General features: G+C 62.6%; 42 protein-coding genes (1 of these 42 cut by a window edge). 12 read left to right on the top strand and 30 right to left on the bottom strand.

The window, feature by feature from the left end:
- The 15 genes from EK373_RS13430 to EK373_RS13360 all read right to left on the bottom strand — a co-directional run.
- On the bottom strand, nt 1-3,272 hold the 5' portion of the coding sequence (locus EK373_RS13430; RefSeq protein WP_129643135.1) for an AAA domain-containing protein. 1,318 nt of this gene lie to the left of the window's left edge; 3,272 of the gene's 4,590 nt are visible here — the first part of the coding sequence; the start codon lies at nt 3,270-3,272; its stop codon lies off the left edge, out of view.
- A gap of 118 nt (nt 3,273-3,390) precedes the next feature.
- Entirely contained in the window at nt 3,391-3,750 is a 360-nt protein-coding gene (locus tag EK373_RS13425; RefSeq protein WP_129643134.1) for a response regulator, read from the bottom strand.
- Between the two features lie 8 nt (nt 3,751-3,758).
- Nucleotides 3,759-5,240, bottom strand: a complete 1,482-nt coding sequence (locus EK373_RS13420) for an RAD55 family ATPase (protein WP_129643133.1) — start codon at nt 5,238-5,240, stop codon at nt 3,759-3,761.
- A 151-nt stretch (nt 5,241-5,391) separates the two neighbouring features.
- Nucleotides 5,392-5,748: a COG4315 family predicted lipoprotein gene (locus tag EK373_RS13415; protein ID WP_129643132.1), complete on the bottom strand. Its 357-nt coding sequence runs from the start codon at nt 5,746-5,748 to the stop codon at nt 5,392-5,394.
- On the bottom strand, nt 5,745-6,698 hold the full coding sequence (locus EK373_RS13410) for an MBL fold metallo-hydrolase (protein ID WP_157994352.1): 954 nt from the start codon (nt 6,696-6,698) through the stop codon (nt 5,745-5,747). The genes EK373_RS13415 and EK373_RS13410 overlap by 4 nt, the downstream gene beginning before the upstream one ends.
- Nucleotides 6,699-6,780: 82 nt before the next feature.
- Entirely contained in the window at nt 6,781-9,747 is a 2,967-nt protein-coding gene (locus EK373_RS13405; protein ID WP_129643130.1) for a TonB-dependent receptor plug domain-containing protein, read from the bottom strand.
- 160 nt (nt 9,748-9,907) lie between these two features.
- Complete coding sequence (locus EK373_RS13400) at nt 9,908-10,987, bottom strand: hypothetical protein (RefSeq protein ID WP_129643129.1); 1,080 nt, start codon at nt 10,985-10,987, stop codon at nt 9,908-9,910.
- Nucleotides 10,988-11,019: 32 nt separating this feature from the next.
- Nucleotides 11,020-12,363, bottom strand: coding sequence for a COG4315 family predicted lipoprotein (locus EK373_RS13395; protein WP_129643128.1), 1,344 nt, complete (start codon nt 12,361-12,363; stop codon nt 11,020-11,022).
- A gap of 8 nt (nt 12,364-12,371) precedes the next feature.
- Entirely contained in the window at nt 12,372-13,715 is a 1,344-nt protein-coding gene (locus tag EK373_RS13390; RefSeq protein WP_129643127.1) for a DUF1552 domain-containing protein, read from the bottom strand.
- The gene (locus EK373_RS13385) at nt 13,696-15,459 is read right to left on the bottom strand and encodes a DUF1592 domain-containing protein (protein WP_129643126.1); all 1,764 of its coding nucleotides are present in this window, start codon (nt 15,457-15,459) and stop codon (nt 13,696-13,698) included. Before EK373_RS13385 ends, EK373_RS13390 begins: the two co-directional genes overlap by 20 nt.
- A gap of 342 nt (nt 15,460-15,801) precedes the next feature.
- Nucleotides 15,802-16,278, bottom strand: a complete 477-nt coding sequence (locus tag EK373_RS13380) for an Lrp/AsnC family transcriptional regulator (protein ID WP_198683273.1) — start codon at nt 16,276-16,278, stop codon at nt 15,802-15,804.
- A gap of 20 nt (nt 16,279-16,298) precedes the next feature.
- On the bottom strand, nt 16,299-17,171 hold the full coding sequence (locus EK373_RS13375; protein WP_129643125.1) for a creatininase family protein: 873 nt from the start codon (nt 17,169-17,171) through the stop codon (nt 16,299-16,301).
- Between the two features lie 23 nt (nt 17,172-17,194).
- Nucleotides 17,195-18,553 carry an MFS transporter gene (locus EK373_RS13370; protein ID WP_129643124.1) on the bottom strand — a complete coding sequence of 453 codons (1,359 nt, stop codon included), beginning with the start codon at nt 18,551-18,553 and terminating at the stop codon, nt 17,195-17,197.
- 114 nt (nt 18,554-18,667) lie between these two features.
- Nucleotides 18,668-19,744, bottom strand: a complete 1,077-nt coding sequence (locus tag EK373_RS13365) for a hypothetical protein (protein WP_198683272.1) — start codon at nt 19,742-19,744, stop codon at nt 18,668-18,670.
- A 14-nt stretch (nt 19,745-19,758) separates the two neighbouring features.
- Nucleotides 19,759-21,198 (bottom strand): COG4315 family predicted lipoprotein, encoded by a 1,440-nt coding sequence (locus tag EK373_RS13360; protein WP_129643123.1) that lies wholly within the window; start codon nt 21,196-21,198, stop codon nt 19,759-19,761.
- Nucleotides 21,199-21,389: 191 nt separating this feature from the next.
- Between EK373_RS13360 and EK373_RS13355 the strand changes: the two genes are divergently transcribed.
- Together EK373_RS13355 and EK373_RS13350 are read left to right on the top strand one after the other, a co-directional pair.
- Nucleotides 21,390-21,956, top strand: a complete 567-nt coding sequence (locus EK373_RS13355; protein WP_129643122.1) for an ECF-type sigma factor — start codon at nt 21,390-21,392, stop codon at nt 21,954-21,956.
- 5 nt (nt 21,957-21,961) lie between these two features.
- Nucleotides 21,962-24,793 carry a serine/threonine-protein kinase gene (locus EK373_RS13350; protein WP_129643121.1) on the top strand — a complete coding sequence of 944 codons (2,832 nt, stop codon included), beginning with the start codon at nt 21,962-21,964 and terminating at the stop codon, nt 24,791-24,793.
- On the opposite strand, the gene EK373_RS13345 is transcribed toward EK373_RS13350, so the two are convergent.
- Both EK373_RS13345 and EK373_RS13340 read right to left on the bottom strand, forming a co-directional pair.
- Nucleotides 24,783-27,743: a Calx-beta domain-containing protein gene (locus tag EK373_RS13345; RefSeq protein WP_129643120.1), complete on the bottom strand. Its 2,961-nt coding sequence runs from the start codon at nt 27,741-27,743 to the stop codon at nt 24,783-24,785. The genes EK373_RS13350 and EK373_RS13345 overlap by 11 nt on opposite strands.
- Nucleotides 27,744-27,871: 128 nt before the next feature.
- On the bottom strand, nt 27,872-28,405 hold the full coding sequence (locus EK373_RS13340; RefSeq protein ID WP_129643119.1) for an Lrp/AsnC family transcriptional regulator: 534 nt from the start codon (nt 28,403-28,405) through the stop codon (nt 27,872-27,874).
- A gap of 48 nt (nt 28,406-28,453) precedes the next feature.
- Here EK373_RS13340 and EK373_RS13335 point away from each other — a divergent pair, with 48 nt between their 5' ends.
- From EK373_RS13335 to EK373_RS13325, 3 genes are read left to right on the top strand one after another with little or no spacing between them, the layout of a single operon-like run.
- A complete protein-coding gene (locus EK373_RS13335) occupies nt 28,454-29,665 on the top strand; it encodes an MFS transporter (protein ID WP_129643118.1) in 1,212 nt (403 codons plus the stop codon).
- Nucleotides 29,662-30,360, top strand: a complete 699-nt coding sequence (locus EK373_RS13330) for an alpha/beta fold hydrolase (protein ID WP_129643117.1) — start codon at nt 29,662-29,664, stop codon at nt 30,358-30,360. The genes EK373_RS13335 and EK373_RS13330 overlap by 4 nt, the downstream gene beginning before the upstream one ends.
- A gap of 52 nt (nt 30,361-30,412) precedes the next feature.
- A complete protein-coding gene (locus EK373_RS13325) occupies nt 30,413-30,805 on the top strand; it encodes a GFA family protein (protein ID WP_129643116.1) in 393 nt (130 codons plus the stop codon).
- Here the strand turns inward: EK373_RS13325 and EK373_RS13320 are convergent.
- Genes EK373_RS13320 through EK373_RS13310 form a run of 3 tightly spaced genes read right to left on the bottom strand, consistent with a single transcriptional unit; the run spans nt 30,802 to nt 33,619 of the window.
- Nucleotides 30,802-32,334, bottom strand: coding sequence for a TolB family protein (locus EK373_RS13320; protein ID WP_129643115.1), 1,533 nt, complete (start codon nt 32,332-32,334; stop codon nt 30,802-30,804). The genes EK373_RS13325 and EK373_RS13320 overlap by 4 nt on opposite strands.
- A gap of 17 nt (nt 32,335-32,351) precedes the next feature.
- Nucleotides 32,352-33,077: an anti-sigma factor gene (locus EK373_RS13315; protein WP_129643114.1), complete on the bottom strand. Its 726-nt coding sequence runs from the start codon at nt 33,075-33,077 to the stop codon at nt 32,352-32,354.
- Entirely contained in the window at nt 33,074-33,619 is a 546-nt protein-coding gene (locus tag EK373_RS13310; protein WP_157994351.1) for a sigma-70 family RNA polymerase sigma factor, read from the bottom strand. The genes EK373_RS13315 and EK373_RS13310 overlap by 4 nt, the downstream gene beginning before the upstream one ends.
- Nucleotides 33,620-33,813: 194 nt before the next feature.
- On the opposite strand from EK373_RS13310, the gene EK373_RS13305 reads away from it, so the two are divergent.
- The 4 genes from EK373_RS13305 (at nt 33,814) to EK373_RS13290 (ending at nt 37,827) form a co-directional block, all read left to right on the top strand.
- Nucleotides 33,814-35,268: a DUF4331 domain-containing protein gene (locus EK373_RS13305; protein WP_129643112.1), complete on the top strand. Its 1,455-nt coding sequence runs from the start codon at nt 33,814-33,816 to the stop codon at nt 35,266-35,268.
- 21 nt (nt 35,269-35,289) lie between these two features.
- Nucleotides 35,290-35,547, top strand: coding sequence for a hypothetical protein (locus tag EK373_RS13300; RefSeq protein WP_129643111.1), 258 nt, complete (start codon nt 35,290-35,292; stop codon nt 35,545-35,547).
- Nucleotides 35,548-35,728: 181 nt separating this feature from the next.
- On the top strand, nt 35,729-36,718 hold the full coding sequence (locus EK373_RS13295) for a tetratricopeptide repeat protein (RefSeq protein ID WP_129643110.1): 990 nt from the start codon (nt 35,729-35,731) through the stop codon (nt 36,716-36,718).
- Entirely contained in the window at nt 36,715-37,827 is a 1,113-nt protein-coding gene (locus EK373_RS13290; protein WP_129643109.1) for a HupE/UreJ family protein, read from the top strand. Before EK373_RS13295 ends, EK373_RS13290 begins: the two co-directional genes overlap by 4 nt.
- A 392-nt stretch (nt 37,828-38,219) precedes the next feature.
- Here the strand turns inward: EK373_RS13290 and EK373_RS13285 are convergent, their stop codons facing one another.
- Nucleotides 38,220-40,874, bottom strand: coding sequence for a glycosyl hydrolase (locus EK373_RS13285; RefSeq protein ID WP_129643108.1), 2,655 nt, complete (start codon nt 40,872-40,874; stop codon nt 38,220-38,222).
- Nucleotides 40,875-41,077: 203 nt separating this feature from the next.
- On the opposite strand from EK373_RS13285, the gene EK373_RS13280 reads away from it, so the two are divergent.
- Nucleotides 41,078-42,496: a glycoside hydrolase family 88/105 protein gene (locus tag EK373_RS13280; RefSeq protein WP_129643107.1), complete on the top strand. Its 1,419-nt coding sequence runs from the start codon at nt 41,078-41,080 to the stop codon at nt 42,494-42,496.
- A gap of 1 nt (nt 42,497) precedes the next feature.
- Here EK373_RS13280 and mltB read toward each other — a convergent pair whose 3' ends face one another.
- Nucleotides 42,498-43,517 carry a lytic murein transglycosylase B gene (mltB, locus tag EK373_RS13275; protein ID WP_129643106.1) on the bottom strand — a complete coding sequence of 340 codons (1,020 nt, stop codon included), beginning with the start codon at nt 43,515-43,517 and terminating at the stop codon, nt 42,498-42,500.
- Nucleotides 43,518-43,754: 237 nt separating this feature from the next.
- Between mltB and EK373_RS13270 the strand changes: the two genes are divergently transcribed.
- Complete coding sequence (locus EK373_RS13270) at nt 43,755-44,474, top strand: DUF2238 domain-containing protein (RefSeq protein ID WP_129643105.1); 720 nt, start codon at nt 43,755-43,757, stop codon at nt 44,472-44,474.
- Here the strand turns inward: EK373_RS13270 and EK373_RS13265 are convergent.
- From EK373_RS13265 to EK373_RS13255, 3 genes are all read right to left on the bottom strand, one after another.
- Nucleotides 44,464-45,324, bottom strand: a complete 861-nt coding sequence (locus tag EK373_RS13265) for an aldo/keto reductase (protein ID WP_129643104.1) — start codon at nt 45,322-45,324, stop codon at nt 44,464-44,466. The genes EK373_RS13270 and EK373_RS13265 overlap by 11 nt on opposite strands.
- 160 nt (nt 45,325-45,484) lie before the next feature.
- Nucleotides 45,485-47,263 (bottom strand): CocE/NonD family hydrolase, encoded by a 1,779-nt coding sequence (locus EK373_RS13260; protein WP_129643103.1) that lies wholly within the window; start codon nt 47,261-47,263, stop codon nt 45,485-45,487.
- 65 nt (nt 47,264-47,328) lie between these two features.
- On the bottom strand, nt 47,329-48,594 hold the full coding sequence (locus EK373_RS13255) for a metal-dependent hydrolase family protein (RefSeq protein ID WP_129643102.1): 1,266 nt from the start codon (nt 48,592-48,594) through the stop codon (nt 47,329-47,331).
- 277 nt (nt 48,595-48,871) lie between these two features.
- Between EK373_RS13255 and EK373_RS13250 the strand changes: the two genes are divergently transcribed.
- Nucleotides 48,872-51,301 (top strand): immune inhibitor A domain-containing protein, encoded by a 2,430-nt coding sequence (locus tag EK373_RS13250; protein WP_198683271.1) that lies wholly within the window; start codon nt 48,872-48,874, stop codon nt 51,299-51,301.
- 79 nt (nt 51,302-51,380) lie between these two features.
- Here the strand turns inward: EK373_RS13250 and EK373_RS13245 are convergent, their stop codons facing one another.
- The 5 genes from EK373_RS13245 to EK373_RS13225 form a co-directional block, all read right to left on the bottom strand.
- Nucleotides 51,381-52,271, bottom strand: coding sequence for an SDR family NAD(P)-dependent oxidoreductase (locus EK373_RS13245; protein ID WP_129643101.1), 891 nt, complete (start codon nt 52,269-52,271; stop codon nt 51,381-51,383).
- Between the two features lie 74 nt (nt 52,272-52,345).
- Complete coding sequence (locus tag EK373_RS13240) at nt 52,346-52,966, bottom strand: TetR/AcrR family transcriptional regulator (protein ID WP_129643725.1); 621 nt, start codon at nt 52,964-52,966, stop codon at nt 52,346-52,348.
- Between the two features lie 203 nt (nt 52,967-53,169).
- Entirely contained in the window at nt 53,170-54,762 is a 1,593-nt protein-coding gene (locus tag EK373_RS13235) for an AMP-binding protein (RefSeq protein WP_129643100.1), read from the bottom strand.
- Nucleotides 54,759-56,399: a carboxylesterase/lipase family protein gene (locus tag EK373_RS13230; protein ID WP_129643099.1), complete on the bottom strand. Its 1,641-nt coding sequence runs from the start codon at nt 56,397-56,399 to the stop codon at nt 54,759-54,761. Before EK373_RS13230 ends, EK373_RS13235 begins: the two co-directional genes overlap by 4 nt.
- The gene (locus EK373_RS13225) at nt 56,396-57,643 is read right to left on the bottom strand and encodes a spinster family MFS transporter (protein ID WP_129643722.1); all 1,248 of its coding nucleotides are present in this window, start codon (nt 57,641-57,643) and stop codon (nt 56,396-56,398) included. Before EK373_RS13225 ends, EK373_RS13230 begins: the two co-directional genes overlap by 4 nt.
- Nucleotides 57,644-57,671 lie beyond the last annotated feature (28 nt).

Raw genomic sequence — 57,671 nt, 5'->3', positions numbered from 1 at the left:
TACAGCGGAATGAGCGCATTGAGATCCGCCTGGCTCGCCTCGTCGACGATCACCAGGTCGAAGCGCGTCGCCCGCGGATCGAAGGTCTCGGCGACCATGGAGATCGGCATGATCCACACCGGCACCGCTTCGACCGAATGTTTCATGAGCTTGCGCGCTTCGGTGAGCAGCGTCTGCCGGCGCTCCGGATGGCGTGTCGACATCAAGCGCTTCGCCGTGTCCAGCCAGCCGACCAGCGCCTGCCGGATCGCATTGTTTCCTTGCAAGCGCGCCAGCTGCTGGCCCCAGGCGGTCGCATCGATCAACTCCTGGGTCACCGGTCGCAAGCGGTCACGAGTACGATCCGCTTCGTATTGCAGAGTCTGTGCATCGAGCCGATCCAACTGCACCAGTGCGTCGTGCAGCTGACGGTAGATCCAGGCCAGCTCCAGATCGCCTGGCGGGTGGCCCTTGTCGTGCGGCGCTTTGCGATCCTGCAAGCGATCCGCCCAACGCGGCGCGACGTCTCGAAGCCGGGTCAACAGTTCGTCACGCTCCTGCGTCAGTGGCTTTACCGTGAGCAGGCGCTGCGCGTATTCACGAGCCGCTCGATAGGCACTCGCATCGCGAGCTTCGACCGCTGCGAGCAATCGGGAGGTGCAGCCCGCGCCGACTGAGTTCGGATCGATCTCACCGATGCGATTGGCGAGTTGCTGGAACCACTCGTTGATCTCGCGCTGCTTGCGACGATCCGATTCAATCGCGAGCAGTGGCGGCAACACTTCCGAGGACAGTCGCTCGACCGTCTGATACTCCGCCAGTGGGCTCGGCTCGCGTGGAATCTGCGCAACCAACTCGTCCAATCGCAGACCTTCGCTGCGCAAGTGTTCGGCGAGCGAGCCCCACGTGTGCGCATGCCAGTCCAGGCAGTGACGAATCTCGTCGGTGAGCGCCCGGCAGGCCAGCTCCGGCTCGGGGCCCATCGATCGAAACAACGAATTGATGTGTCCGCCGATCAGCGCGTTCCAGGAGTCCTCGATTTCGAGCCGCCGCACTTCCAGGTCGGCCACCATCGCCAGCACATGGAAGTGATCGATGCGCGAAGGCTCCCCCGCCGCGACCGATGCCGCCTTCACGAACTGGCGCCACTCCGAGCGCGTCGCCATCGTTACGAAGCCCAGGCCGCGCCCCGCTTCCAGGTGTTGCACGATCTCCTGAGCGATGCGCCGCTGCGTTTCCGGCGACATGGATCTGGCCAACTGCGGCCGATGGTGGCGCAACAGCGCGCACTGAGCGTTTGCCTCCGCCGCTTCTTCGATGCCGTGAATCAATTGTTCCCAGACTTCGCGCTGCGTGCCGCCGTTGATGCCGGCGACGATGGCGTACGGCCGCCACGCTTGCCTGCGCCGCAGCTCCGAAAATTCTTCCGCCAGGGTCGCGATCAGCTCTTGGATCGCAGCGCTGCCGCCGGTTTGCGTCCACCGGTGCACGCCGGCGGACAAGTCCGCTGCTGCGAGCCGCTGATGTTCCGACGCCAGCGATTCGAACTCGCGCTCGGGGGGCAACTCATCGAGGTTGGGCAAAGGCCGGCGCGCATCCTGCTCCTCATCCGCGGTGAACGCAGCGCCCAAAGCATATAAGCGACCAAGCTCGTTGGAATTGAGCGGCAGCGACACCGCCAGCTTGACCGGCCCTGGAATCCACGCGTGCTGTGCGCCGTGCGCCTTCACGTACTTTGCCGCGTCGGCCGGGGAGAATCGCCGCTCGTCGACGATGATCTCGCGATACTCGTTTTCCAGCGCCTCGCGCAAGTCACGCTGCAGCGCCTTCAAGTCGGCCAGCAGCTCTTTGCGTCGTCCTCCGAGCCGCGTGGCCCGCGACACCAACGACGCGCTGGTTTCCGTCGTCAGTCGTTCGGTGATCGAGCCGATGGATGTTTCTAATTGTCGGCGCGCATCCTGATCGCTGCCCAACACGGCGACACATAGCGGACGCAGGACCTCTGGTACTTTGTCACGCAGTACGCGCAAAGCTTTCGCAGTCTGCGCCGTGACCAGGATCGACTTGCCCTGCGCGAGCTGGTGACCGATCAAGTTGGCGATCGTATGCGTTTTGCCGGTGCCCGGCGGACCTTGCACCAGCACCGAGCCGCTGTGGCTCAGGCGCTTGATGATCTGGATCTGTTCCTGATTTGCCTCCTTGCCGAGCAGCACGTCATCGTCATCGAGCGGCGCGGCCAGCACCGCGTGAGTGGCGGTGTCCTCCGGCGGCTTCGGCGTCGGCGTGTCCTCGACCGACGTGCCCGAAATCTGCACCATCGCCGGCGCGAACGCTTTGCGCTGATCGATGTCGTCGATGATGGCGTCGACCGCATTCGCGATGCCGCCGACACGCTTGCGCAGGATCAGCATCGGATCGCGCCACATGCGCGGCGCGTCGGAAGGTTCGTCGGCCACGTGCTCTTTGAACAAACGGCCACTGGTGGGCGACAGTGTCTGCACCAGCGTCTTCAGATAAATTTCCGTGTCATCGGCGCCCCACGGATGCAAACCGGAGTTTTCCAGCTCCGCTGTCCGATTGCGCAGCGATGCCGCCGCTGTGTTCTGCAAGTCTACGAACAGCGCGCTGTACAGCTCGGTCGGCCGATCCGTCTCGTGAATGCTGAATTCAGCGGCGCTGGCATCGAAACGCAGCTCGACGCGCTTGAGCATTACCGGATGATCGATAGGCACACTGCCCTCGATCGACGAAACCGCGCGCCAGTTCAGTCGCCCGTCGGCCGCCACCAGCTCGAGCAGTTCGCCGTCGCGCTCGATGGCCGAGTGAATTTCATAGAACAACTCGAAAAAGCCCAGCGCCTTGCGCGCGGCGAGCTCCGTAACAGCCCACTCCTCGCGCTGCGCAACCCAGGCCTCGAAATCGGCGAGGCGCTGCTCGTCATCGTCGAATCGGATATTGAGCGGAGCGCTGTCCGCCGCTGCGACGTTGCGAGTCGCAGAGAAATACGCCGCCTTGGTGGGATCGTCCCAGTCTGGCAGCAGCCAGTTGGCCACGTTGAAAGGCGGCGTGGGACAGGGCGTCGACAGCGGACGCGCGATTCGCAGCAGACAATCGTCCTCTGCCTGCGTGAGACCGGGACGATTGATCTGCACACAGGGGTGATCCGGCGCGTCGGCCAACCGAATCGCCCGCGGATGCTGACTCACATGTCGAACTGGAGGAAACCGCAGCTGGTTGGCTTCCTTCAGGAACAGGTAGAGTTGCCGGAGTTTGTGCCGAATGTGCTCGATCATCGGGTCAGTATTCGACGCCGAGCCTGAACCAGATTTAAAGGCGCCGTTCAGAATGGCGCGCACGCCGTCGCCATTCAGGAACAATTACGGGCAAATCTTTGATTCAAGTAGCTGCCGCTCAGCGCGCAGCGAGGGTCGCGACCAGGTCGAGCAGTGCGCCAAGTCGGTAAGGCTTGCGCAGGAAGCCGTCGTAACTCGAAAACTGTTTGGATATGGTCGCCTCGTCCATGACGCTGGCAATGACGATGCGCACATCCCGGTGCTTCGGATCGTCGCGCACGCGCGCGCACATGGACGCTCCGTCCATGAAGGGCATCATCACGTCGCAAATGAGCACGTCGGGATTCGTTTCGCTCAGGCGTTGCAGTCCTTCGAGCCCATTCGCCGCGGCCAGCACCCGATAACCTTCATCTTGCAGGCTGGTAAGGACCACATCGGTGATGTCCGGCTCATCGTCTACGATCAGGATCGTCTTCATCCTCGTCCTCAGCCCCTCTGAGACGGCTGCGCATCGTTCGGCGCGATGTAATTCGTCCTGGCCTGGGGCTCGCGGCCGAATCCCGACAGCAATGCTTCGAAGCCGGTAAAGGTGCCGCCCACCTCCATGCCGCGCGCCCCGACGGTAAATTCTCGAAGGAAAGGATCGAACTCGCTGTCGCGAATCTTGGTAACGGATATCAGGCGACGCACCCGGCCCTCCACCTCGGCGTAACGCAACAGCACCAGCCCCTCGAGCAGTGACGACAATCCTTTGCTCGGTAGCTCCATGCTCGCGCCCAGGATGTTACGGCTCTCGATGGTCACGATCAGCGTTGCACCCAATGCACGCATTTCATTCGCGAGCGAGGAGACGTACCGGGTCAGACGCTCGGGCTCGATGGCCGACTCCTGCAGGCCCGCGTAGCCATCCATGAAAACCCGCGTTGCACCGATGCGTCGGACTGCGGCGAGGATCTCGTGCCCGAGCTCGTCGAGGTCCTGCTCGCCTTGCGGCCGCCAGATCATCTCCAGATGACCGCGCTCTTCGAGTCGTTGCAAGTCGATGCCGATCGCCTCGGCCTTGGTTCGCAGGCGCTCCGGGCTTTCGAAAAATCCAAAGAACACACCGGGCTCGCTCGCGCTCGACAATGACACGTATTGCAGGCCGAACGTGGTCTTGCCGATCCCGGTCGGACCATACAAGCCGTTGGTGGTCCGCCTCAGCAGTCCCCCGCCGAGCATCTCATCCATGCCGGGCACGCCGCTGGCCAGCCGGCTCAACACGTAACGATCGCGCTTCGATGGCGAGCCGAACCTGGCTTCGATCCGCGGGTGGATCGTCAGTCCCGTGTCGTCGATCTGAAACGAGTGCGTGCCCGGCAAAAAGCCGTCGCCACGGAATTTTGTCACCTGCAGCGTTCGCTGCGTGCGCCGTCCGAACAACTCATGATTGAGGTGCACGATGCCGTCCACCATGGTGGAGGCCGGATCGGTTGCGGGATCGATGCCGCTGGTCAGCAGCAACGTCGCGCACTCGGCTGCCGCGGCGTGACTTTGAATCTCATGCACAAAGCGCAGAAACTCCTGCTGCGTCGTCGCTCGCTCGCGTGTGGCGGAGAATCCATCTATGACCATGATGCCAGGGCGATGCCGCTTGAGCTCCTGCCTGACGAGCGAGACGACGCCGTTCAAGCCCTCGGCCGCGAACGTCGGCGTGGCGCTCACGTAATAGAGCCGCGGCATGGCCCGCTGATCGAAAAACTTCATCGAGCTCAGATGCTGGAGCATCCGAGTGTGCGATTCGGCGAGCAGGGAAATATAGAGCGCCGAACCTTGCCGCTTCACATGGTTGAAGCAGACCTGGTTCGCCAGGATGGTTTTTCCCGTTCCGGGCGCGCCATGGACGATGTACACGCCCCCTTTGAACAGGCCACCTGGCAATATTTCATCGAGCTTGCTGACATCAGTTCGGATAAGTTCCAACTGCATCAGTGAACGACCCCGCCGTGTAACGGTCAGATGTCGTTTAAAACTCCTCGACGCCGAAATTGATCCCTAAGTCGCCGAAGGCATTGGCGGACACGCCAGTGCGGCCCGGCCTGACGTTTCCACCTCTCGAAATCGGAAAGCGGAAGTCGCTTCAGACCGACACCAGGCGCCACTTGCCGTCGACGCCGTCGCCTTTCGTTTCTCCCGGCGCATCCTTCGAGTACGTGTACACGGGCTTGCCCCGATAACTCCACTGGCGAGCGGCGCCTCGCTGGATGGATTTCCAATCGCCCACTTCGGTGGATGCACCGTCGGATGCGAGCACTGGAGGCCAGGTCTCGGCGCATTTATTTACACAATGTGGCCTGCCGTCGACATCCAGGTCATAGGTGTACAGAGCAAGCCCATCTTGATTGCGCAGGACGTAGGCGCCTCGGTCCTCGAAGACGCTGATATCGGCGGGCGTCACCGGCGGCATGGCAGGTGCTTTACTTGCTGTTTGGCTCACGGCAACTTTCCTTCCAACTCCTGATAAACCTTCGCCACTGCCAGCGGGCCCTGGCTGCCGCTCGCCGGCCACTTCTTGTAGGGGCCCCAATTCGCCTGCTCGATCGCCGGGCAGTTCTTTGCCGACTCGCACTTCAATCCGGCAGCGTGCAGCCGCTTCGACTCGCCGATCACGTACTGGACGGCCTTCTTGAACTCGACGAGGTCACGCTTCATCGCAGCGCCCTCATCCGTGAACCCGTGTCCCGGGATGTACAAAGAAACATCCATCGCCAGGGCCTTGTCGATGGTCGCCAGCCATTCGCTGGGATACGCGCTGCGCATCGCAGGGAACAGTCCGCGCAGATATACCTCGCTCATGAACAACACTTTGCTGGCCGGCAGGTAGACGACCAGGTCCCCGCCAGTGTGCGCACGGCCCAGGTTCAGCACTTGTATCTGCGTGCCGCCCAGCTCGATCGTCTCGCGATCCTTCACCAATCTGGTCGGCACTGCCGCGTTCTTGGACCTGGCGAGCGCCTCCTTCGAGAAGGCTGTGGAAACGAACACTGCATCGGGATATGCAGACGTGAAGGCAGCGTTGCCGCCGGTGTGGTCGCCGTGATCCGAGCCCACCACCACATATTTGACCGGCTGCGATGTGACTTTCTTGATCTGATCGATCAGCTGCTGGCTTTCGGGCACGTTGCCCTGCCCGTCGACCACCAGCACGCCCTCTTTGGTGATCACCACGAGAGAGACCGTCGTGAACAGGGTGCCGTTCGGATCAGGAGAGTGCACGCCTTCAAATATATAAGCGTCGGACCCGACCTGCTGCCAGCGTGGGAAATCCTCCTTTTTGAGGCCGTTGTCGGCCAGCGCCGAAGAGCGCACCGAGTCCGGGCCGGAAGCCAGCGCGGCAACACTCATGAGACCGGCCAGCAGGCCGGCGAGAAGACGACTGGAGCTCATGCGATTCGACCTCGAGCGAAAGCGACCATGGAACAACATCGACAGCAGGGGCGGACGCTGGCGTCCGCCCCGTGTGGCTACGTCAGAACTGGAAGCGAACACCGGCGCGATAGTAACGACCCAGACGGTCGTAGAAATCGGCGTTGTCCTGGCCGTTGTAGTAACCGCCGCCACGGGTGCCGGCGACCAGCGCAGGCTCCTCGTTCAACAGGTTTTCGACGACGAAGAACAGCTCCGCCCCGGTCTCGAGCAACTTGCCGTTGAGCGACAGATCGAAGTACTTCACGCCATCGATGTGATTGCTGTCGATCGTCGGGTTGTTCAGCGTGGACGTGGGGCAGCCCGTGCTGCAGACGATGAAGTTGTTGTTGTACTTGCCCGAACTGACACCGCGCATCGTGACTGTCGCCGTGACCGGGTCCCAGTTGTAGCCGACGGACATGAGATACCGATACTTCGGCGACAGCAGCGCGTTGCCGAAGCCCACTCCGGCGCCGCCGGCATTCATGCCCGAGCCATCGACGACTCGACCGTTGCTGTCCTGAGTCTCCAGCTTGTCGAAGTACGTGCCGAGCGCGCGCAGCTCCAGATCGCCGGGGCCAATGGGCAGGCGGTAGCTCATCTCAACGTCGTAGCCGGTCGCCTCCTGTCCCAGGATGTTCTGCGGCTTGTTGATCACCGTGATGATCTTGTCGTTCTGCGCGGGGTCACGGATCACGTACTGGCACAACTGAGTGGCGCCGGCTTCGCAGCGGTCAGCGACAGTCTGCGCGCCGAGCGAGGCAATCGCGCCCTCGATCTCGATATGGTAGTAGTCGATCGACATCGTGAAGCCGGGCAGGAAGCGCGGCGACAACACGATGCCGATGCCCGTGGTATCCGCCTCTTCGGGCACCAGGTCCGGATTGCCCGTGGTGACGCTCGTCACCAGGTACTGCGGCTTCTGTCCGGTCACCGGATCGACTCGCGGATCGGTGAAGTTGCTGCCGCCGCTCTGGCCGGCATTGAACAGATCGCCCAGGCTCGGAGCACGGATATCGCGCGAACGAGTCACACGGAAGCGGATGTCATCGATGGGTTGCCAGGTCGTGCCGAGCTTCCAGGTCACCACATCGCCTGAGGTGCTGTAGTCCGTCCAGCGCGCGGCGGCGTTCAAGTCCAGCGCCTGCGCAACCGGCAAGTCTTTCGCCAGCGGCACGACGGTTTCGACGAAACCTTCCGTCACGTTGTAGTCGCCCTTCGAGGCGTGCCAGTTGCCCGCAAAGAATTGACTCGCCTCGTCGATCGCGCTGGCAACGCCTTCGACCTTCTCGCGACGATGTTCCGCGCCGAATGCCAGCGAAATCGGACCCGCCCACGACTCGAACGGCGTACCGCTGGCGCTGACAGCGACCACGTCCTGGGTCAGCTCCTGTTCGGCGCGTCCCATCTCGGTGATGTAGTCGACCACCGCCTGCGAGTTCACGCCCACGCCGAAGGGGTTGTACGGCAAGCACGCGGGATCGTCGTTGGTCGGATCCGCATCCGCATTGACCTGGCAAACGATCCGGCCCGCAGCGTCACGAGTCGAATTGATCGCTTTGGTGTAGTTCGGGTTGATACGGTTGCCCGGTGCGGTCTGCAATGCTTCGGTGGTGCTACGTTGAACGTAGGCATCCCACGACCACTCGTCGCCGCCCATATCGAAGGTACCTTCGGCACCCATCGCGTAGCGCTTGAAGGTACGCGTGTTGTCGCCTTGCACCGGCGGCAGGTCGGCATTGACCGTGCCGAAAGCAAGCCGGTCGTAGCCGCTATCGACCATGTACTGCCGCATCTCATCGGGCAGGTACGGATTGTCGCGCGAAATCTGCAAATTGAAATCGAATGTGCGCAGCGCGTGATGGTTGATCGCACGCGTCTTGGAATAACCCAGTTCGCCGTAGACGGTGGTGTTGTCTGTCACATCGAAGCTGGCGCGGCCGAACGCCGTGCTACGTTCCATCTGCATTGTCAGTGACTGCAGGTTGTCGTTACGCGAACGTTCCCAATCGCCACCCGACATGTATGGATTGCTGATGACGCTGCCGAAGTTGAACGGCAGGTACTGGCCGCCCTCGACGAAGTCCGTGCCGCGCAGGGCACAGTTCGTCGAAGTCTTGGCGAGCGGTGCATAACAGCCCTGAATCAAGCCACCCGGCGTCGCCTGGCCCAAGCCGGCGTGGTAGACGTGAATCAGCTCCGGCACGCCGTTGCCAAGGCCGGTGACGGGATCTTTCCTGTACGCCGGATTGGTGATCAGCTGATAGCCGGCATCGTTCCACGGACGATCGTTGCCGCGGATTTCATCGGAGCCGGCCCATTCGGCGCTGACCAGCACATGGCCGCGAGAATCGGCGAACGGCGCACCCATGGCGAGCGAGTACAACTGGCTCTCGTTATCTTTATAGGTGCTCTCGCCGTACTGGGCCGTGCCCTTCACGCCGGTGAATTCTTTATCGAGGATGAAGTTCACGACGCCGGCCAACGCATCGGAACCGTACACAGCAGAGGCGCCGCCGGTGACGATTTCAACACGCTGGATCAACGCCGTCGGAATCGCGTTGACATCGGGCGCGCCCGTCGCGCTATCTCCAGTGCCCAGCGTCGCCGGGACCAATCGCTTGCCATCCAACAGCACCAGCGTGCGGCTGGCGCCCAGGCCGCGCAGGTTCAATGTGTTGATTCCGGCCGTGCCGGAGCTCACGTTGCCCGAATAGTTGTGGGAGCTGCGGCCGCCGGAGAGCGCCGGCAAGCGGTTCACCGAGTCAGCCAGATTCGTGGTCGCCATTTTCGCGAGCTGCTCCGTGCCGAGCACGGAGATCGGCGTCGGCGCTTCATAGCCATCGCGCACGATGCGAGTACCCGTCACGGTGACTACGTCGAGCACAGCGCCGCTGCTTTCCTGGCTCTGTGCCTCTTGCGCGGACGCTGTACCGGCGGCGAGCGTCGTCAATGCCAGCAGCGTGCTGCCGGCAATCCCCAGCGTACGGCGCACGGCCCCCGCCACCGAATTGGTTTCCTTCAACATTAAATCGATCCCCTTTGTCGAGAAATTAATTGGCGCGTCCTTGAACCAGGTTTGCGAACTTAGAACTTGACCGCACGCCGTCGTAGCAGGCGCGAGGGTGAGCCCCGGCGCTGTAGCCGGCGCACAAAAATAAATTCAATCGAGAGAGCCGATTCGTCAGCTAGCGCGACTGGGAGACGGTGATATTGGGCTCGCCGCGATCCAGATAAACTTGAGCCATATAAATGTTCACTGACGAAGAGATGGCAGTCATCTTGCCGTTCTTGTCCGGATAGCCATCGGCGTGCTGCCACAGCTTGCGCCAGAAGCCCGAAGGATCGAGCTGACCGTACGAGAGATGGTGCGTTGACCAGCCCATCACTGTTCGATAGTAACTATCGACATCCGCGTAGCCGGCCATCAGACCCTCCGCCCTGCCTTCGGTCAGCTGCAAGCGGAACTGCATGCCGCGGAACCGATATTCGTTGGTGTTCCCGAAGAACACTGCCCACGGCCAGCTCACGTCTTTGGCTTCCGTCTCGAGCACGCCGTTGACGATCTTCCCCTGCAGTTGGTTGTAGAAGCGCTTGCTGAAACGGTTGTCGACGCGCTGGGTGCCGCCCGGCATGATCTTGTCGCCGCCGGCATCGGTGAGCAGCGGATCCAGGCCCCGCAGAATCGTCACCTGCACCGAGTCATCGTTCTGCAGACTGTCGACGCCGGTGAGCTCGATCATCGAGCGGTTGTAAGTCAGCTGACGGACCAGGCGATTGCCGAACAAACGGAATTGCCCTTCAGGTCCACGAAACTGCGGGCTGCAGCCGATCACTCGATACAACGCATTGTCGATGCCCTTCTCGCCGGTGGGACTGGTGAAATCGTTCGGCCCGACTTTGCCGTCGAGATTCAAGCCGATCGCGATCGGTCCCCGCGCCTCCGGCATCGGGAAGTTATCTTTGGAATCTTCCGGGTAGTACTTCAACGCCTCGCGCGCCAGGTGCGTATCGATCTCGGTGCCCCCTTTCGGATACAGCTTGGCGAAGACTTCGCGCGGGCCGTATTTGTTGAGCCCGTCAGGACACTCCGCCTTGCCATCGGGCGTTTGATACACACCCCAGTACATGTCGGTAGTGACGTACGCGATACGGCCATTGGGAGGCGCGGTGCCGTCGGCGGCGCAAGCAATCGCCGGGGCCACCGCTAACGTCGCCACCGCGGTGAACGCACGCCATCCCACTTGCCTAGCGATTGAATGTTTCATCGTTCCCCCGCCTGATTGAACTCTAGTGGCGCTCAAGTCTCGCTGTGAGAGAAATCGTCTCGCACCCACAGAACCATGAAACCATTGCGCTGGCCGTACATTTCACCGACCTGGTCGCCTCTCACATCGCCAGGCTCGATGTCGTCGGCGTAGGTGTAGAGCGGGCTGCCACGGTAGGCCCACACGCGAATGGCGCCTGCTTCGCCGGCGGTCGCGAGCCGGCCCGAGCGCGGCTCGATCTCGATTACCGACCACAATTTGTTGTCGCTCCTGGCGTCGGCATCGGCGATCACATACGGCCACTTCTTCAAACAACGCTCGACATTGCCGCCACCGCAAATGGCGATGCGATATTCGGACGGCGAGCCCGGGTAGTCGCACGACAACTGATCCAACGAGTCGTCCGAGCACAAGTACGCGTACACCGCCCTGCCTTTGGCATCGGCGACAGCGACACCCTTTTGCGTGTCGATCAACTGGAACGGCTTCGGCAGCGCCGCGACCCGTTGTGTATAGACGTTGCTCCAGCCCGGCACGTCGGAGCCTTGCTGGCTGTAGAGGGTGATGTCTCGGTTGTACGTGTACAGCGGCTGCTTGCGGAAAGCCCACTGACGCACGCCGGCGGCGCGCTCGACGATGGTCCATTCGCCATCGGCCCTGGCCAGCGCGGGCGCCAGCACCGGTTTCCACGTGTCTTCACAAGCGCCCCGGCAATTAGATTTATCCGGACCGTCTTGATCGGACGCGTACACGGAATAGCCATCGGCGTTCACGAGCAGACGGCCGTTGAAGGTCGTCACGACGCTGAACCCCGGGGGAATCTTCGGTGCGGGTCCAACGGGATAGCGGCCGGCCATTTGTTTCAATTGCTCGCGGTTGGTGCCACCGAGCACATCTCCCGGCTGGCGATCGAGCACGGAGGTGTACAACGCCTGGCCGTCGTAAGCCCACTGCTTCGCACCGTCCGGTCGCGTGATCACAGTCCACTTGTCGACAGGCTTTGCATCGGCCGGCGCAGTCACGGGCGGCCACATCGCGGCACAACTCGGACGTGTATCGAGATGCGGTAACACGAGTCCAGGCGGATAAGGACTGAACAGCCCCGCGCTGGTCGTGGTCACCGTATTCGTACAAGTGGATCGACCCTTCTCATCGCCGACATAGCCACCGCGCAGCGATTGATACGGCCACTTGTAGATCGTCTTGCCCTTGGCGTCGGCGAACACCGGCCCTTCCAGCTCGGTGACGATGACTTGGATGCCCGGAGGCATCGGGGCGCGGACGTACTGCTCTTTGGCGGCCGCCGGAGCCGAAGCCGCGAACGCGTGTCCCGCCGCCATGACACCGAGGAGCGCGCTATAGATGTAACTTCGCATCGTCGCAATCAGGCGAGGATCTCGCCGATCTCCTGGGACGTGGTATTCGACTGCGTTCCCCACGACGGCACATCCACGCCCAGCAACTTCAGCGCGGTGTAGCCCATGCGCGTGCTCGCCGAACCCTTGCCGTCGATGTGCAGACCGGTCTTCATCTTGCCGCCCGCACGACCCGCGGTGAGCATGGGCAGGCCGTCGATGGAATGAATCTTCGCGAACGACTGGTCGGTGGTGGCGTAGATCAGCATGTTGTCCAACAACGTGCCGTCGCCTTCCTTCACCTTGGAGAATGCTTCGACGAAGTAAGCCCAGTTCTCCATCGCGCGCCGCGTGAACCACGAAGCGTTCGGTTGATAGCCCAGGCGCTCGTCGATGGGCTCTTCGTGAGTGGCAGTGTGATGCGGCTTGTCGTAGCCGTTCTTGGTCGTTCCCGAGAACGGCTTCGAGTACAGCATGTTGAACACGCGCGTTTGATCGCACGCCACTGCCATGACCAGCAGATCGGTCATGATCTTGTGACGAGCCGCGACATGCTCTGCATCGATGCCGGAGATCGCCTGCTCTACCGACTTCTTCGAAGGAACCACGCACGCCTCGCGAGGCTCGGGCCGCGTGATCTGCAGCTCGAACTGACGCTCCAGGTCGCGCAGCGAGCTGAAATACTGATCGAGACGCTGCTTGTCGGCGGCGCCCACACTTGCCTGCATATTCTTGGCGTCTTCCAGCACGCCCGACAGCGCACTCTTACGCACCATCGTCATCGGGTCCGGCTTGAACTCCGGTGCATTGGGATCCTGGAAGCCTGCGCCGAACAACTTCTCGTAGAGCGCGAGCGGCGAAGCGATGGCCGTGTTGACGGTGGTGGCGTTCTCATAGCTGAGCGTGTCGCGCTCATCGCTCGTGGCAGTCACGCTCAGCGATTGATAGCGCGTGCCGGCGGAAATCCTGCGGGCCACCGTTACGTCGATGGTCTGGCCCGGACGATCGAAGGTGGTCATCGGCGGCGAGCCGGCGCGCTGAATGACCCAGCCCGTGTAATGGCAGAGGTTCGGCGCCGCGTCCCGGAAGCCGTTGAAGTTCGTGAGCAGGTTGATGTGCTGACGTACCGGCTTGAAAGATACGATCTCTTCCGGCAGGTCGTAGTCCGCGCCGATCGTCTTCGGCACGAAGATGGACTTGCTCATGCCGCAGCCCCAGGACCACGTGCCGAAGCGGACCGGCAGCGGCGCGCCGTCTGCGTATGCGGTGCCGTTGGTATTGAGGAAACAATCTAGCAGCGGCAGCGCCACGCTCACGGCGGCGCCGCCGAGCATGCCACGCAAGACACGTCGTCTAGTGATGGGCCGTTTCATGAATCATCCCCCCGGCAGTCGTGTCATTCGAGACAGTGAGGATTTCGATCTCCTCGGTCGGCGCGGCCAGCTGCTGCTTGGATGGCGGCGCGGGCACGACCCTCGACAGCGCTTCGCTCATTGCGATGTCACGCAACAGATCGACGACGCGGTAACCGGACTCGGCAAAGTCCTGCTCGAAGATCTCGAGCATCGGATCGCGGTTGTTGATCGATCCGCCGGTCGCGTAGCTGTACACCTGCTTCACCAGACAGGTCGGCAGCGCCGGACTGTTTCGCAGCGCCTCGCCAAGACCCACCGCATCGTTGAACGACTTGCCATCCAGTTCGCCGCTCGTGTCGATCTGCGCGCCGTTCTCGGTGGTTCGGTATTGGCCGGCGCCATCGAAGTTCTCCAGCGTCAGTCCGATCGGATCCGTGATTTTGTGACAGCCGGCGCAGGCCGGATTGCTGCGATGGACTTCCAGCTTCTCGCGCGCCGTCTTCAAGCTCGAGTCGGGGTCTTCGACGGCCGAGAAATCGACATTCGGCGGCGGTGGCGGCACCTTCTGACAAAGGAACACTTCACGCAGCGCCTTGCCACGCAACGTCGCCGAACTGCGCGCAGGATGGGCGTGCAACGTGAGGAAACTGACATGGGTCAGGATGCCGGCACGACCACTGTCAGCGGGCAGTTCATAAGGAGACCATCCCGGCGCGGCGCCGACGTGATACACGGGACCGAGCGCGCGCGAAATGAAGGTCGAGCGAGTCGTGAACAGATCGCGGTAGTCCGAGTTCTTGTGGAGCAGATGATCGACGACGGTACGCAACGTTTGCTCGCGCGCATCCTGCAATGTTGCTCCAGTGATCGTTGGATATTTCTGCGGATCCTTGCTGAGCGAATCGAAGTGGTCGAAGCCGAACATGTCGTCGAAGAACGCACGCACGCCGCTCTCGAGACGCGGGCTGGCGAGCATTCGCTCCACTTCGCGCTTGCGGCCACGGCTCGTGTACAGCTCGCCCTTCTCTGCGGCATCGAGCAGCTGTTCGTCAGGAACGGAGTTCCACAGCAGGAAGCTGAGCCGCGACGCGAGTCCATAGCTATCGAGCCTGCGATGGCCGCGCCGATCCGGATCGGGCTCGGTGGTGTCCTCGATCAACAGAAACTGCGGATTGATCAGCATGCTTTCCAGCACGACCTGCAAACCGCCGTAGAAGTCGTCGAGCGAATCGGCGGCTCGATGAGCACTGTCGACCAGCTCGGCAACTTTCTCTTCGCTGAGCGGACGGCGGAACAACAGGCGCCCGGCTTTGCGAACGAAGGTCGCCGCGCACTCATCGTCCGGCTCGGTCGCGGCAGCAGGCTTGCACGGCACGAGCGCATCTCGATGTGAGGGAACGCCGCGATCCAGATTGCCTTCGCTCATCACCTGCGAAGCGATCGACACGGCCGCTCGCTGGAAGTCCTGCATCTGCCCCATCGTGACGCTCACCTGTGACGCGTTCAGCGCCAGCAGACCGTCGACTCGCTGCAGCGGTGCGAAAGCGGAACCAACGTCGATGCTCTGCCCGAACATGTACTCGATGGAATTCGCGTACTGCGTCCCCGTCATCAGCCTGACGCGGGCGGGAGCGCCGGCAGTGGGCGGCGGCGACGGCTCTCTTGTCAGCAAAACCACGGCGGCGAGCGCCGCGATTGCGGCCACGCCGCCGACGATCCAACGCCGACGTCCGCCCTCATCCCCCTTCATCAAGTCACGCACGTATCCGTATCTCCGGTTTCGTCGGGCAGGGAGTCCCTGCCCTGCATATGACTTCCGATCGAATGTGACACACAAAAATTATCAACTCAATACTTAGTGTGTCATTTGTTTGCAGCGCCGTTTCGGCAGCAGGCCGGCGCACGACTATCTTTCGAAGCGCGACGTTTTCCTGCATGACTCTTACCAGCAGCTTTTATTCTGGATAGATGAAATGCACTTGTCATGTGATCGGAAATCGATGCGCAGACACGCGCTTTGACGACGATATTTCGTCGCCGGCGACCGCTCCGGAGCGGATCGTTGAGAATTACTATCTCGGCGGTTCGAACGCTCCGCGGCTCGTTACATGAGCGGCAGCGAGGTCGTGTACTTGACCTGCGCCACCGACGTCATGCAACGCACCTCGCGGATGTGCGGCACGTGATCGAGCTTGTCGAAATGAAAGCGGTGGTAGGCGTCTATATCGGGCACGACCACCCGCAACATGAAATCGAAGGCTCCCAGGATCGCGTGGCATTCCAGGACCTCTGGCAACTCGCGGATGGCGCGCGAGAACTCGGCGATACTGGTGGGATCCTTCTTGTTGACCCTGATGTGCACGAACAGTTGAGTGCCGACGCCGAGCTTGGTGCGGTCGAGCAGCGCGACCACGCTCGAGATCCAGCCGTCTCTCCTGAACTGCTGAATGCGTCGCCAGCACTGCGGCTGCGACAAGCCGACCTCGGAGGCGATCTTGCTACACGGGAGCGAGGCGTCGCTCTGTAGGAGAACGAGAATCCTGCGATCGATATCGTCGATGACTGGCGTCACGTTCTCCATGGGATGCTCCGTGCGTTGGGTCAGGTCGCCGGCGGAATGAAGCCTTGAATCTGCTTCACCGCGTACTCCACCTTCAGATCGAATGCGCGCTTGCCGAGTTTGGCGCTGGAGCGGCGGCCGTCGCCGACGATGCCGTTCTTCAGCGCTGGATCGGTCACAGCCTGCGGCTTGCCATCCGGGCCGACCGGAATGCCGACCGCGTCCTTCAGCTTGTTCTTGCGTACGTACGTGCCGTCCTTGTCGAGGTACATCATGATGGACGTATCCGTCAGCCCGCCGTGCAAGCTCTGCGGATAACCCTTGGCGGCAATCTCCTTGTCGAAGGCCGTGTTCGCGGGCATGTACACCTGGTCGCAATAGAACACGTGAATGCCCTGCGCGCTGTACTTGTCGTTCAACCTGGTCGCCACGCGACGGTAGACATTCTTGTCGCCTTCGCCCTGCCCACCGCCGTGATCGCCCATGAGGACGACGTTCTTGAAGCCGGTCGTGATCGACTGCTCCGTCATGCGCTCGAGCACGCCCTCCAACAGATCGGGCGTCAGGCCGATCGTGCCAGGCAATTCGGCGCTGGCGTTGTTCGGCGTGATCGGCAGCACCGGCATCGCGATGGCGTTGCCGAGCTTCTGCGCAATTGCTTTCACGATGGCGCGCGCCATCAGATTGTGGCCGCCGTTGGCATTCTGCGGACCGCGCTGTTCGACGCCGCCCGTATAGATGAGCGCCGTCGTCTTGCCGGCGGCGAGGGCATCGCGCACTTCGGGCCAGGTCATCAGCTCGAACTCGACCAGCTGTGAAGAGGACGCCGCATTCGCCACGCTCGGCGCCGTCCCGCTCAGCGCTGCGGTTGCCAGGAATGCTGCCGTCAGGCTTGCTTTCAGAACTTTGTGCATGTCTTTTCCTTCACTCTCTGCGATCAACTGGCGCTCGCCGGAACCGTTTGCGGTGGAACCTCATCATCGAGTTGCCCGTCGCGATCGATCTCGCCCTCGTAGCGCTTCACGAACAAGCTGGCCAGAGCGCCGAGCACTGCCGCCGCCGTCAAGAAATAGGCTGGCGCGGACAACGATCCCGTCTCGCGAATCAACGCGGTGGCCGCCAGAGGCGCGGCGCCACTGAAGAAGGTCATGCCGATGTTGAACACCAACGCAATGCCAGTGAAGCGGATGCGCGTGGGGAACAGGTCGGCGATCAGGAAAGCAAACGTTCCATTGAACAGGCCGGCCACGATTCCGCCCAGCACGAGCGGCAGCCAGGGATTCGCGGTGCTGCCGACGATGGCGTCGTACCACGCGAACGAGAACAATACGAACAGCGACGTGCCCAACAACATGAGGTGGCGGGGCGCGATGCGGCTGCCGAGCCACGCCGTCGCCAGCAAGGCGAAGCTGTGGACGATCAACGCCATGTTCTGAGCCACGATCGCCTTGCCGGGGTCGACGCTCAAGACCGTCTTGAGATAGGCCGGCATGTACGCGAACAGCAAGCCGTTGAACGCTCCTGTGGTCGCGACCAGGCCGATGCCGATCAGCACACGGCGCGGATGATTTCGCAGCAGTTCGGCGAACGGGCTCGACGACGCTTGTTTCTTGACCCGCTCGAACTCGGGCGATTCCTCCAGCGAGCGGCGCACCCAGAAGCCCAGCAGGCCCAGCGCGCCGCCGATCCAGAACGGAATCCGCCAGCCGTACGCGCTCACTTGTTCGGGCGTCATGAAGCTCTGAATCACCAGACTGAGCACTGTCGCGATCACGACGCCGCCCATGACACAGAAGAACACGAAGCCGCTGGCGAAAGCGGCGCGCTTCGGCGCGACTTCCACGACGTACGTCATCGCGCCGGGCAGTTCGCCGCCCAGACAGAAGCCCTGTAGCAGGCGCAGGAACACCATCAACATGGGCGCCGCGAGCCCCCACTGTTCGAAGGAGGGCACCAGACCCATGCCCAGCGTCGCGCCGGACATGCCGAGCAGCGAGATGACGAACACTCGCCGGCGCCCGAAGCGATCGCCGAAGTGGCTCAGCACGATGCCGCCGACCGGCCGCGCGACATAGCCGACCGCGAATGCGCCGAACGACGCCATCAACGAAACCAATGAGGACGACGCGGGGAAGATGGCGCGCGCAATCTCCGCCGCGAATATTCCGTAGATGATGAAGTCGTAGTATTCGAGCGCTCCGCCAAGGCTGGCGAGCAGCGTCGTGCGCCTGCTCGATGCGGACAATCGAGATGTTTCCGGTGTAGAGCTCAACTGTGTCTCCCCTGCTCTATCCATGCTGAATCGATGGTGCACGTCAGACCGTCAGCTTGTCCGCGCGAGCGCGTGAGCCAACCATCGATCTATCGTGTGTGGAGCTGCCGGCGGCCGGTGAGGCCGCGCAGCGCCGCTTCAACGTTTGCTCACCAGCTCCTGGTCGGGACGCTGGATGAAGACCTGCGTGAACTTCACTCGCATGGCCGAGGAAATTGCGCTGTTCTTGCCGGTCTTCGGATCGGGATAGCCGTCGGCGAGACGGTCCATTGCCTGGTGCTGCGTGATCGACGAGAACTGTCCGTAGCTCTGATGGTGAGTGGACCAGCCTTCGTTCTTGCGCAGCGTGTAGCTGTCCACGTCCGCGTAGCCGGCCAGCAGGCCTTCGGCGGTCTGCGGCGTCAGCTTCAACTTGAATCGAGCTCCGCGGAACACCTGGTACTGATAAGAAACACCGCGGCCCCAAGGAATGAGCAGCGTGTCCATGGGAGCGGAGAGCAACGTGCCGTCCACGATCTTGCCCTTCGCTTTGCTGATGTAGCGCTTGCCCCAGCGCATGTCGATCCGTTGCGTGCCGCCAGGCACGAACGCATCGCCGGTGGCGTCGGTGAGCAGATTATCCAAGCCTCGATAGGTCGTGATCGTCACATCGTCGTCGTTGTTCAGGTCATCGACGCCGGTGATTTCGATCAGCACGCGGCTGTCTTCGCTCGACTTCATGAACAGATTTTCGAAGTGCGCGAACGAGCCGCCGGCGCGATAGCCGGCGATGCAGCCATTGGCGCGATACAGCTGATTGTCGATGCCCGGCTCGCCTTCGGGGCTGGTGAAATCGTCCGCGTCGACCTTGCCGTCCAGGTTCAAGCCATAAGAGATCGTTCCCTGCACTTCTTTGTACGGCATTTTGTAAGTGGCCGTTTCGGGGTGCCACTGTTCGCCCTCGCGCTTGAGCTGCGTCTCGACCACCGTGCGCTGCTTGCCATCCTCGGGGAAGATTTTCTTGAACTCTTCGCGATTGCCGTCGTTGAAGCCCTGCGGGCACTCTTCCTTGCCGTCCTTGGTCTCGTACACGGCCCAGACTCTCTCGGTCATCACATAGCCGATCACGCCGTTTTCCAGCACCGGGCTTGTTTCCCTCGGCGCAGCGTCGGCCGCGTTGGCGAGGCAGAGGCTCATCGCCACACCCAGCGTCAGCGAAATGCGCTTCGATCTCATGTTGAGCCTCCCGACTAGAAACTGTAGGCGCTGTTGCCGAAATCGTCCCTGAGCCAGAACGCCCGATAGCCATTGCGGCGTCCATTGAATTCACCGAAGGAATCGCAGTTGGCGTCGCCCGGCTGACGATCCTGCGAGCAGGTGTACACCGGCCGCTCGCGATAGGCCCACACGCTCAAGGCGCCGGCCTGGCCCTGGGTCGCGCGATGGCCCGTGTTCGGGTCGATCAGCATCACGCTCCACAGCCTGCTGTCGCTCTTGGCATTGGCCGCCGCCTGCACATACGGAAAGCTTTCCTGGCACAGCTTCGGATCGCCGTTGCCACAGATCGCCAGGCGATACGCCTGTTCGGTATCGGGATGATCGCAGGCAAGCTGGTCGCGCGCATCGTCGCCACAGTTATATATGTAGACTGTCATTCCCTTCGCATCCGCCAGCACTTGCCCGGCGATCGAATCCTGCACGGTGAAGTCCTTCGGCGGAGCGATCGCGCGCTGGGTGTAGACGTTGTGCCAGCCGGGCACATCGCTACCCACCAGGCTGCGCGTGCTGCGGTCGAGCACGTAGGTGTACAGCGGCTTCTTACGAAACGTCCATTGCTTGATGCCCGGCGAGCGCTCGATCACGCCCCACTCGCCATTCGGCACGGCGGTCACGGCCGCGAACACCGGCGCCCAATCTTTCAGGCACTCCCGCATGCACTTCGACTTGTTCGGCTCGTCGCCATCCCACGTGTAAACAGAGAAGCCCTTGTGGTCCGTGAGCAGGCGGCCGGTGGATGTTTGCAGCGGACCGTATCGATTCGGGTCGGCATCGGTGCCCGCGAACTCGGGCGGAACATTCGCCGGCGGGCCGACCGGGACACGAACCGCGGGCGCGTCGCCGGATCGCTGGATTTTCGTGCCGCCGAGCACGTCGCCCGGCTTCTTATCAAGGTCGGAGGTGTACAAGGGATAGCCGCCGTAGCTCCACTGCAGCTTGCCGTCCGGACGTTTGATCGTGGACCACTCGCTGTGCCCCGACCCAACGGGCTTGGCATCGGCCGGCGCGATCAGCGGCGGCCACACCTGCGTGCAGCTCTTGCGTGTCTCGACATTGGGCAGCACCAGCCCGCCCGGATACGGACTCATCAGGCCCGAGGTCACCTTCTGGACTTCGTCGGTACAGCTGGAAATGCCGCTGTCTTTGCGATCGCCGATATCGCCGTTGCGCAGCTTGGTCAGCGGCCAGATGTACAGGGTCTTGCCGTTCGCGTCGGCGAATACCGGCCCCTCGAGCTCGGTGTTGACGACCTGGATGCCCGGCGGCATGGGCACGCGCACATAGCTCTCTTTATCCGTGCTGGCTGCCGATTGCCAATAGTCCGCGAGCGGCTGCTCCTGAGCCGCCAGTGCAAGCGAGGCGCACACCGTCGCGCCTGCCAAAACCCCCACCGAACCCCGCAGTCGTCGCATAGTTCTCTCTTGGACCCAACCCTCTCGGATACTGCCTTACTGCGGTCCGGCAGCGGTGACGAAAAATAATGTGACACACAAATTAACGCCTAGCAACAAATTACGTGTCACTAAATTTTTAACCAAAAAGAGTCCTGTTCGTGCATGAATTTCACACGAGCGCCGGCGCTCGTATAATCCCCGCATCGCGTATGGACACTCACCTCCCGCTAACGGAATTGATTCGGCAGGCAAGCCAGGGCGACGAACGTGCGTTCAACGTCATCTTCGACGCAACTTATGAGCAGTTGCGGACCATCGCACGGTCTCGTTTGTCGAGAAATCAGCGCGGGACTTTGCTGGATACCACGGCTCTGGTGCACGAGTCGTACTTGCGGCTAGCGAAGGCCCGCGAGCTCACGGTCAGCGACCGAGCGCATTTCTTTCGTTACGCGGGCCAGGTCATGCGCTCGGTCGTAGTCGATTTCGCACGCATGCGCATGGCCGACCGGCGCGGTGGCGGCGGCGCGGACGTAACACTCAATACGCAAGTCGATCTGGCTGCGCCAGCCGGTGAAGAAGAAGTCCTGCGCATTCACGACGCGCTCGCTGAGCTTGCAACCATCGATGCGCAGCTGGTGGAGATCGTGGAGATGCGCTACTTCATCGGCCTGACGGAGCGCGAGATCGCCGACGCACTCCAGGTTACCGAGCGCACGGTGCGGCGCCGTTGGGAAAAGGCGCGCCTGTTGTTGGCAGCCGAGCTCGGCGCGGACTGATCCGCATGCTCGATCCCAGCCTCACCGCACGCGACAAAGCTCAGCTGAGCCGCTTGCTGGATGAAGCGCTGGAGCTGTCGTCGTCACAGCGCGAACAGTGGCTCGAAGCGCTCCCGGCCGAGCTCGACGCACTGAAACCCAGCCTGAAGAAAATTCTGTCGCGCGCCGACGCGCTCGCCTCGGGCACATTCATGTCGGAGCTGCCGCGATTCTCGCTTCCTACTGGTGATATCGAGACATCGGCGCAGCTTGCGGGCGCCGTGGTCGGGCCCTATCGACTCGAGCGCGAGCTCGGCATCGGCGGCATGGGCTCGGTGTGGCTGGCGATCCGCAGCGACGGGCTGATCGATCGGCCGGTGGCGTTGAAGCTGCCGCACGGCACGTGGCGGCGCGTCGATCTGCCGGAACGATTGGCCAGAGAACGGGCAATTCTCTCGACCCTGAATCATCCACACATCGCTCGCCTCTACGACGCCGGCATCGCGGCCGACGGCCAGCCGTATCTCGCCCTGGAACTGGTCGAGGGTCAACCTATCGATCGCTACTGCACCGAGCGCAACGCGGATGTTCGCGAGCGATTGCAGTTGCTCGTGCAAGCGGCACGAGCTGTGGCTTACGCACACGGCAAGCTGATCGTGCACCGTGACTTGAAGCCTGCCAACATCCTCGTGACGGACGGCGGTGAAGTACGGCTGCTCGACTTCGGCATCGCCAAGTTGCTGGGCGCGGACAGCCAGACGCCATCGCAGCTGACCGAATTGGCCGGGCACGCATTGACACCGGACTACGCTTCGCCCGAACAGATTCGCGGCGAACCGATCACCGTCGGCTCCGACGTCTATTCGCTCGGCGTGTTGATGTTCGAGTTGCTGACCGGCGCCCGCCCCTATCGGCTAAAACGAGAATCGCGTGGCGCTTTGGAAGAAGCCATCCTGCAAGTCGAACCGAAGCGACCGAGCGAAGTGGCGCCAGCGGCGCTGCGCAACCGGCTCCGGGGCGATCTCGACACCATCGTCTTGAAGGCGCTGAAGAAGGACAGCCGCGAACGCTACCGCACCGCTGACGCGCTGGCGGATGACATCGAGCGACATCTGACATCGCAACCCGTGCTGGCCCGTCCCGACAGCACCGCATATCGATTCGGACGATTTGTCTCCCGCAACCGGGTCGCCGTGGCGGCCGCGGCCATTGCGGCCGTCGCGGTGCTGCTCGGCTCAGGCCTCGTTCTATGGCAATCGCAGATCGCTCGCGTCGAACAGCGCCGCGCCGAACGAGCAAGAGATTTCATCGCTGACGTTTTCCGTCAGGCCGATCCGGCCAGCAGCACGGGGCGCGTGTATTCGGCGGCCGATCTGCTGCGCCAGGCCGAGCGCCGGTTGCAACAGACAGCAGATGAAGACCCGCGCCTGCGTCTGGAGCTGCTCGACATCATTGGCGAAAGCATGTTTGGTTTGCAGCAGCACGAGGACTCGGTGCGAATACTCCGGCAGGCGCTGGAGCTGCAACGAGCCGCAGGCGTAACGGACGATGTGCTCGGCGCTCGCCTGCACCTGGGTCTGTCCAGAAGCTATGAGTTGCTCGGCCGCACCGACGACGCAAGCTCGTCCGTCGAGCGCGCGCTCCAGCTACTCGACGATAACAAACAAACCAAGCTGTTCGCTCAGGCCAAGGCACAGCAGGCAGCGATGGGCATCGTGCGCGCCGACTACGGCCTCGCGGAAAAATCCGCGCTCGAAGCGATCGCAGCCGCCAAAGCCGCGCCAGGCGAGAACTCCGCCGAGGTTGCAACCGCGCTTCAGCAACTCAGTCACGTATTCACACTGACGCAGCGTCGCCAGGAAGCCCTGGCGCCCGCTCACGAGGCATTCGAGCTGCTGCGAAATCTGCATGGCGGCGACCTGGCGCATCCCAAACTGCTCGAAGCGGCGATGTACTACGCCCAGTCGCAACACTCCGCCGGCGACTTCGAGGCGGCAGCGGCGCTATATGATGAAACTGCGTCGCGAGCGATACAGGTGTTTGGAGCAGACAGCCGCGTCGTCGGCGAACTCCTGAGCGCACAAACATCCGCCGAGACCGATCGCGGCAATCTCGAGGTCGCCGTGCAGATCGCCAGGCGATCGCTGGCAATACATCTGGCTCACGCGGACCCCGGCTCGGCGATTCATGGCAACCGGATGCGATTGCTGGGCACTGCCTTACTCGCTGCCAGAAAACTTCCGGAAGCCGAGGCGCGACTCACCGAAGCAGTCGAGCTGGCCATGACGGCGAAAACATCGCTCGAGGCTGCGCATGCGCGACTCAATCTTGGGCTGGCGTTGGCGCGCTTGGAGAGATTTCCCGAGGCCCAGTCCGTGCTGCAAACCGTGCTCGACAAACCGGTGCGCTCGGCGTCGCGTGCTCAACATCTGGCGATGCGTAACATGGGAACACTGCTGCGCTTACAGGGCCGTCACCAGGAAGCACTGCGGTGGCTGGACGCAAGCATCGAAGGTGCATCCTTGCAGCCGAGTCATCGCGGCGATCTGGCCCACGGGCTGCTCGAAGCAGGGCTCTCCAAACTCGCGCTCGGCGAGCTCGATGCAGCCGAGCAACTGCTGTTGCGCTCGCAAGCACTGTTCGCCGACGTGCAACGAGAGCGCATGACGCCGGCGCGCGCCGACTTGCTCGTTGCACTGGGGCGGCTGGCGATGGCGCGCAATGACTCCGCCACCGCCGCCACATTTCTCGAACCTGCGCATCGCTACTGGCAAAGCTACGATGCGAATAGCCGCTGGGCCAAGCAGGCCGAGGCTCTGCTCTCACAGAGCCGACAGCATCGCTCCGTCAAGGATTGATCCGCACCATTCCCATGACCGTGCTCGACCCGTTGGTTGCCGAGCCACTCACGACCAACTTGCCGTCGGGCTGCACGAGGATGTCCCGCGCGTCGTCGCCGCTGCCGAAGAAGTCCACTGAGAACAACCCCGCCGTGCCGAAACTCGCATCTGGCGCACCGCTCGCGAGATAGCGAACGATGCCGAAGTCCGGCAGCGACAGATTGGAGCGCTGACCGACGACGACGATCTTGCCGTCGCTTTGCAAAGCAACGCCCCGGCCGAAATCGTTCTGCGCGGTGAACAGCGTCGTCACAAGCCCCGCGGTGCCGAAAGCAGTATCGACGCTGCCGTTCGCATTCAACCGCGACAACGCGAAGGCGCTGCTATGACCCAGCGGCGCCGCACTGTCGGCTTGCGCAAAGCCGGCGATGAGAATCTTCCCGTCGGGCTGCACGACCACGTCGACGCCCTGATCGTCCAAGCCGTTCACGGCCAGGGTGGCGCGCACAGCGCCACCGTTGAAGCTGCTGTCGACGGTGCCGTTTGCGTTGTAGCGCACCACGCCGGTGTCTTCGAAATCGCCGCCGCTGTCAGCGACGCGACCCGTGACCACGATCTTGTCATCGGCTTGCAAGGCCGCAGCCAACCCCATGTCAGTGCGGCCGGCAATGTTTGTTCGCGATTTGCCGGCGGCGCCGAAACTGCCGTCGAGCACACCGCCGCTGGTGAGCCTTGCGACAGCGAAGTCGTTGTCGAGCCCGAGCACGGTCGAGCTCGCCGCATGGCCGGCCAGCACGATGCGGCCGTCGCTTTGTATCAACACCGACCAGGCCCGGTCGGCTGCTGCATCGAAATCGACACTCGCGTGGCCCGCCGTCCCAAAGCTGGCGTCCGGCGTGCCATCGGCGTTGTAACGTGCGACCGCGAAGTCTTCGTTGCCGCCAACGCGCGTAAATCCTGCGACCAGAATTCTGCCATCCGCCTGGACTGCGACATCTTGTGCGGCGTCCTGGGCGCCACCGTTGAAAGTCACATTGACCGTGCCGGCGGTGCCGAAGGCGCCATCGACACTGCCGTCGCTCTGATAACGAACCAGCCGCATGCCGCCGACGGCGAGAATCTTGCCGTCGCTTTGCAAGGCCGTGGCGGTGGCGCCGCCCGGCAAACCAACCGTGACTTTGCCGCCACTCCCGAAGCTGTCATCCAACCCGGCCACTGCGGGCGGCGTAACGCACGTCACCTGCACGTTGGTGACATTCGCGTTCGCCACTACGCCGCTGGCGTTGGTCAAACTGCAGATCTGGGCCGGGTTGATCGGTTGCGAAACGATAGTCACTGCATAAGACAAACCGTTGGGCACCGGCACGGGAAATGTGAAAGGTCCGTTGCTCGGCGTGAGCGGCAGAAAGTTGCTATCGCGGATTACGAGGCCAGTGCCGACCAATCCCGAGACCGTGCCGCCGATGGTGAAAGATTGCGCCGCCGGTCTATCGTCATCGGCGATGGTCACTGTCGCGGTACGCTGCGCGCCGAGCGCGGCGCAGCCACCCGGCTGCGACAGCGACAGCGTCAATGTCTTGTTCGGCTCGTCCGCCGCATTGGCGATGGCGCGCAAGGCAACGAAGCGTTGAGTGGTATCGCCATCACCGAATAGTACCCTCGTGTTCAACGCTGTGTAGTCGACGCCCGCGACTGCCGTGTCGTCCGCAGCAATCAGGGTTGCGGACACGGCACCCTTGCTGCCACCGGTGCGCGTCACCGCTATATCGAAAGGAATGCTGCCCGATTCATCGATCGTGTAATTGGCGGCAGTGAACTGCAAACTCCCCGCAGCGGGATCCGGATTCGGTGTCGATGAGCACGGTAGCGGTTCGGCAGCGGTGGTTGTCTCAGGAGGCGGTACGTCGATAGTCACAGGCTCCAACCCGGTGAACCTGAGAGTGTTGCCACCGATCTCCAGCGGATCTCGTAAATAGGCGTTGGCCGCGGAAGCTTGCCCATCCTGAGGGCTGCCGTTGCCCAGCCGGTTATCGGTGGCCACGAGTGCGGCCGATCGCAGAGTGAATGTTTCGCCCACCTCGATCCCGGACAGGTCGACCGCGAAGGTCAGCGGCTCGCGCAACGAGAGCGCCCCATAGCGAATCTGTCCGTAGAGGTCGCTGACGGCGAAACCGGTGTCGACATCGAAATTTCCATCCACCCACAGCGGCGCAATCGTCTCGGTGAAGTTCTGGACGAAGGGAAACCACGGGTCAAGAAAGTTCCCGCGCAGCCACACCGCGGAAGCGCGCCGATAGAACACGCGACCCGACTGATGTGTGTAAGCGTCGACGTCGAGCTGTACGAGACTTTTGATCTGCGCGCCCGGCGATTCGGCGTCAGAGTTGGAATTTGCCTGCGCAAAGCCGCTGGCGACGATCGAGGTGATCGTGAACTCCAGCGTCGCATTCTCCGCCCGCTTGATGAAGGACTGCCGTTGCTCGAGCTCAGCCTGGCTCCCCACCGGCGCAGACTCGTTCGGCGCCGCGAACGGCGCTTCGGCGTATAACCCGTAAGTTGCGCCGTCATTGGTGCCGAAAATATAACCCGTCGCGAACCCATCGGCGGGCACGCTGAAGCCGATGGCCGGAATCGCAAGGTCTTCGGCGGCGAAACCGAAGTCGATGAGCTCCTGCAGTTCGCCGCCGGTCTGCGTCCCGGACGCCATGGGAAATATCTGGAAGCTGTTGCCGAGGACCACGCTGAACGACCACTTTCGAATCGGCTCCATCCGCACCAGTGGCGGCTCCTCTTCGCTATCCTCCGGATCCTCGGGAGGCTCCGGATCTTCAGGCGGCGCAGGAGTTTGCGGCGAGGGGTCGGATGTTCCACCCGGTACGGCGGCGGAATCGGCGCCGCCGCCACATCCACACAGTGCAAGCAACAAAATCGGCAGCGCAAAGCGCCACGCAGGCATCACGACGTTCATCCGTTCCCCCAGACTCTCCCGCTGACAAGGTCACGCGCGGCAGTCGGCCGACGAGTGGTTTGTCCTGAGTACGGATTGGAACGGCGAAAGCGGACAGGGGGCGCGAATTCACACCCCGGCTACGAGTGTTAACGCTGCGAGGGCAGGCGCGGCGCGGGCCATTCGGTGGTGATCGCAGGCTGCACTGGTCGCTCCATGTGAGTGGACAACACGACGTAGCTGCGCGTCTTGATCACACCTGGTACGTCGTAAATGCGTGCGAGCAGGCCCTCGAGAGCCCGCGAGTCTTTCGTGCGCACTTTGAGCAGCATGCAGGTATCGCCGGCGACCGAGTGGATCTCCTCCACTTCTGGGTATTTCGCTATGCCGAGGAGCTCGGGCGTCTTGCCCCATCCCGCCGTGTCGACATGAACGAATGCGAGCAGCGTTTTTTGGACAGCGATGGGGTTGATCAGCGCTGCGGTCTGATGGATCGCACCGGTACGCTTCAGCCGTTTGACCCGCTCGTGCACGGCAGGCGCCGACAACCCGACCTGCTCGCCCAGTTCGGCGTAGCTGCGGGTCGCGTCCTCGACCAGCAGGCCTAACAATTTTCGGTCGAAGGCGTCCAGCTCGCGGGTCCGGCCCTCGTTCTGCCGAACGTCATCTGTTTCTAAGTTCATATCGCAGATTCCGCTTGTGACCGAATAAGATTCGGCCAATATGCGACTATGTCGAACACAGATCAACCCCGCGCTGGCACCATCGGAACCCCGACAGGGGTTCCTCGAACGGCCTATGTGCTGACCGGCTGCGTGGCGGTCATCGGTTCGAATTCCCTCGGACTGGGACCGATCGCACCGGAGGTCGCCCGCTCCCTCGGCGCCACCGTCCCGACTGTGATGATGGCGGCCGCCGCGTTCGGCCTGGGCACGGCTGCGAGCGCATTGTTTCTTGCGCGTCACATTGATCGCATCGGCGCGCGACGCATGTTGCAAATTGCGCTGGCGCTGCTCGCGGCGGCACTCGCATTGAGCGCGCTGTCACCGATGGTGTCGGTTCTCATTGTTTCTCAGCTGGTTGCAGGCATCGCGTCGGGCATCGCGTTGCCGGCAATTTATTCGAGTGCTGCCGCCATCGCTCCGCCGGGACGAGAGAGCAGAACGATTGGTGTCGTGCTCACCGGCTGGACACTCAGCATGGTGGTCGGTGTTGCACTGTCCGCGGTGCTCGCGGATTTCGTGCACTGGCGCGCAGTGTTCGCGGCGATTGCAATCCTCGCGCTGGCGGCAGTGGCGATGCTCTCGATCAGCAAATATCGTGAAGTTCTAGCGACGCAGTCCGCGCCATTGCCGCTGGAAGCACTCCAGATCAAGGGCATCAAACCCCTGCTCATTGCCTGCGGCGCGTTCATGGCCGCGTTCTACGGCATCTATGGTTATCTCGGCGACTATCTTCACCACGGTCTCGGTCAACCCGTCAGTGCGAATGGCTTGGCGGCGCTCGTTTATGGCATGGGCTTCGGTGCAGCGACATTGCTGGACAATCTCGTCGACCGCCTTGGACCACAGCGAGTGATGCCGGCGGCGTTTCTCGCGACCGGCGCCGTGTATGTGAGCATGGCCTTGTTTGGCGGAAGTTTCACAGTACTGCTGATTGCTGTGTTTCTGTGGGGACTCGCGAATCATTTCGGCCTCAACGTTTTGATCATGCGCTTGAGCGCGATCGATCCGGCGCGCCGCGGGACCCTCATGGGATTGAACAGCGGCGTCACCTATCTCGCGGGCTTTGTCGGAACGGCGGCTTTCGGTCCGCTGCACACGGAATTCGGTTTCGCAGTCTCCACTTTAGTCGCGGCAGGGCTCATGCTGGTCGCTGTGCTCGCGGCAGCATGGCGGCCCGGCGAGGCTGTGACGCTCGATCTCGGCGGTGAACAATCATGAGCACCTTCGTATTGATCCATGGCGCTGGCGACGTAGGTTGGTCCTGGCACCTGGTCGAAGCGCAGCTGCGCAAACATGGGCACGATGTCGTCGCGCCTGATCTTCCGTGCGATGACGACTCTGCCGGTTTAAAGGAATATGCCGACACAGTCGTCGAGGCGATCGGCAACCGAAAAAATCTGATCGTCGTGGCTCATTCGTACGGCGGATTCACCGCACCGCTGGTTGCCGCTCGGCTCCCAACCGACGCCCTCGTGCTGGTAGCTGGGATGATTCCGTCGCGCGGCGAAACCCCCGATGAGTACTGGGAAACATCCGGCTGTAACGAAGCCGTTCGAGCGCAAGCCGCGCGCGACGGCGGCCTGACCGGCAACGAAGATCCGTTCGTGACTTTCTATCACGATGTGCCACGGCAGCTGGCTGAAGAAGCGCTTCGTCACGAACGCCCGCAGTCCTCGACTCCTGGCACTTTGCCTTGGCCACTCGAGGTTTGGCCGAATGTGCGCACGCACTTTGTGCTGTGTACGGACGATCGCGTGTTCCCAAGCGACTGGCTTCGCCGCCTCGTGCACGAACGCCTCCGCATCTCTCCCGACGAAATCGCGGCAGGACATTGCGCAGCGCTCAGCCAGCCCGAAGCGCTCGCGAACGTGCTGTTGCGCTACGCCGGGGAAGCAGAACGACAATTGCAATGACCGCCGGTTCGTTGTAAATCTTCAGCCCGCTTGGTTGCAGAGGAGACGCGCCATGGAGCAATTCACCGGCGGTTGCCTGTGCGGCAACGTGCGAATTGTGGCGTCGGGGCTGCCGTATCGGGTCGGCCTGTGCCACTGCCTCGACTGTCGCAAACATCATGGGGCGCTGTTTCACGCGTCTGCGATATTTCCTGAGGGCTCCGTAACCATCGATGGAGAAACGCGCGAGTACGCCGGGCGGTCTTTCTGTCCGCGCTGCGGCTCACCCGTTTTCGCACGCAGCGCCGACGAGATCGGCGTGAACCTCGGATCGCTGGATGCCCCTGATCGACTGAAGCCGACCTACGAGCTCTGGACCATCCGCCGGGAGTCCTGGTTGCCGCCGTTTCCGCTCGCGAGACGATATGAGCGCGATCGCGACGGCGCCAGTCGCTTCGAAGTCTAAGGCGTCAGTTCATCCGTATTGCTCACGAACGCCAGCATTTTTCCGTCCGGCGACCACGACGGCACATTGATAGTGCCCTGGCCCCCATAAACGTAGGCGATCACTTTTGGCGTACCGCCGGCGGTCGGCATGAGACGCAGATAGACGCGCTTGTAATACGGATGCTCGGACGCCTTGACCTCATCGACGTAGCTGATCATCGCGATCCATTTGCCGTCCGGTGAGATGTGAGGAAACCAGTTGTTGTGCTGGTCTTCCGTCACCTGTCGCTGCTCCGAGCCGTCCGCGCGCATGCGCCAGATCTGCATGCGTCCGCTGCGTTCCGAATTGAAATAGATGTGCGCACCGTCCGGCGTGTACTCCGGACCGTCATCCACACCCGCCGCGCTCGTCAGTCGCTGCTCCGTGCCGCTGCCATCGGAAGCAATCCGATAGATGTCGAACTCGCCGTTGCGTCCGCCGGTGTAGAGCAAATATTTGCCATCGGGCGACCAGCTGTGCAGGTAGCTCGGCGTCTGCGGTGTGATGCGCTTGGGCGCGCCGCCGCCGGCGGGCAGAGTGAAGATCGTCGACTGATTCTGGTCGGTGCTTTGATCCGAAATGCCCTGCATCGTGCCATCGAACGACAGCACGTGATCGTTGTTGTTGCGAATCGCGAAGCCGGTATCGATGAGCGCCGCCTGGCGGCTAGCCAGATCGAAGCGATACAGACGCCCTCGTCCTTCGCCCCGCCCGCTCGTGTTGTAGATCAAAGCCGTGCCGTCGGGCGTCCAGTTCGGCGCTTCGAACGGCTCTCTGGACTGACGAATGACCCGGCGCACGCCAGTGTTCACATCGAGCAGCTCCAGGACACTGCCGATGTAGTCGCGATACGGCACGAAGTCGGGCTTGGCCGGGCGAATCACACGCACGTTGCGAAACACTGCGGTCTGCGTGACATCGCCGTTGTGCGAGCACATGAACAGCCCTGCGTACACCGTCTCGCCCAACCCGAGATCGGCGATCTCGCGCGTGACAAATCGCTCGCCAAAGCGCGCGGCGGAAAATATATATGTATTGCCCCGCCGCTCGAGCTGGACCACATCCGCGCCCTTGACGGCCGCTTCCAGTTGTTCGGTGATCGCCCCTCCGCTGCGACGAAACTGCAGCGAAGTCAGACCATCTCCGGCGTGCAAGGCGCCGTCGACGTACGGCGAGTCATCTTCCAGGCTGCTACGCACGATCAGCCCGGCCTTGCGATGCGGGTCCACTCCCTTGCCCAGAAATTCCACCTGGGCCTGCAAGATGAAGTCGCCGCGCAGCTTGCGCCAGGCCATGTGGAACTCATCGCGCTTCTCCCACATGTTGACGCCGCCAGCCGTCAGAACATATTCCTGCGACGCCGCGTTCCAGGTCGCATGCCCGGCGAGCTTCGGCTTGCCGATATCCGCGTGATCCTCGAATACACCCAGCGGCGCTGCCAACACCGCCGCCGGAAGAAACAAAGTCAGGAACCACCGAACCCGTGCGAACAAGCGCTGCAGCGACATCGCCAGCTCCCTGCTTGTCAGATAGAAAGAATCGCCGCCTGATAAACGACAGGACCGGTCGGGGCGCCGGTCGGTGAACCGCCTGCGGGTTCCAGACTCACTGCGAGGCCCTGCGCGCTCGCGAGCAACGGGCGCAGCTCGACGGGCAGTTCCGCATCGATGGACGCCGTACCCGTCGGCAACAACCCGAGCGAACGCGGGGCTGCGCCACCGGCCGGTAGAATCCACAGTTCATATGAATTGGCCGGCGCGGGCGCCGTCGCGTTGATCGATCTGATCGCAAGCCGTCCTTGCTGTACATCGGCGCGCACCAACCAAAGCGGCTGCGACTGCGGGCCGTTCACTACGGCCACATATTGCTGAGCTTGCGGCGCCACTTCCGTTGGCGAACGTGCGAGCAACACAGCAAGCACCACTGCTGCAGCAGTAGCGACCAAACTCAAGCCGCGCCACAACCCAAGCCGCTCGAACCAGCGCGTACGTGCGATTTCACGCTGCGCCTGAGCCGCGGCCTTGCCTCCCGTTCGTTCGAGCACTTGCTCCCAAACACGAGCTCGCGGCTGCACGCCGCTGGTCGCTTCAGCGAGCGGACCAAGCTGCCGTTCCCAATGCCACACAGCGGAACGAACCTGATACGAATCCCGCATCCAGCTCTCGAAGCGACGACGCGCACGGCCGGTCAACGTGCCGAGCACGTATTCGGAGGCGAGCCGCTGCACCAGTTGTGGGTTGTCGTATCTCATTGTTCGAGACACTTCTGCAGGCTGACCAGGCCGCGACGGATCCAGCTCTTCACAGTCCCCAGCGGGGTCTGCAACTTCTGCGTCAGCTCCGCATGAGTGAGCCCTTCGAAAAACGCCAGCGTCACACTGCGTCGCTGCACGTCGGTCAACGTGTCGAGACACTTATGGACGCGTGCGGCCATGTCATTACTCATCGCCATGGCGGATGGATCCGGCCCTTCGAACGCGAGCGTCTCCGACATGTCCTCGTCCAACTCCTGGGTCGGACGCTGCGCGCGCAATTTATCGAGCGCGAGGTAGCGCTGTACCGAGTACAACCAGGTGAGCACGCCGCCGCGCTCGGCCTGGTATTCGGACGCGCGATGCCAAACCTTCACGAACAGGTCCTGCAAGACATCCTCTGCCAATTCACGCCGCTTCAACATATAAACGCCGGCGCCCAGCAACTTCGGCGCCGTCAATTCATATAGACGAGCGAAGGCCTGGCGATCGCCGCGCGCCGTCGCCTGCAAGAGCCGAGCTAGTTCTTCTTGCTCCGCCAAATCTACTCCACCTGTCCACTGGTCCGGCGGCCCGGTCCGCCCTCCAGACTTGCACCTAATGTACGTGGCAGCGCGCCAATCGGAGGCACCCCACGACAAAAAAAAACTTGCCAGGTGCATCCGACCCGCGCGTTTCCTCGTACTCCCCTCGCAGCTCACCTACTTATGTTCAGCTCGCCAGGAGGATACCTCACATGAGCAGCTCAATTCGCCGGGCCGTGCTTGCCGCCATCGCGGCAGGAACTGCGCTGACGGCCGCCTTGCCGGCCCAGGCTTCCAGCCACCGGGAAGCCCCCTTCATCACCACGATGCCGCGAGTGGATGGCACCGACTTTTATATGTTCCGCAGCTACGAGGCCGGCCGGGAGGGCTTCGTCACGCTGATCGCCAACTACCTGCCGTTGCAGGATCCGTATGGCGGTCCGAACTACTTCGATCTGGAATCCGACGCCATCTACGAGATCCATGTCGACAACAACGGCGACGCGCGCGAGGACCTGACCTTCCGCTTCAATTTCGCCGATGTCGTGGCCGATCTGAAAGTGCCGGTCGGCGATCAGATGGTGTCCGTGCCGCTGAAAAACATCGGCGGCATCGGCCCCGGCCAGGACGATACCGGCGCGCTCAACGTGCGCCAGACATACACCATCGATTTCATCCAGGGCAATCGTCGCAGCGGCAATTCCCGCTCGATCACGTCGAATTCCGGTGAAACACGGTTCCGCAAGCCGGTCGACTACATCGGCACCAAATCCGTGGCGAACTACGAAACGTACGCCCGCGATCACATCTACGACGTGGTGATTCCAGGGTGCGGCAGCGGCCGGGCCTTCGTCGGCCAGCGCAAGGAAGGCTTCGCCGTGAATCTCGGCCCGGTGTTCGACCTGGTGAATCTCAACCCGCTGGGGCCGCCGAACGCGATTGCCAATCCGATCGGCAATCAAAACATCACGACGCTCGCGGTCGAAGTGCCGATTTCGTGCCTGACTCGCGGCAACGATCCGATCATCGGCGCATGGACGACGGCGAGCTTGCGGCAGGCTCGCGTCCTCAATCCGAAGCCCGATTTCGATAACAACCGCAGACCGCAGGTCTCGGGCGGCGCCTGGACGCAAGTCTCGCGGCTGAGCGCCCCGCTGGTGAACGAAGTCGTCATTGGCTTGAAGGACAAGGATCGGTTCAACGCAAGTCAGCCTCGCGACGACGCGCAGTTTGCCACCTACGTCACCAATCCCACGCTGCCGGAGCTGCTCGAGATCCTGTTCAGCGGTGTAGCTGTCGCGCCCAACCTGTTCCCACGGACCGATCTCGTCGCGGCGTTCCTCACCGGCGTGCAGGGATTGAATCAGCCGGCGAACGTGCAGCCTGCGGAGATGATGCGATTGAACACCAGCACCGCTGCGAAGCCCGCTGGCAATCAGCACACGCTGGGTGTGTTGGGTGGCGACACGGCGGGATTCCCGAATGGCCGCCGTCCCGGCGACGACGTCGTCGACATCGAGCTGCGCGTGGCCATGGGCGCGTTGATCTCCGATGCGACCGTTGCGCCCAACAACAAGGCGCCGCTGACCGATGGCACGCCAGTCAGTGCAGCTGACTTCGATGAGCGCTTCCCGTATCTGCGCTCGCCGAGCCCAGGAGCGAAGTAACGAAGAGCAAGGAGCACATCCATGAACGTCAATCGCAAGTATCTGGTGCTGGTCGCAGCGCTCACTGCAGGCTGCGGCGGCGGCAGCGGCTACGACGGCGACCGTGGCGGGAACAACAATCCGTCACCGACTCCGCCTTCCGGCGCGAACACCGCGTTCGTTTCGTTCGTCAAAGCACAACTGGCCCAGACCTCGGACACGGCAGAGCCCACCGACGTGAACGATCTGCAGTTCCAGTTCGACGAAAGCGAGACTGCCTTCGATGACGTGCTTCAATAACAGCACTGTCTCCCCAGGGCGGCACCTCCTCCCCGCCGCCCTGGCTTTTGTCTGTATCGCGCTCTTGCCGAGACACGCCCAGGCGGCTCCATATCGGCCGGCATCGGATGCGGTGGTGCTCGCAACGGTGCCGGCGGGGACGCGCACGGCGACGGCGGGCCCTCGAGATTTGCAGAGTGTCGTGGCACGAGCGTCAGAGGACATCGAGTCAGCTCGTGCCAGCGGCGACCCGCGTTATCTGGGCTACGCGCAGTCCGCACTCGCGCCTTGGTGGAACCTCAAGGATGCTCCGCTGCCCGTGATTCTGCTCAGGGCACAGATCCACCAGCACAATCATTCATTTGAAGCGGCACTCGCGGATCTCGATCACGCAGTTGTGCTCGATCCGCGCAACCCGCAGGCGCGGCTGACCCGAGCGGCTATACATCAGGTGCAAGGCAATTACGCCGCAGCCATCGCCGACTGCCGCAGTCTGGCATTGCTGGTTGAACCGCTGATTACTGCCGATTGTATGAGTCGTGTTAGCAGCCATCGTGGCGTGGCTCGCGACGCTTACCGAAAGTTGCTGGCAATGCGCGATCGGTCGGATGGAATGGAACCCCGGCAACACAGAGAAGTCGAGCTGACGCTCGCGGATATTTCGACGCGACTTGGCGAGATCGACACAGCCCGTCGGCACTACGACCAGGCGCTCGCCGCCACCGACGTGGACGCCTATACGCTGCTGACCTTTGCTGACTTTCTTTTGGAGCAGCGCGAGTATCGCCAGGTCGTCGAGCTGTTCGAGCGCCACCCCGACTACGCTGATTTGCTACTTCGCGCCGCCCTCGCCTCGCGCGCGACCGATGCAGGGAACGCTGGGCAATTGTCACAACGGCTTCGCGAACAATATGCCGCTCATCAGCGTCGCGGCGACTTCGTTGCGTCGCGCGACTACGCGAGATTCCTGCTTGATATCGAAGGCAAGGCGTCGGCAGCGCTGGATGCGGCGCTCGCCAACTGGAAGAGCCAGCGGGAGCCGGCGGATGCGCTCATTGTAGTCCGCGCGGCGATTGCAGCCCGCCAGCCAGCGGCTGCGGCGCCGGTAGCGGCTTTCGTTCGCGGGCGTGGATTGGAAGATGTGCGGCTGACGCCACTGCTCAAACAAATTCCATCGGAGCGCCGGACATGAGATTCGCCGTCCTGACGCTTCTGCTGCTGCTCGCTCCCCAGGTCTACGCCCACAAACCGAGTGACAGCTACCTGCAACTCACGCCGACTGATGAAGGGTTCACTGGCGAGTGGCGCATCGCCCTACGCGACCTGGGGCCTGCGATCGGATTGGATCGCGACGGCGATCGAAAGATCACGTGGGGCGAGGTGCGTACTCGGCACAGCGAGATTGCCAACTATGCGCTGGGCCGGCTTGCGATAGCTGCGGGCGGATCGCCGTGTCATATTCGTGCCGGAGCGCAGCTCGTCGATGAGCTCAGCGATGGTGCATACACGGTTCTGCCGCTGGCGGTCACCTGCGAGCGCAACGTCGCGCCGTGGAGCCTCGACTACTCGCTGTTCTTCGATATGGATGCGACCCATCGAGGACTCATCTCGTTCCGTGGTTCGGACACTCCGCAGACATTTGCGCTCTCCCCGGACAACAATCGCGCGGTGCTATCGGCCGGCGCGGCGAGTCCGGTGCAACAGTTCGTCACGATGGCTCGCGAAGGTGTGTGGCACATCTGGATCGGCTTCGATCACATCTTGTTCTTGCTGGCCCTGCTGCTGCCCGCAGGTCTGCGTCTGACCCGTGCACCTGATGAGAAAACCGGCTGGACGCCGCTGTTGAAAGATGTGTTGACGCTGGTCACTGCGTTCACAGTCGCGCACAGCATTACCCTTTCACTGGCGGCGCTGAAGCTCGTATCGTTACCGCCGCGCCTGATCGAAACGACGATCGCACTCTCGATCGTGGTAGCGGGATTGCGCATGCGCTATGCGGTCTCTCGACCCGCGGCCTGGATCGCATTCAGCTTCGGGCTCATCCACGGCTTCGGCTTCGCCAATGTGCTCGCCGACCTTCAGCTTCCCACCGGCTCGCTCGCGCTATCGCTGTTCGCATTCAACATCGGCGTCGAACTGGGTCAGTGCGCGATCGTCCTGCTCGCACTGCCGCTGATCAGATACGCACAACGCCATACCTTCTATCAACGCACGTTCATGCCTGTCGCGGCCGTGCTCATCGCCACGATCGGAGTCGCATGGTCGATCGAGCGTGGCGCGGGCTTGTATTTCGCTTTATAGCGTTGCTACCGCACGCTCCAATCTCGCATCCGCAACTGGCGAACCGCCAACACCGCCCCCGAAGAAAGAGCTGTGTCACAACATCGGCGGCCCGCGGGAGTTGGGCGCGAACTGCGACGGGACCACTGGCAGCTGTATGTATGTTCTGGCCGACGGGACGATGCTTACCGTGGCCGCAGACAACTTCCTCGGAATTCTGATTTCTGCGACGAGCGAAGGCGCAATTGCTGCCCACCTTGCTCACGGAGATGGGTACGCCCACACGACCTACAGTCCGGCTCTTCACCTGGCATCCACGGGTCAAATTCACAAGGCTTCAAACGTCGAGTGCGTTGCCGAGAGAGTACTGCCGCAGGCCGCCTGAGCCGGCAACTAAGCCGAGGGAAGCTGGCTCACTGGGCCGCCCGCACCAGCGTCACTGGCCGGAGCAATCCGGACGGTGGCGGCTGGAGTTTGTCCCAGTCTTCCTCTTTGAAGCGCGCGCCATAGCGCAGCTCCAGCAGGCGTTTGCTCGGCGGCCGTGCGGACAAGGCGTTGATCGCAGTGTTCATCACAACCACTTCAATTTCGTTCTTGCCCGGGCGCAGCAGCGAGGTTACATCCAATCGCCACGGCGGCATCCACACCGCACCCGCCTCCTTACCGTTCACTCGGACCAGTGCCGCGTCACGAACAGGCGCCTCCACCAATGCTCGCGGGCGATCTTGCCGAATGTCGGGTAACGGCGTGTCCGTGCCGAAATCCAACAGGAGTCGAGTTTCGCTTCCGAGATCTGACTGCTTCAGCGCGAAACTGCGCTGATAAGTGACGCTGCCCGAGTAGTGCTTCAGCTTCGGATCATCGGCCCACGACACACCGGGCTGCGGCGGCGTCGCCGCTGCCCCTTTGGCTTGCACACGCCATCCTTTGGATAGATCCAGAACCGGGCTGAGTCGATGCTCGGCCGCTCGCTCGACCTGATCGAGCCCCTCCACGAACACCAGTAGCTTCGATTCGTAAGGTGCGAGGTGAATCGCAATGTTTCCGCTGCCGGCCGATCTGCGCTCACCAGTCACGGCATCCCACCACTCGCCGCGACCGTTGTCGCCTGCGAAGCGAGCTTGCGTTGAGATCGGCCGCTGGCCGGTGTTGGCGATGAAATAGAGATACCCATTGTCGAGGCGGCGACGGATGAAGCCGAACGCGGGATCCGACGCAGTGAGCGCCACCGTCGGCTCCAACACAGAACGCAATGTTGCCCCGAGCGATTCGGGCGCGACGACGCGAATGCGCTGCTTCGATTCCGCTTCGAGCAATTGTCGTGAAATCTGCTGCACTCTCTGCGCGCCCGCAGCGCCGTCCATCAATCCTCCAGCGCTGCTCGGGAGCCCGCCGGCGACGATAACCTGCCCTCCACTGTGGACCCAGGCAGCGATGCGCTCGAAGGCGGCGGGATCGATGCGGGTGAGACCCGGCAGAATCAGCAGGCGATGCGTCAACTTGCCGGCCGCGATGGCGCTCGCATCGATGAAGTCGAACGTGTGTCCCGCATCGAGGACCTGCCCGATGAGGTTGGGTTGGAACCGTTGACGCATCTCTTCATTCACCGAGGCTCGTGCCGGCCGCATGTCGGCAAATGCATCTTCGGTGGGCAGATAGATGGCCACCGCGGAGTCCGGCTTGCCTTCGCGCAACATCGCGCTGACTCGGTGTACATAGCGCGTCACCGCCGGCATCACTGGATACCAGGGATTGCGATCGTTGAAGGCAGCCGCCGCGTAGAACGCCCAACCTGGCTCGGCCACTTGCGGCGGCGAATAGGGCCAGCCGTGCCCGATGATCTGATTCACGCCCTGCAGGAAGTGACGATCGACTTCGACCTTCATATCGAGCGGCGTTGCAGCCCACGACGGCGAGTGCAGCCACGTCCAGGTCTCGGACGAGACCACACCCCTCTCATATAGATGAGCAGCCGACGTGGCCCAGCGGGTCGAGTTGAAGCGCCGCCAATCGGCGCCCTCGCCCTCCGGCAAATCGACGAGTGCGTTACTCGACAGCGTCGGCGGCGGAAGTCCGTAGACCTGCGCACGAAAGCGAGTGCCGCGCTGATTGGCCCAAGCGTTGATCGGCTTCAGGTATCTCTCATCGACGAGTTCGGACAGCGTGCGCGCCCAGTCGAAGCGAACCGGAGCCCCGTCCGAACCTTCTGTGAACAGCGCCGGCAGATGATCGAGTAAGTCGTAGCCGCGGCGTCGCTCGAACTCCTGCGGCAGATCGTCGGTCCAGCTCGCGCCGTAGGATTCCAGACTGTCGGAGAACATCGCGTACGGCTTCGTGGCGGCATCGAAGGCACCGAGCAAGCGATCTCCAACCGCCGTCAGATGATTGGCAACGGCCGCGCGACTGATGTGGTCGATGACAAAGCCTTCCGCACCCACCGCCGCCCGCTTGACCTGCTGCCCGGTGCGCCCGGCAACAAACAAATATGCCTTACGTTCCTGCGAGGCCGGACGCACCTCGACAGTGGACTCTTTGGTCAAAGGCAAGCGCGTTGCATCGAGAAACAAAGCCACAGCACGTTCCCCGGCCTCCATGAAAGGCAGACCGATGGTGGCAGCGCCGGCGGGAACAGGCAGCTCCATTCTTCTGATTTCGGCCGCGGCTTCAGTGATCGGCACGTGAGGGCCGCCGAACGGCCAGCCGCTCCCCAGCGTCACATCCATCCGCATGCCCGCGGCACGCGCTGTCTCGCTCGTGTGGCGCAGAGCGGCCAGAAATGGATCGGACAGATACGGCGTGTTGACGATGCCGTTCGATGGATCGTCGGTGGACAGCGCATACACCGGCTGCACCTCGAAGCCGCCGAAGCCGCCGGCTTTCATGGCGGCAATCTCACGGTCCAACTCCTCGTGCACAACCGCCGGCCCGAACCACCACCAGCGCATCATCGGCCTCGCATCGGCAGGCGGCTGCTGAAACCTCTGCCAGAGCAGCGCCGAATCGCCGCGCTCCTGTGCGGCACAGACACTGCAGAAGAACGAGACAAGAAATATTGTTATACGCTTCACGTGACTTTCCCCTTTCACGATCAGGATAGCAACGCGAAAGGCGCTCGATCGATGTCATAGTGGAATCGATCAAGTCAAAACGAGCATTCTTCTCCCTCTGTGCAAACCCATTCCGACCACCAATAATTCACCGCCGCCCATCGCTCGCACGCAAACAGGTTCAGCGACCGCTGGCGCCACCGTCCGCAATGCATGAGGGCTTCATGGAACGTTCGCTCCAGACGATCGCGATTCGCTCGCTGTGCGCACTGACGATGCTTACTGCAGCGAGCGCAGCGCTGGCTCAGTCTCAAGCCACGCAGATTCACACATCGCCCCGCGTCGATCCGGGCGTGTACTCGGGTCGGCTGACGCCGAACTACCCCACGCCATATCAACCCGCCACTACTCAGAGCATCGAAGCGACTCTGCAGCGAGTGCACGCTTATCTCGAACAAGCGGCCCCACTTCGTGTGGTGGATGGCGCAACCGGCACGGAGGTGACCAACCTGAAAAAGCTACCGGATCTCGCAGCCCTGGACCGCACGGACCTGCTGATCCTCACCTATGAATGGGGTGTGACTTACTCGGGCATGCTGCTCGCCGCCGACGTCACCAACGACGCGCGATATCGAAAGTACACGCACGAGAGGCTGGCCGGAATCGCAACGCTCGCCGCGCATACGAAGAAACATCTGGCCGCCGATGGATCGGTTCCTACCGTGGCGCACGGCATGAGCCTGCGATCGATCGTCAAGCCGCGCTCGCTGGATGATTCCGGCTCGATGTGCGCAGCGATGATCAAAGCGCATCGGGCCGGGCTGGGTAATGACCTGAGACCGTGGATCGACAACTACGTGCAGTTCGTTTCTGGCACACAGTTCAGGCTCGGGGACGGGACGCTGGCGCGCAATCGGCCGATGCCCGAATCGCTGTGGCTGGACGATCTCTATATGAGCGTGCCGTGCCTGGCGCAGGCAGGCAAGCTGACCGGCGACAGTCGTTACTTCGACGATGCCGTCAAACAGATCCTGCAATTCTCCGAACGAATGTTCGTGCAGGAGCGCGGCCTCTTCATGCACGGCTGGGTGCAAGGCATGCAGCCTCATCCGGTGTTTCCATGGGCGCGCGCCAACGGCTGGGCGACGATGGCCATGGTCGAGCTGCTGGAGGTGTTGCCCGAAAATCATCCCGCTCGCGCCAGGATTCTGGACATCTACCGAACGCATGCCGCCGGGCTCGCGGCAGCTCAGGGTCACGCCGGCTTGTGGCACCAGCTGCTGGATCGCCGTGAGTCGTACGAAGAGACGTCGGCGAGCGCGATGTTCGTCTATGCGCTGGCGAGAGGAATCAATCGCGGCTGGCTCGATGCGCGAGCGTTCGGGCCGGCCGTGTCACTGGGCTGGAATGCGGTCACGACCAAGGTGAACGCGAAGGGTCAGGTGGAAGGCACTTGCGTCGGCACGGGCATGGGCTGGGATCCCATGTTCTATATGTATCGGCCCGTGCACGTGCTGGCGGCGCACGGCTACGGGCCGGTGTTCCTGGCCGGAGCAGAGATGATCGCCTTGCTGCGTGCTCAGGCCGACATCGTCGTCAACGACGGCGGCGTGCACTTCGGCAAGGCTGCGTCCCCTCACTAGCTCAGTTGCTAGCAGTAACCTGCGTGCGGGCTTCGCGAATTGCGTTCGCGAGGTCCAGTACGGCCGTCGCGTAGAACGTCGAACGGTTGTAGCGAGTGATGGCTTCGAAGTTGCCGAAGCCGGCCACGAATTTCGAGGGCTTGCCGGGCGTGGGCAACTCGACGACGGAGCACGCGCCTTCGGGCAGGCGCTTCACGGAAAATCTGACGCCTTTTTCCTTCAACGCCTCAACCTCGTGACTGCGCTCCAGGCCGGTCACCAGATCGGCCGCACTCCCGTTGGGCAACTGCACCGGCACCAGCGCCGGCTCGCCATCGGCCCAGCCGAACGACTTGAGGTAGCTGGCGATGCTGCCGATCGCGTCGGACGTGCTGCCGGCGAGATCGATGACGCCGTCACCGTCGAAATCCACCGCGTACTTGCGGACGCTCGAAGGCATGAACTGCGGCAGGCCCATGGCGCCCGCATACGAACCTTTGATTTTCAGCGGATCGATGCTCAGGTCGCGCGCCATCAGCAGCAGTTCCTTGAGCTCGTCGCGGAAGTATTCCTGTCGACGCGGCCCGTCGAACGCAATGGTCGTCAGCGAATCCACGACCCGGAACGAGCCCGTGTTCTGCCCGAAGGCGGTTTCAACGCCGAGAATGCCGAGAATCACCTCGGGTGATACGCCGTATTCAGCCTGGGCGCGGCGCAAGTCCGCCTCGTGCACGTCCCAGAAGCGGGTGCCGGCGGCAATGCGCGCCTTGGTTAGAAACTTCGCGCGGTACTTGGGGTAAGAGCGCACCGGCGGCGTTGCCGACTTTGGCCGCTCCGGGCCAATCAAGCGGGTCACGACGGGCTGATGCCGCGCGTCGCCGAGGATACGCTCGAGCTCGGCCGCATCCAGGCCGTGCTCGGTCTCCATCGCCTCGATGAATTCACGCACGTCGGGGCGAGCCAGATAGCCGGTGCTGGCACTCGCCGAGTGGACGCCCACAAAACCCGCCAGCACAACGGCGGCAGCCAAACGAAAACTCATCGCTCTTCCCGAAAAAAGTGATCCAGGTCTCAACGCACAATCGATGCGTCCGGGGTTTGTCCCCGTTGTTTCTGCATCGGCTGGATGAAGCAAAACATAATGTGCCCGGAGGATTTAGGGAAGTGATCGTGCTCACAATCTTCGAGCGCAACACCCGCCTGCCGCCTGCGCACTTCGTGCTGGCTGCGCTATCAGCGTCAAGGTACATTCCGCTGCAATTCGCTCCGGAGACTCCGTGTGACGCGCAAAGCTTATTTGTCGACGCTGCTTGTGCTGTTCGGCGTGCTATGGATTGCGCTCGCGATCGCGCCGCTGCACCGCTCGGATTGGCTGCTCGAAAACGTGCTGTTGCTCCTGGGCGTCGCTGGCCTCGTGGCCACGTCGCGCGTGTTCCCGCTGTCCCGCGTCTCGTACACGACGCTGTTCGTGTTCTTCTGTCTGCACACGATCGGTGCGCACTACACTTACTCCGAAGTCCCATACGACCAGGCAGTGCAAAGCTTATTCGGGTTCTCCATCGACCAGTTGTTCGGCTGGGAGCGCAACAACTTCGACCGAGTGGTTCACTTCAGCTACGGACTGCTGCTCGCCTACCCGATCCGCGAAGTGTTCCTCCGCATTGCCTCGGTGCGCGGCTTCTGGGGCTACTTCCTGCCGCTCGACCTGACCATGTCCACCTCCATGCTCTACGAGCTGATCGAATGGGGCGCGGCGGTCGGCTTCGGCGGCGACCTGGGCGCCGCCTTCCTGGGTTCGCAAGGCGACGTTTGGGATGCGCAGAAAGACATGGCGCTCGCTTCGCTAGGCGCACTCATCACCATGACGGTCACGGCGTGCGTGAACATCGCCTACCAACGCGACTTCGCCCGCGAATGGGCCGACAGCTTCCGGATCCGCAGCAACGAGCCGCTCGGCGAAGTCGCCATCGCTCGGATGCGCAGCGAAGCTACGCCCTGAGTTTATTCAGCGAGGCGAACTCGCTATCCGAAAGCTCAATCTCGACCGCCGCGACGTTTTCCTCGAGATGCTTCACCTTGGAGGTGCCGGGGATGGGCAACATCACCGGGCTGCGTTTCAGGATCCAGGCGAGGGCGATCTGACTCGGGACGACTCGATGCTCCTTCGCGATCTTCTCGAGCACGGAGCCGGAGCGCGCCAGTTCGCCGGCGGCGAGCGGATACCAGGGAATGAAGCCGATGCCCTGCTGCTCACAGTAATCGAGAACGGGTTCGGCGCTCCGGTTCGCCAGGTTGTACAGGTTCTGCACCGTCGCAACCGGAAACACTTTCGAGGCCGCCTTGATCTCCTCCACCGTCACTTCGCTCAGCCCCGCGAACCGAATGACGCCCTCGTCGAGCAGCTGTTTGACCGCGCCGAACTGTTCTTCGCGCGGCACGTTCGGATCGATCCGATGCAGTTGCCACAGATCGATGCGCTCAACCCCGAGCTTCTTCAGGCTGCCACGCGCCTGCTTGAGCAAATAATCCGGCCGACCGTTCGGAACCCACTGATCCGGACCGGGCCGGGTCAAGCCGCCCTTGGTTGCGACGACCAGCCCCTTATACGGATGCAACGCCTCGCGCAGTAATTGCTCCGAGACGTCGGGACCGTAGGAATCCGCGGTATCGATAAAGTTCACGCCGAGCTCGGGCAAGCGTTTCAACACGCGCACAGCTTCGGCCTTGTCCGACGGTGCACCCCAGATGCCTTCGCCAGTGATGCGCATCGCGCCATAGCCCAGGCGATTGACTTCGAGCTCACCGCCGATATGAAACGTGCCCGAGCGGGCTGCAGTCAAAGTTGCCATGGGGATCTCCGTCGTGACATCGCGGCAATGATTGTGGCTTGCCTGACCGGCGAAGAAAATCATTTGAACCTGTCATGGTGCGAGATCCGCCCTACATGACAGATGGCAGCAGGCCGCAAGGAACGGCGCCCGGCACTACAGCGGGGCGCCGCGTCGGCGGTCAGGGCTGACCGATCGGCACGAACAACGTGCTCGGGTGAGCGCGATCGTGGTACAGCTTCACCGTGACGGCGCGGGCGTCGCGCATCGTCTCGGACGACACATCGCCGCCGCTGTTGTAATTCTTCTGGCTGAAAGTGGAATTGACCGGCCCGATCACCAGGCGCAACCGGCTGCCTTTGCGGACCATGCGGGACGTGAACGTAAAGCCGTCGAAGTCATACTTGAGCGGCTCACGCGTCGTCACGAGCCTGGCCTCCCGCTCGCTCTCGCGATAGCGGGCGCGCTGCTGATCGTTGGTCAACAGGATGGAGCTGGCATCCGGGCGGATCTCGTAAACAGAGACCGCGAAATCCGTATCCGGCTGATCGATGGCCAGCCAGGCCGACAGTTTGAAGAAGCCGCTGACCTCCGTGTCACGCTCGAACGGCGCGGTGTGATAAACGAGCACCTTGCCCTGCTGTGCGTAGATCGAGCGCTGATCCGTGAGCGACGAGGGATCCACGCTGCGCTCGACTTCCGCAATGCTCAGGTCCCGTGGATCGTAAACATACTGATCCGGCTTGCCCTTCCCCTGCGAGGCGGCGAGAGAGCCCGATGCGAGCACATCGTTGGCGCTGCCGTTCGAATCCAGGAAATAAGAGCGCGACTCCGCCGTGACACCCTCGAGCGTATCGGCATAACGCCACGTGTCCGCATCCATGACGTAGTAAGCCACGCGCTTCTGCAGGAACTCCGGCTTCTGTCCGCCTTGCATGGTCCACGCGTACCAATCGAGATGCAGTTTCGGCAGATCGACCAGACTCTCCTTGCCGAACGTGAGACCGCCGAATTGCGCTTGCGGCGTGCGAGTGCCCGCATGATCCCAGGGGCCGATCACCAGATAGTGGCGCGCCTTGGCGTCGGCGTTGCCGTGTTTCATGTGCTGGCGATAGTGCTCGATCGCGCCCGGTTGATCGCCGTCATAGCTGCCGGTGATCGTCAGGATCGGCAGCGACAGTTTCGAATACTGCTCGGCCGTCGGGTTGTATGAATCCCAGTAATCATCGAGCTGCGGATGCGCAAGCCATTCCTGGAATGTCGCGGACGGATTGCCGAGCATCGTATCCAGTTCTTTGAACGGCTTGCCCGACGTGAACCACTGGCGATTCACCGCCCCCCAGAACGCCGTGTCAGCGAAGATAGTCGCCTGCGAGGCGTTGCCGGTGGTGAACGTGAGCCACTGCATCAGATACGGTGCGGCGATATTCGCTCGCATCGGAAAGTCAGTGCCCGCATACGGCGACGCGACCGGCACGATGGTCGCGAGATGCGGCGGAAATTCCTTGGCAGTTACCCACTGATCGTAGCCCGCGTACGAGCCGCCCCACATCGTCACCTTGCCATTGCAATACGGCTGTTGCGCAAGCCATTCGACTACGTCGTGACCGTCGCGCGCTTCCTGGATCAGTGGCCGGAACTCGCCTTCGGAATTACCTCGACCGCGCACGTCGACCGTCAGAAAGGGATAACCGCGTGCAGCGAAGTACATGCCGCGATCGTGATAGCTCTGTGAGATGTATGGCGTCAGCGTGAAGACGCAAGGAGCGGGTTCCTTCTGCTGCCGCGGCGTGTACACGGTTGCACTCAACTTCACGCCATCGCGCAATGGAATCTTCACGCCCCACTGAAACTTGACCTGCTCCGCATCGGGCGGCGGCGCCGGCTGATCGGCCCGAACGATGGTCGTTGCCAACGCACCGAGCATGACCGTAAACACGAGCGTCGACTTGAGCTTCACGTCTTGTTCTCCGAGTGGGTCGCCTGATGCGGACCAGTCTATCGAGTCCTCCGATGCCGGCCGTCTCAATTAGCAATGATTGCGCCGCCCTTCATGACGAACCGAACCTGCCGTAGCACGCGGACGTCCTGCGTCGGGTTGCCTTCGACGGCAATCAGATCGGCAAGCAAACCCGGTTGAACCGTGCCCACTTTGTCGTGGATGCGAAAAATCTTTGCGTTCAACGAAGTCGCGGCGATCAAAACCTCCCGCGCAGGCATGCCGGCGGCTTGCATCAGCTCGAGCTCGCGAACGTTGTCGCCATGCGCGAAGACACCGACGTCGCCGCCGGCACAAATCGTGACTTTGGCAGCGCGTGCGGCGCTGAAAGCCGAGCGCGACAGCTCGACTGCTTTCGGCGCCGGCTCGCGCCCGTCCCAGCCTTGATAGCGAGCAACCGCATCCGATGCTGCTAAGGTCGGACACAAGGCGACGCCACGCTCCTTCATCGCCGCGAACACTTCCTTGGTGCCACCGTAGCCGTGCTCGATCGTTTCGACGCCAGCAGCAATCGCCCGCCGCATGCCTTCGGGTGTACTTGCGTGAATGGCCACGGTTCGACCCGCATCGTGAGCTGCTTCGGTCGCAGCTTTCAGCTCTGACGCGGACAACGTGGCACGACCTTCTTCGCCTGGTCGCCAGCGATAGTCGGCATAGAGCTTGATCACATCGGCGCCGGCTGCGATCTGGCGGCGGACCGCACGCACGACTTCCTCACCGCTCGCCTCCTCGGCCCCTTGCGGAATCTCGACGCCAGGTTCGAAACCTTTCGGCCCATACGCGCCGGTTGCCACGATGGCCCGAGTCGCAACCAGCATGCGCGGCCCCGGAACGATTCCTTCGTCGATGGCCTGCTTCAAACCGACGTCTGCAAAGCCCGCACCTTCCGTGCCCAGATCCCGAACGGTCGTGAAACCCGCGACCAGCGTCGCGCGCGCAAATGTCACCGCACGCGCCGTTCGTAAAGCCAGTGACTCGTGCAGCACCTGATCGTCCCAACTCCGCTCGTTGTACGGGTGCAGGAACAGATGACTGTGACCTTCGATCAAGCCCGGCAGCAACGTCTGGTTCGCAAGATCGATCTCGCGCGCACCCGATGGCGCAGTCACATCGGCGCCGGCGGCGACGATTCGATCGCCCTTGACTAGCACGCGCCAGCCTTCGTGCAGCGTCGTTCCATCAAATACACGCGCGGGTCGGAGCAGGACTGTGGTGTCGACCGATTCGGCAGCAGCCGCATCCCGGCAAACAATCGCGGCGATCGATACAACGAGCAGGGTCAGCAGTTTCATAGCGGCGCATCCTGCAGTACGCGTGCCTGGGCCTGCAACCCGTAGACGCACCGTAAAAAATATAACAAGGGGGAGCATCCGCACTATTCAGGTGCGCACGCTTCGATTAACACTTATCGGATTTTAAATATACAAAAGCCCTCGCCGGCGGCGTCGTTGTATACAGAAAATTTCGCCGAAATGTTTCTTAGCTGTCGTTGACTTCCAAACGCGAAGCGGATCACAGTTGGGCATCGCACGGGCCCGAACGCCCAACAACAAGAGAGGCAGGGAAACTATGTGTAAAGCGTCGCGCCAGCCTCGTCGCTGGCTGATCCCTTTCTATTCACTTTGTTTCGGTCTTACCTCCTCCGCCGCCCTGGCGCAGGAGTCCGTCCTGGTCGCTCCCGGCGAGCCGGCGCTGGCCGGCTTCACGGTCAAGGGGCGAGCCAACAGCGACGACGTGCCGCATCCGGCCGGCGAAAAACGTCGCGAGATGCGTAAGCTGGGCTTGGAAGAGAAGGTTCGGGCCGAAGCCCAATCCTCGAGCCAGCTCTCGGGCCAGACGTTCGGCCAGAGCTCCCGCCGGGTGCACCGGATCGGCCGCGGAAAATACCAAGGAAAGTATATCGAGCTGGAGCGCGAGAGCGAGGACCTGATCTTCACCGTGCTGGGCGAATTCGGCACGCAGATTCATCCGGCGCTCGGCGGCCTGCCCGGCCCGGTGCACAACCAGATTCCGCAGCCCGATCGCACCGTGGATAACAGCACCATCTGGAAGCCCGATTTCTCGCGCACCCATTACGAAGACTTGTTGTTTTCGGAACAGCCGGGCGCGATCTCGATGCGCAATTTCTACATCGAGCTTTCCTCGAACCGATACACGGTCGACGGCGAGGTCACGGACTGGATCCCGGTCCCCTTCAACGCCAACCGCTACGACGACGATGTCACTTACAACTGCTCCTTCTCCGGCCTGCCTGGACAGTATCCCTGCGCCGGCGTCTGGCTGTTCCTGCGTGACTCGCTGAACGGCTGGTACGAAGCGCAGCTGGCGGCGGGCAAGACGGCCGACCAGATCAACGCCGAGCTGGCGAAGTTCGACGTCTGGGATCGCAACGACTACGACGCCGACGGCAACTTCGACGAGCCGGACGGCTACATCGACCATTTCCAGGCGGTACACGCCGGCATGGGTGAAGAAGTCGGCGGCGGCGTGCAAGGCGGCGCGGCGATCTGGAGCCATCGCTGGTTCGCTTACTACAACATGGCCGGCCTGCTCGGCCCCGAGAACAACAAGGCTGGCGGCGTCCGCATCGGCAACAGCAACTACTGGGTCGGCGATTACACGGTCGAACCCGAGAACGGCGGCGTCGGCGTGTTCGCGCACGAGTTCGGCCACGACCTCGACTTGCCCGATCTGTACGACACCAACGGCGGCGACAACTCGACCGGCTTCTGGTCGCTGATGGCGTCGGGCTCCTATGGCAGCGACGGCAAGGTCGACATCGGCACCAAGCCCGTGCACATGGGCGCTTGGGAAAAACTGCAGCTCGGCTGGCTGAAGTACGAGGTGGCGCACGCCGGCAAGAAGTCGCAGCACACGCTCGGCCCGGCGACTTACAACACGAAAAACGCTCAGGCACTGATCACTGTCCTGCCGGACAACGTCATCGGGCCCTATGCGGGCGACGCCTTCTACTACAGCGGCAGCGGCGCCCTGCTCGACACCACGATGTTACGCACCGTGACGCTGCCGGACGGCGCCGCCTCGCTGAGCGCACAGGTTCAATACGACATCGAAGCTGACTGGGACTATGCCTACGTCGTAGTCATCGACGGTGGCACCACTCATCTCGTGCCCACCAATCTGTCCACGACGACCAATCCCAACGATCAGAACGAAGGCAATGGCATCACCGGCAGCACCGGTTTCGAATGGGTGTCGCTGACCGCCGATCTATCTGACTTCACGGGCCGGACCGTAGAGGTCGGCTTCCGTTACTGGACGGATCCCTTCACCAATGGCCTGGGCCTGATGATCGACGACATTCAGATCACCGGGCAGCAGGCCGATGGCGCCGAAGTCACGGTCCCGTGGGTCTACAGCCCGCCGACCGGCGGCTTTCGCGCCGTGCAGGGCGACCTGGGCAGCTTCTTCAATGCCTATGTGGCCGAGTACCGCCAGTACCGCGGCTACGATAAGAGCCTGCGCACCGGTCCCTATGTTTTCGGCGATCTGAATTCGCCCGCGCTGCAGGACTGGGTCACGCACTTCCCGTATCAAGACGGCCTGCTCATTTCTTATTGGGACACGCGCCTCGGCGACAATAACACCAGCGCCCATCCGGGCCTCGGCTTGATCCTGCCCATCGATGCGCATCCGACGCCGCTCACTCGCGAAGACGGCGTCGCCTGGAGCTCGCGTTATCAAAGCTTCGACGCGACGTTCGGGTTCGAAAGAACGGAAGTCTTGAAACTTCGCCGTCTGGGCGTGGACTACGTGTATCCGTCGCAGCGTGGCGTATCGGTGTTCGACGACCGCGTGCAGCACTGGCGTGCGGCCACTCCGGCCGCGGGCGTGAAAAACCCCAACACCGGAACTCTGATCCAGGTGAAGTCAGCGAGGGACGGCGCCGTCATGGACGTCGAAGTCAAGCCTGCCCAGCGCGGCCCGAAGCCTCACAACTGGTCCTGGGACCGCAGAGGTTGGAACTGGTGGGACTGAAGTAACAAAATGATTTGATCGTACAGGCCCCGCACGAGCCAACGTTCGTGCGGGGCTTTTTCTTTGGCAGAACGCGGCGCTATCGGTCCGCCATCGCTCCCGCCACATAGCCGGCGGCAGCCAGTTCGCGTTCGGCTTGCTTGAAGCCGTAGGCCGGAACGAGCTCGTCGGTGCGATCACCGATCTGCTCCCACTGCGCGATTACCTGCTCGCCAGCATCGGCATCTCCGCCGACCTGCACACCTTTGGTCAGCGTGATGTTCGCGCGAGCAAAGTGACCAGCGCCAGCACACAGGATTGCGCGATTCGGCGCCTGCTCTCCGACCAGCGCGAGCAGCCCGGGACTGACCAGCTTCGGATCGAGCCGCTGCAGGGCTTCCTCTGCGAGCACGCCATGAGTCATCTGAGTTGCGGCGGTCGGGGCCAGGCAGTTGACGCGGACATTGTGCTTCTCGCCTTCGAGTCCCAGCGTTTGCATCAGCCCAACCAGCGCCAGCTTCGCCGCGCCGTAATTGGACTGGCCGAAATTTCCATACAGGCCCGACGACGACGTGGTCATCACCACACGCCCGTACTGTTGCTGGCGCATGATTTCCCACACGGCCTTGGTGCAGATCACCGAGCCCATCAAATGAACATCGAGCACCAGGCGGAAGTCCGCGAGGCTCATTTTGGCGAAGGTCTTGTCGCGCAGGACGCCGGCGTTGTTGATGAGAATGTCGACGCGCCCCCAATTCGACATCACGCCGCGGATCATGGTGGCAACCGCCGCCTCGTCGGTGACCGACGCAGCCACTGGAATCGCTTCGCCGCCGGCAGCGACGATTTCGTCGGCGACGCGCGTTGCGGCCGCCTGATCCATGTCGTTCACGACGACCTTGGCGCCATACCGCGCCAGCAGCAGCGCATGCGCGCGGCCTAGGCCACCGCCCGCTCCCGTAACGATTGCGACGCGCGATTCCAATCTCATTGCCATTCCCCTCTTCTCGCGAGATGACCGCAGCCGCGCTCCTTGGGTCGCGCAGCTTTCCCGGCCTCAGAGCTTCACTGACTACCGCACACGGCCAGAAATCCACCGGCCATGAATCTGGCCATGCGTTTCTTCACGGCCTCGAAATCTTCCGACTGGCAGACCCCGCCGGACAACTTGTCGATGCGCCCGGTGCGCGCCAGCGTCAGCAACAACGCGCCAGTCACGAAGTGATATCCCCAAAAGATATCTTCATCGCGACACTGCGGCAGCGCGCGCTTCAGCAGACCGATCAGCTTCAGCACCACCGGATCGAAGTGCTTGTCCATCAGCTCGGCGCCCCACTCCGGCGTGTTCGCGACCTGCGCGCCGAGCCGGCCGTAGTTCTTCCAGCGCTTGCCGCCCTGGATGTAAAGATCCAGGTCGGTATCGAGGAACGCGTGCAGCGCCCCTTCCACCGTCGGCTTGCCGTTGGTCGACGCCTCGTAAGCGTCGAGCGCGTCCATTCGTCGCGTGCTCGTCACCACGGCGCGGCGGCCGAACACCGCGTCGAACAACTTCTTCTTGTCCCGGAAGTAATAGTTCATGAGCGTGTGGTGCACGCCGATCTGCTTCGCCACATCCTTCAAGGTGACGCCGTGCAAGCCATGTTTGGAGAACAGATCCTCGGCAACGTCCAGAATCTGCTCCGTCATCTCGGCGCGCTGTTCGGCCTTGGTCGGGCGCTTGCCGCGCGCCTTGGCGGACTTCGCGCCGGACGGTTTCGCCTTGCTCGACGCCTTGCGCCGGGCCTTCACTTTCTTCGGAGCCACATCTACAGCCACTGTTCCAAGCCTCCATCGTCTCGCGGCACTCGCGGCGCGGACGATCCGAAGGCACTCCGGTTCGACGCTCCGCCTCAACCACCGCCGTATTCTAATCTGAGGCGCATCTTGTCGATCTTTCCGGTCGACGCCAGCGGCATACGGGCCAGGCGGAGCACGGCATCGGGAATCCACCACGGGGCCACCTGGCCCCGCAAAGACGTGAGCAGCGCCTCATCGGTGATTGCCCGATGGTCGCGCAGTTCCACCAGCAGGACGGGGCGCTCGCCCCACTTCGGGTCGGTGCGGCCGATCACCGCAGCCAGGGCCACTTCGGGCAGGCGGCCGATGATGGCCTCGATCTCGGCGGGATTGATCCATTCGCCGCCCGACTTGATCAGGTCCTTGGCGCGACCGGTGATGATCAATTGACCGTCGCCGTCGATGCGGGCCAGATCGCCCGTGTTGAACCAGCCATCGGCATCGGTCGCGGGCCGCTCATCGCCGAAATAGCGCTCGATCACACTGGCGCCGCGCACTCGCAGGTGCCCTTCCACACCCCGTTGCTCCGGCAGCGCTCGCCCATCGGCGTCCGTCAGCAACAGATCGACGCCCACCGCGGGACGCCCGGAAACAGCCGCCGATCGCTTCGGATCATTGGGCGCCGACATCGTGCCCGACGGCGACAGCTCGGTCATGCCCCAGCTGGTTTGCAACGCAGCCCCGAGGCGCCGCTCGATACGTTCCATCAAGGCCGGCGGCAAAGGCGCGCCTCCGACCAGGATGCGCTTCAGCGTTGGCAGCTCGCCGCCCGTCGCTTCGAGATGTTCGACCAGCCCCAGCCAGACGGTCGGCACACCAACCGCAATCGTTACACCCTCCGCCGCAATCAAGCGCGCCAGACTCGCACCATCCGCATGACGGCCCGGCAAAACCAGCTTCGCCCCCGCGGCCGGCACGGCGAACGGCAATCCCCAGGCACTGGCATGAAACATTGGCACGACGGTGAGCACGCTATCGGCAGCAGTAATGCCCAGCACGTCTGCCTGAAGCAGACGCAACGTGTGCAGAAAGCTGGAGCGGTGCGTGTACGTAACGCCCTTCGGGGCACCCGTGGTGCCGGAGGTGAAGCACAGGCCCGAAGCAGCCCGTTCGTCAAAGCCGCCCCACGCGATCGGATCGCGAACCGTCGCTATCGCCTCTTCCAGCGAGACCGCCGTCGGCCCATAACGCTCGCCTCGCCACGCATCCACCGGGCCGTCGATCACGACGATGTTTGTAACTGTCGACGTACGCTCGACGATCTGCTGGGCGAGCGGCGCAAGATCCGCGCTCACAAATATCACTCGACAAGCGGATTGCGACAACATGGAAGCAAGCTGGGCCGCGGTAAGTCGAGGATTGAGCGTGTGGCAGACCGCGCCCATGCCCATGATGGCGTACCAAGCCTCGACATGCGCCTGTGTGTTCCACGCGAGCGTGGCGACGCGATCGCCGAAACCGATGCCGAAATCTTTCAGCAGCGCTGAAACACGCAAGCTTCGGGAGCGCAGGTCCGCGTAGCTCACTCGCTCGGCTCGGCCGCCTTCGCGTCCCGTCACCACCTGCGCTCGCGGATGCCACTTCGCCGCGTGATCGAGAAACTTATCCAGAGTCAGCGGGAACTCTTGCATGGACCCTTCGATCATCGACACGCCTCCACAGGCGGCGGCAGTGTCGGCGACAGAACTCCAACGTTCCAATTCCACGCCTGGGCGCCGCTCGCTCGTCGCCGGCACACGACCTGTTCGTTCAATTCATACATGCCCGGCATGAGACGCGTCGCTGATTGCGGTTCGGCGGCAAAGGTCAGGTACGCACGAGTCGAACCGTACGCCGGCCAAGGTGCATGACTCTCGGCGTTCGGTTCAGTGGTGCGGATGAAGCTGGCCCAGTAATCCAGCATCGCGTCAGAGAGTTTCGTCTCGGTTGGCGTCGACGGCACCTTCGGCCACAGCGGCGGCGTGCGTGAGGCGGTGCCGAACACATACGGCAGCTCAGCGGCATGGAATGCATGGAGGCCGGCCTGTTCCGCAGCCGGATAGCCATGATCGAAAAGATAGAGGAATGCGGGCTGTCCCAGCGCCGTTTGCTTTCTCACCAGCCGCTCCGCCGTCCACCCATACAAGGCGTCGCGAGTCGTTGCGAGAATACTTTCTTCGAGCGTGGCGCTCGGATAGAGACGCAGGAACTCATCGGCCAGATCGGCATATCGATCCCGAATCTGTAATTGATATGCCTTGCCATTTCTCGGCGCCGGCGGCGCAAGGAAACGCAGCGAGCGGATCTCGCCGCTGTTGAACCCCGCAATGATCGGCACAGGCGCCTGCTCGCCACGATCGAACACGTCGACCAGTTGGCGCGGCAATACGCGGCCATCGATGGTGCCGAGCGGGAAATAGCCGGCCTGTGCGGCGACGTTGATCAACTTTTGCGGATCCACCGCCCGCAGCGATGCCAAGTCATTTGCGCCCAGCGGCGCCGCGATCCGCGCCCCGATAGCCTCTGCGGGCTGTTCGCCAAAGCGCGCTTGTTTCAGCTCGGGCGTGGAAATCATGTAGGCACTCTGCGCAATGGCCTTGTGAAAGAGCCCTCGCGCCGGCGGCGAGGCCATCAAGTACATCACGCTCAGACCACCCGCCGACTCACCCGCAATCGTCACGTTCGACGGGTCGCCGCCAAACGCGGCGATATTGCGCTTCACCCAGCGCAGCGCTTCGATCTGATCGAGCAGACCGTAGTTTCCGGAGATGTTGCCGTTCGATTCGGCGCTCAGCAGAGGATGCGCGAGGTAGCCCAAGACACCCAGGCGATAGTTGATCGATACCACCACCACGCCGCGTTCCGCGAACTTCGTGCCATCGTACATGGGTTCGCCGCCCGAACCGGTCGTCAGCGCGCCCCCGTGAATCCAAACCATCACGGGCGCCTTGCTGACACCCTGCTTCGCCCAAACGTTGAGGAACAGGCAGTCTTCGCTGACCTCGCCCAGATCCCAGGCGTAGATGCTTCCAGAGCGCGCCTTGGGTTGGATGCACGCTGCTCCAAACCTGGTCGCATCGCGCACACCGTCCCACGCCGGCATCTCAACGGGTGGCTTCCAGCGCGCGACGCCAACAGGCGGCTGCGCGTACGGCATCCCTTTGAACACATTCACTGCGCCTTCCGCTACGCCTTTCACCGTGCCTGCGGGCGCACGGACGACGGGATCCTGATCGGCAGCCGCAGGCAGAGCAAACAAAGCCGCAACGCTCCACGCGATGGCACGCAAACGAAATGACTTCAAGGGTTGTCTCCAGTCGAGACCGCTTCACGCTTCAACTTCCGCGCCAGACCGAGGAACATCGCCACGGCAAGCACGTAGAAAGGCACGAGCGTGTAGAAAGCTATTTGCAGCGAGTTGTTTGGATGGGTATCGCGAAGCAGATCGCTGACCGCGCCGAGATAGGTCGGCCCCAACCCGAGCCCAATGAGATTCATGACGAGCAACAACAGCGCGCCTGCCAGCACACGCTCCTGCGGCCGCACTTCCTCCTGCACCAGCGCAACGGCCGGCGAGAGATAGAAATAGTTGAAGAAGGTCGGCCCGACGAGGAACAGCAACGCCAGTGGCCAGGTCGGCGCCCATACGAAGCCGATGAAGAACGGAATTGCCAGCGCCAGTCCCACGGCCGGCACCAACGCATAAGCTTCCTTGCCGCGCGGCGCGAACTTATCGATCAGACGGCCGGATGCATACATCCCGGCGCTGATGCCGATGCCGATGAGCAGCGCGTAGTAGATCGCCACTTCGTTCAGCGTCATGCCCTTCTCGCGCATCAGGAACAGCGTTGTGAAGTTCAGCGAGGCATACGTGACAAACTGCGTCGCTCCACAAGCGAGCGACACGAGCACCAACACCGGCCGTGAGAAGAACATCGCGACCGTCTCGTAGAATCCCGCCTTCTCTATCGGCATCGATGGCTGCACGGCGGAGGGCTTGAAGTCGAGACGCCCACGCTCCGGCTCTCGAACAAACAAATAAACCGCCACCGCGGTGACGACGCCGACCGCGCCGAGCGCCACGAACGCACTTCGCCAGCTGTAAGCGGCGGCGATCGACGCGCCAAAGGCCACACCCAATGCTTGGCCTAAAGGCGGACCGAGATTGAACAGGCCCAGTGCGGTGCCTCGCGTGCCCGGAGCGAAGTAGTCCGAAATGATTGCGTACGACGGCGGCACACCGCCCGCCTCGCCCACGCCGACCGCCATGCGAGCGGCGACGAGCTGCGGATACGTCGATGAGAATCCGCAAGCAACGGTCGCCGCACTCCACAGCGCGCACGCGAACGACAGCACCCGCACGCGATTGGTCCGATCCGCCAGCCACCCGACTGGAATCGAGATCAGGCAATAGAACAGTGCGAAGTACAGCCCGCTGATGCGCCCGAGCTGGCCATCGGTCACGTGCAAGTCATCCTGGATCGGCTTGGCCAGGATCGACAGCAACTGCCGATCCAGGAAGTTCAGGACATAAACGAAACACAGCATGCCCAGCACGAACCAGGCTCGTGCGTCG

The organism is Peristeroidobacter agariperforans (assembly GCF_004138335.1).
Taxonomy (GTDB): domain Bacteria; phylum Pseudomonadota; class Gammaproteobacteria; order Steroidobacterales; family Steroidobacteraceae; genus Steroidobacter; species Steroidobacter agariperforans.
Note: the sequence above shows the minus strand (reverse complement) of the source record. Positions and strands in the feature narration are given on the sequence as shown.

What these genes read in the sequence shown, in the direction of transcription:
- EK373_RS13420 (WP_129643133.1), bottom strand. Translation starts at nt 5,240, where the DNA reads ATGCAGTTGGAACTTATCCGAACTGATGTCAGCAAGCTCGATGAAATA.
- EK373_RS13405 (WP_129643130.1), bottom strand. Translation starts at nt 9,747, where the DNA reads ATGTTGAAGGAAACCAATTCGGTGGCGGGGGCCGTGCGCCGTACGCTG.
- EK373_RS13240 (WP_129643725.1), bottom strand. Translation starts at nt 52,966, where the DNA reads ATGACGGAGCAGATTCTGGACGTTGCCGAGGATCTGTTCTCCAAACAT.
- EK373_RS13350 (WP_129643121.1), top strand. Translation starts at nt 21,962, where the DNA reads ATGCTCGATCCCAGCCTCACCGCACGCGACAAAGCTCAGCTGAGCCGC.
- EK373_RS13395 (WP_129643128.1), bottom strand. Translation starts at nt 12,363, where the DNA reads ATGCGAAGTTACATCTATAGCGCGCTCCTCGGTGTCATGGCGGCGGGA.
- EK373_RS13305 (WP_129643112.1), top strand. Translation starts at nt 33,814, where the DNA reads ATGAGCAGCTCAATTCGCCGGGCCGTGCTTGCCGCCATCGCGGCAGGA.
- EK373_RS13325 (WP_129643116.1), top strand. Translation starts at nt 30,413, where the DNA reads ATGGAGCAATTCACCGGCGGTTGCCTGTGCGGCAACGTGCGAATTGTG.
- EK373_RS13290 (WP_129643109.1), top strand. Translation starts at nt 36,715, where the DNA reads ATGAGATTCGCCGTCCTGACGCTTCTGCTGCTGCTCGCTCCCCAGGTC.
- EK373_RS13355 (WP_129643122.1), top strand. Translation starts at nt 21,390, where the DNA reads ATGGACACTCACCTCCCGCTAACGGAATTGATTCGGCAGGCAAGCCAG.
- EK373_RS13320 (WP_129643115.1), bottom strand. Translation starts at nt 32,334, where the DNA reads ATGTCGCTGCAGCGCTTGTTCGCACGGGTTCGGTGGTTCCTGACTTTG.
- EK373_RS13245 (WP_129643101.1), bottom strand. Translation starts at nt 52,271, where the DNA reads ATGAGATTGGAATCGCGCGTCGCAATCGTTACGGGAGCGGGCGGTGGC.
- EK373_RS13225 (WP_129643722.1), bottom strand. Translation starts at nt 57,643, where the DNA reads ATGCTGTGTTTCGTTTATGTCCTGAACTTCCTGGATCGGCAGTTGCTG.
- EK373_RS13300 (WP_129643111.1), top strand. Translation starts at nt 35,290, where the DNA reads ATGAACGTCAATCGCAAGTATCTGGTGCTGGTCGCAGCGCTCACTGCA.
- EK373_RS13280 (WP_129643107.1), top strand. Translation starts at nt 41,078, where the DNA reads ATGGAACGTTCGCTCCAGACGATCGCGATTCGCTCGCTGTGCGCACTG.
- EK373_RS13360 (WP_129643123.1), bottom strand. Translation starts at nt 21,198, where the DNA reads ATGCGACGACTGCGGGGTTCGGTGGGGGTTTTGGCAGGCGCGACGGTG.
- EK373_RS13335 (WP_129643118.1), top strand. Translation starts at nt 28,454, where the DNA reads ATGTCGAACACAGATCAACCCCGCGCTGGCACCATCGGAACCCCGACA.
- EK373_RS13400 (WP_129643129.1), bottom strand. Translation starts at nt 10,987, where the DNA reads ATGAAACATTCAATCGCTAGGCAAGTGGGATGGCGTGCGTTCACCGCG.
- EK373_RS13375 (WP_129643125.1), bottom strand. Translation starts at nt 17,171, where the DNA reads ATGCACAAAGTTCTGAAAGCAAGCCTGACGGCAGCATTCCTGGCAACC.
- EK373_RS13380 (WP_198683273.1), bottom strand. Translation starts at nt 16,278, where the DNA reads ATGGAGAACGTGACGCCAGTCATCGACGATATCGATCGCAGGATTCTC.
- EK373_RS13425 (WP_129643134.1), bottom strand. Translation starts at nt 3,750, where the DNA reads ATGAAGACGATCCTGATCGTAGACGATGAGCCGGACATCACCGATGTG.
- EK373_RS13370 (WP_129643124.1), bottom strand. Translation starts at nt 18,553, where the DNA reads ATGGATAGAGCAGGGGAGACACAGTTGAGCTCTACACCGGAAACATCT.
- EK373_RS13235 (WP_129643100.1), bottom strand. Translation starts at nt 54,762, where the DNA reads ATGATCGAAGGGTCCATGCAAGAGTTCCCGCTGACTCTGGATAAGTTT.
- mltB (WP_129643106.1), bottom strand. Translation starts at nt 43,517, where the DNA reads ATGAGTTTTCGTTTGGCTGCCGCCGTTGTGCTGGCGGGTTTTGTGGGC.
- EK373_RS13410 (WP_157994352.1), bottom strand. Translation starts at nt 6,698, where the DNA reads ATGAGCTCCAGTCGTCTTCTCGCCGGCCTGCTGGCCGGTCTCATGAGT.
- EK373_RS13345 (WP_129643120.1), bottom strand. Translation starts at nt 27,743, where the DNA reads ATGAACGTCGTGATGCCTGCGTGGCGCTTTGCGCTGCCGATTTTGTTG.
- EK373_RS13365 (WP_198683272.1), bottom strand. Translation starts at nt 19,744, where the DNA reads ATGAGATCGAAGCGCATTTCGCTGACGCTGGGTGTGGCGATGAGCCTC.
- EK373_RS13255 (WP_129643102.1), bottom strand. Translation starts at nt 48,594, where the DNA reads ATGAAACTGCTGACCCTGCTCGTTGTATCGATCGCCGCGATTGTTTGC.
- EK373_RS13250 (WP_198683271.1), top strand. Translation starts at nt 48,872, where the DNA reads ATGTGTAAAGCGTCGCGCCAGCCTCGTCGCTGGCTGATCCCTTTCTAT.
- EK373_RS13315 (WP_129643114.1), bottom strand. Translation starts at nt 33,077, where the DNA reads ATGAGATACGACAACCCACAACTGGTGCAGCGGCTCGCCTCCGAATAC.
- EK373_RS13340 (WP_129643119.1), bottom strand. Translation starts at nt 28,405, where the DNA reads ATGAACTTAGAAACAGATGACGTTCGGCAGAACGAGGGCCGGACCCGC.
- EK373_RS13390 (WP_129643127.1), bottom strand. Translation starts at nt 13,715, where the DNA reads ATGAAACGGCCCATCACTAGACGACGTGTCTTGCGTGGCATGCTCGGC.
- EK373_RS13265 (WP_129643104.1), bottom strand. Translation starts at nt 45,324, where the DNA reads ATGGCAACTTTGACTGCAGCCCGCTCGGGCACGTTTCATATCGGCGGT.
- EK373_RS13330 (WP_129643117.1), top strand. Translation starts at nt 29,662, where the DNA reads ATGAGCACCTTCGTATTGATCCATGGCGCTGGCGACGTAGGTTGGTCC.